We start from the raw sequence: 57220 nt of genomic DNA on the forward strand, positions 1-57220 counted from the left end.
CCGCATTCGCCACTGTCGTAACCTCCAGCAGCTCCTACAGGTCTCGCGGCAGTCAGACACCTTGGTCTGCCCGATCTGGGCGTGAGTCTTCCAACTGTTTGAGACATGCCACAGGGCTCGGGTGCAACGCAGGACCTGTAGGAGACGTCCGAGGTTACGAGGGCAGCGAAAGCGGTGTGTCGGTCACCGCCGTTGTACCTGTCCCACCGCATTCGCCACTGTCGTAACCTCCAGCAGCTCCTACAGGTCTTGCGGCAGTCATGACACCTTGGTCTGACCAATCTGGGCGGGAGACTTCCAATTGTTTGAGGCATGCCACAGAGCTTGGCTGCAACGCAGGACCTGTAGGAGACGTCCGAGGTTACGAGGGCAGCGAATGCGGCGTGTCGGTCACCGACGTTGTACCTGTCCCACCGCATTCGCCACTGTCGTAACCTCCAGCAGCTCCTACAGGTCTCGCGGCAGTCAGACACCTTGATCTGGGCGTGAGTCTTCCAACTGTTTGAGGCATGCCACAGAGCTCGGGTGCAACGCAGGACCTGTAGGAGACGTCCGAGGTTACGAGGGCAGCGAATGCGATGGGTCAGCTGCATCAATGGTGATGACAGCCCGCATTCGGCATCGTACCGACTCCCACCGTCAGCGCGATGCCCCGCTCACGAAAGCGCTCGGCGTGATCAGGGCGCGGCGCATGCCCGCCCCTTTACTAAAACTAAACACCTCAAGGTGAATCCGGTCTTTCGAGGCTGCGCCGCTTTTCCCTACTGTGCCCCCATCGCTTGCAGCGCCTGAGTCTGACTGCCAGCGTTCGAGGAGACACAATGATCGATGTTCTAGTCATAGGGGGCGGCAACGCAGCGTTGTGCGCGGCGTTGATGGCCCGCGAAGCCGGTGCGAGCGTGATGCTACTGGAAGGCTCGCCCAAGGTCTGGCGGGGTGGCAATTCGCAGCACACACGCAACCTGCGCTGCATGCACGATGCCCCGCAAGACGTGCTGGTGGACGCTTACCCTGAAGAAGAATACTGGCAGGACCTGCTCAAAGTGACAGGAGGCCTGACCAACGAAACGCTGGCCCGCATGGCCATTCGCGCGTCGTCATCGTGCCGCGACTGGATGCGTTCCCACGGCGTGCACTTCCAGCCACCGCTGTCCGGTGCCCTGCATGTTGCGCGCACCAACGCGTTTTTCATGGGCGGCGGCAAGGCACTGGTCAACGCCTACTTCCGCAGTGCCGAACGCTTGGGCGTGAGGGTGCGCTACAACGCCCAGGTCAGCGATATCGAGCTCAGGGACGGCGTGTTTGTTGCTGCGCATCTCGCCGAACGGGAGGTCGACGGGCAGCGCCTGCCCGCTGAACGCATCGAAGCCCGCACCTGTGTGCTGGCGGCCGGAGGGTTTGAGTCCAACCGGGAGTGGCTGCGCGAGGCCTGGGGGCAGAATGAGCGCGGCGAATGGCCGTCCGATAACTTCCTGATCCGGGGTACGCGCTTCAACACCGGCGTACTGCTGCGCCGCATGATCGACCTCGGCGCCGACATCATCGGCGACCCGACCCAGGCGCACATGGTCGCCATCGACGCCCGCGCGCCGCTGTACGACGGCGGCATCTGCACCCGCATCGACTGCGTGTCGCTGGGCGTGGTGGTCAACCGCGAAGGCGAACGCTTTTATGACGAAGGCGAAGACTTCTGGCCCAAACGCTACGCCATCTGGGGTCGACTGGTGGCCGGACAACCGGGGCAGCAGGCGTATTCGATCATCGATCAACAGGCCATCGGCCGTTTCATGCCGCCTGTATTTCCAGGCACCCAAGCCCAGTCGCTGGCAGAACTCGCAGGCAAACTGGGTCTGCCCGTAGCCGCGTTCGTGGACACCGTGGAGCGCTATAACCGCGCCTGTCAGGTTGGCACGTTTGATCACACGGCCCTGGACGATTGCCACACCGAGGGCCTGACACCGGCCAAAACACATTGGGCCCGCCCGCTGAGTAAACCGCCTTTCTACGCCTACCCGCTCAAGCCCGGCGTGACCTTCACCTATCTGGGGCTGGCAACCGATGAAACGGCCGCCGTGCACTTTAACGGCAAGGCAAGCCCCAACCTTTTCGTCGCCGGAGAAATGATGGCCGGCAACGTGTTGGGCAAGGGCTACACCGCCGGCATCGGCATGGCCATCGGCACCGCGTTTGGGCGAATAGCCGGCACGCAAGCCGCTGCCTCGGCGGGGTTTTCATCTTCTACGACGAATACGGAATCGCACCATGCAGATGTTTGATCCTTCGACGCCGGGCGACCTGATCCCGGTCCTCAATCTGGACGAAAGCGAAGTGCAGCGGCAGATGACCATCTGCAACGCCTGCCGATATTGCGAGGGCTTTTGCGCGGTGTTCCCGGCGATGACCCGGCGTCTGGAATTCGCCCAGGCGGACATCCACTATCTGGCCAACCTGTGCCACAACTGCGGCGCCTGTCTGAGCGCTTGCCAATACGCCGCGCCCCATGAGTTCGCGGTCAACGTGCCGAAAGCCATGGCCAAGGTGCGTCTGCAGACGTACGCCGAGTACGCCTGGCCTAAACCGTTCGGCACGCTGTATCAGCGCAACGGCCTTACGCTCGCGTTGGCGACAGGTGCGGGGCTGGCGCTGTTCCTGTGCCTGGCGCTGCTGGTCATGGGTAACCTCTTCACCGCAATGCCTGGCGGCAATTTCTACGGCATTTTCCCGCACAACACGCTGGCGATGATGTTCGGCGCGGTGTTCGGCTTTGCCGTGCTTGCCCTCGGCATAGGCGTACGCCGGTTCTGGCGCGAAGTGACGCCGGGTGACGTCTCAGGGTCGATCAAAACGTCTGCCGCGCTGGAGGCCACGGCCAACGTCGCGCAACTGAAGTATCTGGACGGCGGCCACGGCCAGGGCTGCAACAACGAGGACGACCGGTTCACCCTGTGGCGGCGGCGTTTCCACCACCTGACCTTTTACGGCTTCATGCTGTGCTTCGCCGCAACCGGTGTCGCCACGCTTTACCACTTCTTGCTGAACTGGCACGCGCCGTACCCGATTCTCAGCCTGCCCGTGATGCTCGGCATCGCCGGTGGCATCGGTCTGCTGATCGGCCCTGCCGGTTTGCTCTGCCTGAACCTGCGGCGCAATCCCGAACAAGGCGACGCCCATCAAAAGCCCATGGACCGAGGGTTCATTGCCCTGCTGCTGGCCCTGAGCATCAGTGGTCTGGCCTTGCTGGCATTTCGCGAAACGACGGCGCTTGGCCTGCTGTTGGCCCTGCACCTGGGGTTCGTGATGGCGTTCTTCCTGACGATGCCTTACAGCAAATTCGCCCACGGCATTTTCCGCAGCGCGGCGCTGCTCAAGTTTTCCATCGAAAAACGCCAACGCAACCCGATCAACGCCGGCAGCGATTGATCCCGATACCAGACCGACCTTTCATTCCAATAACAATATCGAGCATACCGACGCCATGATGAACACCACACCGACAACGCCCCAACCGAGAGCGGCGAAATTCGCCGCCATCGTGCGGGTCACCAGCGGCAACTTTCTTGAGCAGTTTGATTTCTTTCTGTTCGGCTTTTACGCCACGTACATCGCCCAGACCTTCTTCCCGGCCAGCAGCGAATTTGCCTCGCTGATGATGACCTTCGCCGTGTTCGGTTCGGGTTTCCTGATGCGACCGCTCGGCGCGATCATCCTGGGCGCGTACATCGATAGGGTCGGACGTCGCAAGGGACTGATCGTGACGCTGTCGATCATGGCGTGCGGCACCGTGCTGATTGCATTGGTTCCGAGCTACGCCAGCATCGGTCTGGCAGCACCCTTTCTGGTGTTGCTGGGGCGTCTTTTGCAGGGATTCTCGGCAGGGGCCGAGCTGGGGGGAGTTTCGGTGTACCTGGCGGAAATCGCCACACCGGGTCGCACCGGCTTTTACACCAGTTGGCAGTCGGCGAGTCAACAGATCGCGATCATTCTGGCGGCGGCATTGGGCTACGGCATCAATGCCTGGCTGGACGCCACTCAGATCGCCGCGTGGGGCTGGCGCGTGCCATTCTTCATCGGCTGCGTGATCATCCCGTTCATCTTCGTGATTCGTCGTTCGTTGCAGGAAACCGAGGCGTTCAAGGCCCGTACGCATCACCCAGGCGCCCGTGAGGTGTTCCGCTCGATGCGTGACAACTGGCGCACGGTGCTCGCGGGTGGACTGCTGGCGTCAATGACCACCACTACGTTTTACCTGATCACCGTCTACACCCCGACGTTCGGCAAATCGGTGCTGCACCTGAGCACCACTGACAGCCTGATCGTGACGCTGTTCGTGGGGCTCAGTAACTTCATCTGGCTGCCGATCGGTGGTGCGATTTCCGACCGAATCGGTCGCCGACCCTTGCTGCTGGGCATTTCGTTGCTGTGTATCTTCACCGCCTACCCGGCCATGCACTGGCTGGCGGCAGCCGCCAGCTTCGAACGTTTGCTGGTGGTCCTGCTGTATTTCTCGTTCTTCTTCGGGATGTACAACGGTGCGATGGTGGCGGCGCTGACCGAGGTCATGCCGCAGAACGTGCGCGTGGTGGGCTTCTCGCTAGCGTTCAGCCTGGCCACGGCGATTTTCGGCGGCTTCACACCGGCCATGTCGACATTTCTGGTACAAGCCACTGGCGACAAGGCTTCCCCGGCCTACTGGCTGATGTTCGCCGCGGTGTGCGGTCTGTCAGCGACGCTGGTGTTGTACCGCCGTCAAAAAGCCTGGGTGGCCAAATCCGTCTGATCGTCGCACGTCGGCGGCAACGCGCTCCAGGCGTTCCCGCCGACCGCCACAGAGACGCCGCTCGCTGCGGGTGCTAACGCGCCAGCAGCTTCGCGTAAGTGTTGAGGTCGATGTTGCCGCCGCTGATGATCACACCGACCCGCTGCCCCCTCAGTTCGCTCGCCATGGCGCGAGCGGCTGCAAACCCCAGGCAACCGGTAGGCTCTACGACCATTTTCATGCGCTCGGCGAAGAAGCGCATGGCCTCGACCAGTTGCGCGTCGCTGACGGTGAGGATGTCGTCGACATCGCGCTTGATGATGCCGAAAGTGTAGTTGCCCAAGTACTGGGTTTGCGCGCCATCGGCGATGGTTTTCGGGGTGTCAATCTTGACGATGTTCCCGCTGCGCAGCGATTGCTGACCATCGTTACCGGCCTCGGGCTCGACACCGTACAACCTGCATTCGGGTGCCAGCGCCCGCGTCGCCAACGCCGACCCGCTGAGCAGCCCACCGCCGCCCAGGCAGACGAACAGCGAGTCCAGCCTGCCGACCTCCTCGAACAGCTCTTTCGCTGCCGTGCCCTGCCCGGCAAGGATGTCCGGGTGATCGTAAGGCGGGATCAAGGTCAGGCCGTGCTCCTGAGCGAGTTGCCGCCCAATCGCCTCGCGGTCTTCGGTGTACCTGTCATAGACCACGACCGTCGCGCCATACTCCTTCGTTGCGGCGACCTTGGCAGCCGGTGCATCGTGGGGCATGACGATGGTCGCCGGAATGCCCAACAATTGGGCCGACAGCGCGATACCTTGCGCATGATTGCCTGAGGAAAACGCGACTACCCCGTGTTTGCGTTGCGTGGCATCGAACTTCGATAACGCGTTGAAGGCGCCACGAAACTTGAAGGCGCCCATCCGCTGATAGTTTTCACACTTGAAGAACACCTCGGCGCCCAGCTCACGGTTCGCCGTGCGCGACGTCAGCACCGGTGTCTTGTGGGCATGGCCTTCAATATGTCTGGCGGCAGCGACCACGTCGTCATAGCTGGGAAGCACGGGGTTCGAAATAGCGAGGGTATCCATATTCATCCTCAAAGGTCGGGTTGAGCCAACAGGCAGGGGCATCGATTACTGTGTATCGAGTTCGCCCTGACACGCAATCTTCCGCTCCTGCTGATTTTCCCCAGGCAGCTTCCCACGCCCAGAGAGGCCCCGATTTCACTGACTTTGTAGTCACGAATCGACCTTTGTGTATTGAAACTACAAAATATGTAGCGCACGAAAATATTCACTACAAAACGGTTGACGAAGCTTTTTCGTAACGGCATAGTTCAAGCGTCTCCCCGATCGGGAGAGCTGGCAAAAGTATTCCGGGCCCGTTCGACGTAGCCGTCGAACATCCTCTGGAATCAGAGTGTTTTACAACGTCACGAGCGCAGGCAAGACAAGGCAAAAGCAGGCGGAAAACGGCCGGGGTCGCGTCCGACTTTAGGTGTTCTAAATGAGCATTTTCCGCATGGTTTTAACGCAGGATTGCCAAGCGCAGTAGTTGTTAAACAGTCTGAGGTGTGCTGCCCACAAGGCAGATTGAAGAGCTGAACCGGCATGATCGACCCATAGGCCGAGCGCTGGCGAAACGTCCTCATGACACTTGTGGTCGACCACGCATCGTCGCCAGTGTCCTCTTGACGCCCGCTGATTCTCTCCTCTGGATCGATTCATTCCGTAGCAGCCTCTTCTTCCCACTGCATCCATACGCCCGGCACCGGCTCTGTGTACCGACGGACCTTGTTTGTCAGCGATGGAAAGGACTGCGGATCGATGGACGATTCGCCATTACGTTTGAACTAACCAGATAGATTAACGAATAGGCACAAAGGGGTATCCGATCATGAATCTGAACAATCAACCTACTATTGATCAACTGGCTCGACTGTTCGCAGCGCAGAAGGACTCCCTCGATAGCCACATTCTCTGGGTCTGTGAGAAAGGTGATGTGCATATGGACAGCCTGGGTGCGTGCACCGAGGAGCAACAGTTCGACGAGCAGCACCCGCATATGCGTGCGCGGCTGAAGATGTACCGCAAGGGCCAAGGCTACGTCGGCAAGAAGGCGGCCGCCGACAAGCAATTCCTGGGACAGGTACTCGATACCCTGAGCAGTGAATGGGGCAGCGCACAGCAAGAGCCAGGCTTACGCGTCATCGACAAGCTCTGCTGATGGGTAACCGCGCGCCGCGGGTCATTCGAATCGCCGAATGACCCGCGGCTTTTTTGCCGGTGCTCTCAAAGCACTTATTGCTGAGCGGGATTCACCAGCGCCGTCAGCACATGATCTGCCCACTCGCCGTTGATCTTCAGGTAGGAACGGGCAAAACCTTCCCGCTGGAACCCCAACGCTGACAGCACCCGGGCACTGCGTTCGTTTTCCGGCCGATAGTTGGCCATGATTCGATGCAACTGCAGGTCCTCGAATACGTAGGCGATGGCTTTGTGCAGCGCCTCCGTCATCAGCCCCGTGCCCTGCGCCTGCTCTGCCAGTGAATAGCCCAGATGACAGGCCTGGAACACGCCGAGGACGATGTTGCTGAAGTTGCACTCGCCGATCATCTCGCCACTTTCGCGCTCACAGATCAACAGGTGCAAGCCGCGCCCGGCGAGCCGTTCGTGCTCGATGAAACTGATGCGACGAATGATGTTCTCGATCGCATAAAAACCAGGGGGTCTCATCGGCTGCCACGGTTGGAGATGCTTGCGGTTGCCGATGTGGTACGCCTGGATCTGCGCAGCATCACCGCCCAAAGCCGGGCGAAGAACAAGGCGCTCCGTAACCAGACGGATCAGGTGGGGCTCGGCGATGATCTCCATCCGTCAGATCTCCTGAAGCTGAGGGCACGGCGACGTCTGGCTTAGAACGCCAGTTTGTAGCCGATGGCGATCAACATCACCGCCAGACACGGACGAAGGATTGAGTCTGGAACTCGGCCGGTGAGATGGCTGCCCATGTAGATGCCCGGCAGTGACCCCATCAACAGGAAGCCCAGCATCGACCAGTTCATGTTGCCCATGCTGGCGTGACCGAGCCCTGCAATCAGGGTCAGCGGAACAGCGTGGGCGATCTCTGTCCCGACCAGTCGACGTGTATCCAGGAAAGGATAGAGGATGAACAACGCGACGGTGCCCAGGGCGCCCGCGCCGATGGAGGTTAACGCGACCATGACCCCCAACACCACGCCCGTCACCACGGTCAGGGTATTGAGACTCTTGTCGCTCAGACGGTAGTGATCACCGGCATGACGATGTGCGAAGGCGAGCAAGCGCTGTTTGAAGAAGATCGCCAGTGCCGTCAGCAGCAGTACAAAACCCAGCGCCTGCTTGATCACCGAGTTCATCGCGTCGGGGGCGGTGTGCAGACTGCTGAGGAACCACAGGGTCAGCCCCGCCGCCGGGACGCTGCCGAGGGTGAGCCAGCCGGTGATGCCCCAGTCGATGTTGTCGTTCTTTTTGTGCACCAGCACGCCACCGCTTTTAGTGATGGCGGCGTACAGCAAATCGGTGCCGACGGCGGTGGCCGGATTGATCCCGAACCACAACAGGATCGGGGTCATCAGCGAACCGCCTCCGACACCGGTCATGCCGACAATGAACCCGACCAGCAAACCTGCAACGACGAAACCTATATTGCCAAAATCCATTGTCATGCCTAACGAATGCGCAAACGCGAGAAAAAACTGGCGCGCAGGATAGCGACCTTTCTTATGAACAGAGTAGACCGAAACGATCTATCGTTATAACCAATCGCCCTGAAGTCGATATCGAGGCTCAAATAACGGGAATCAGGGCTCCCCTTCCCAATAGTCCAGTCGGGTTTCAGGACGGTGCATGGCGGTGAACGCTCGCGCGCCGTTGATCGTGACCATCGCCTGATATTTGCCGGAGTCGGGGTACTCGCAGACTTCCGGCGTTTCCCGCGTGCTGATGGAGAGGTACTTGAGCGGCGCGTTCGAGGTGTTGATGATCTGGTGCGGGTACTCAGGACCCGGAGGAATGAAGATCACATCGCCGCTTTTGATGGGCAGCATTTGCCCGGCGACCCGCAATGTGCCCTGCCCCTCGACGACCACGAACATTTCCTCTTGGGCGTAATGAAAGTGGTAGGGGCATGAACGTTTGCCCGCAGGGACAATGTCCACCGACGCACCCAGTTTCTGCGCCGCCGTGCCCGTGCCCAGGCGAGCAGCCTGACTTTGGTAGAGCGGCTCGCGGCGCTCGTCCTGCAAGGGCACTTCGTTGAAGTTGCGAATCAGGCGCGAGGCCAGCGTGCTTTCGGCATCGGTCATGGCGGGCTCCCCTCAGCGCACAGCAACGATGAACAAACGCGGGAACGGCAACAGCACGGTGCCGTCATCCAGCGCTGGATAGGCCTGACTGATCGCCTTCAGGTAAGCGGCGAGGAAGGCCTGTTGTTCGCTTTCATCGAGCTTTTGCAGATAAGGCCGCAGCGCAGAGCCCTTGAACCATTCGACCACGGCGGCATGGCCGCCCGCCAACGGGTGATGGTAGGTCGTGCGCCAGACATCGACTTCCGTGCAGTGCGGTCGCAGCAGCTCGAAGTAAGAGGCCGCCGGATGCCGGTCAGGGTGTTTGACCGAAGCAATCTTGTCCGCCCACGGGCCGTTGGCGGCGATCTCGCGCGCCAGTCGGTGTGCAGGCTCCTCAAGGTTGTCCGGGGTTTGCACGGCCAGACTACCGCCGGGATTCAAGCGGCTGACCAGACGCGGGTAGAGTTGCGCGTGATCAGGCACCCATTGCAGGGATGCGTTGGCCAGGATGACGTCGTAGGTCTGCGGCGGATTCCAGCTTGCGATGTCAGCCAGCTCGAAGGCCAGGTCTGGCAGGCGGTGACGGGCGTCGCTGAGCATGTCTTCAGAGCTGTCCAGACCGGTGATCAATGCATCGGTGAAACGCGCAGCCAGCACTTCGGTGGAGTTGCCAGGCCCGCAGCCCAGATCGATCGCCGTCTTGACTTCCTGGGTCGGGATTGCCGCCACCAGGTCGCGGACCGGACGGGTACGCTGCTGCTCGAACATCGAATACTGCTTCGCTGACCAACTCATCAGGCGTTTCCTTTTGTTATGAAAGGCGTGCCGCGAAGGTTAAAGCCTGCGTAGGCGGAGCACAAATGAAGAGCCGTAACTGGACGCCGCGACCTCAGGCGCGCCCGACGCCTTCGAACGCCACATCGACCATCAACGCTGGATCAAGGCTGCGAATACGCTGCTCGATGTGGTAGGCCCCGGCTTCCGCGTAACGCAAATAGACGCGGCTGCAGTCCACGCACTCGCAGACTTTGCACCGGTTGTACGGAAAGAATTGCGGGGCGATGGGCGCCTTTTCAGACCAATAAGAGGTGCCGTCCGGGTGGTATTCATCCAGGGTCAGGTCTTCTTCCTCGGCAGCGATCAATGAGCCGGTTTCCCGCAACTGGCTTTCCTTGATCGAGACCGGCAGCCCCTCCCATCCCGCGAAGGGTTTGGCCAGGCAGGCGCAGGGGTGCGTCACGGCACTGGAACGATGAGCAATGTGCAGCAGCTGTGCATAGGTAAGCGGGGTGAACATGGGCAACAGACTCTTGGCGGGTGAGGTCCTTTGGCGTGGGTGCATTGTGCAGCGCAACCCTCCTCCTGCCTACTGCAAACGGCGTCTTGCTGCCCTTCGCTCACAACGTCACCCGACGGGTCAGATGGCCACCGGAAATCGGGTACGACACATACAACCCGGAATCGACCTGCGCTCGGGAAACCTGCGCGAGACGGCGGACCCTGTTCGCTGCATTGAGCAGTTGCTGTCGATCCAGCTCGCCGTTTTCCACGGCAGCGACGATGGCCTCGGCAATGCCATCGAGCCCCGCCTCGCTTGATACCAGCAGCAGGTGCGCACCCGCCTTCAGGGCGGTCACGGCGGTTTCGGTGAGGCTGTTGTCGCGCAGAATCGACACGGCATCCAGGTCATCGGAAATGATCAGCCCATCGAATGCCAGCGTGTCGCGCAACAAACCAATGATCTTCTGCGAGGTGCTTGCCGATTGCGACGGGTCGAGCGCCGGAAACACTGCAGGGCCCGGCATCACGGCCTGAACACCCGCAGCAATCACCTGACGAAACACATCAAGGCCGTCCTCCAGTGCCTCGACAGGACCGGACACGATTGCGCGCGCCACTGCGGGATCATGCTCGGTTTGGTAGTGGCCGGGAAAATGCTTGGCGGTGGCGGTGACACCGGCCCTTTGCACACCGCGAATGAAGGCACAGGCGATGCGCGAAACCTCGACCGGGTCTGGCCCCAGGTTGCGATGATGCAACCACGGATTGACACCCGTGACCACGTCGACAATGGGGGCCAGGAATAGATTCACACCCATGACCCGCGCCGAACTGGCCATCTCATAGCTGCGTGCTTCAATCACGTCGGCGCTCATCTCCTTCAGCGCGTCAGCTGCCGGCATGCCAGGCACCAGACCGTGCAGGCGCTGGATCCCGCCCAACTCCTGATCCACTGCGACCAAGACCGGCGAGCCCGCACAGGCGGCGGCCTGTTCGGCGATGCCCATGAAGTGCGCCTGAGTCTCGGAGCGTCGGCGCTCGAAACTCATGTTGCGCGCCAGGTACTCATCGCGGGTTTCACCCAGCAGGATCGAAACCCCGCCCCGGTTTAAATAGCGGCGCACGGTATCGTCCAGCTCCAGCCCGGCGAATGCAGGCAGCAGGACCGCATACGCGGCGCGTTGCAGTTCGTTTGACATCTATTGACCCACCCCATGGCTATCTGCTCGTTTGTGCTCACTCTAACCTCAAAACGAGCGATGTCAATGCTCGGTTAAGGGCCTGGAGTCATCAGCAACGAGCAGAGCGAAGCATAAGAGGGCCATGCCGTGCGCACCTGACCGGGCCACTCATCGAGAGGAATGCACCTGAAGCCCCCTAAAGTCTCGGGCTGGCCTTTTCAAAAACAGAAACGGCTGCCATTCAGGCAGCCGTTCTTCTAATGGCAAGAGCAATCGCGGACGCCGATCACTCGGCTGATCCGGATTTCCAGGCAAACGGCTTATTGCATGTGATGCCCTTCATGACCCGCGTATCCCTCATGCCCGGCATGCATGTCATCACCGGCCATGTGAGTCACCGGCTGTTGACGGTCCGTCTCTTCCTGCAAATACTGCACGACCTCGGCGATGTCGTTGTCGGCCATCCGAAGGTTGGGCATCGCCACCTTGTTGTAGGCCTCGTACAAACTCATGGCCAGCGGATCCTTCTCGGCCAGCATCACGTCCGGTTCCTTGAGCCAGCGCCCCAGCCACAGGCCGTCGCGTTGCCGGGTTACGCCGAGCAGATCAGGCCCGACACCCCGCAAACCGGTCGCTTCCTCGCCTTCATGGCCCAACGTGTGACACGCACTGCAGCGGGTGCGAAAGATCTGCTCCCCCAGGCTCGGCGCGCGCACGTCTGGGGCATTCGCGTAGCTGTCCAAGTGCTCGCTGGCGACCTTCCAGTTCTGCAGGCTGTTGCCCAGATGGTCCGCAAGAATGTAAGGGTTCTCGAACGGGGAAGCCTTCATCCAGCGCCCGGTCGTCTGGTTGCCGACAATCAGGCTCAGGTTATGGTCGGTGGTCCTGCCGTTGTCGACGCCTTCGATGAACAACCCCAGTTTGCGGCGCAGCTCGACGATGTCGTCCTTGTTGCCGGTCAGAAACTGCCAGCCCGGCGCCACCTTGAACTTGGCGGCGTACTGCTTGAGCACTGCTGGCGTGTCGGTTTCAGGGTCGATACTGATCGAGTAGAAAAACACGTCCTTGCCGACCCGGTCGCCCAATAGCCTCTGCACCTGCCGCAACCTGGCGGTCTCCAGCGGACAGGAGTCGGTGCACGACGTGAAGATAAAGTTGATCACCACCACCTTGCCCTTGATCAGGTCGTCGTAGAAATGCACCGGCTGTTCGTCCTGGTTGATCAATACCGTGTTGGGGAAGAAATCCTGCCCCCACGGCGTGGCCGACGGTGTTTCACCGGCCACGCCGGTAAGGCTGCCCCAGACCATGACGGTCATAAAAACGGTCACTGCAATGGCCGCGCTGCGAAGCATCTGGAACATGACTGCACCCTCCCCGATCCCGCGGATCGCTATTTGCCTTTGCCTTTGCCGGAACCCGAGGAGCCCGAGCCGCCGGAACCCGATCCCCCAGAGCCGGACCCGCCGGCACTCGAACCACCCGAACCTGTAGTGGGCGTGGTCGTGGTTACGGCTGCCGCCAGCTTGACCGAAGGACCGCTGCCGTCGCCGTCGTGGTAGGTAGGCAACGCGGCAGAGGCGACATACCCCACGCCATCCCAGGTGGGCATCGGTGTCGGCATCAGTTGGAATTGACCCGGGTGCTCGATGTCCCAACGCAGCAGCATCGAGTTGTCCTCATGCTGGGTGTTGTGGCAATGCTCCATGTAGGTCCCGGCGAACTCGCGGAAATGGATCGCCATCTCAACGTTGTCGCCACTGTCGGTGCCGATGCGGTAAACGTCCTTACGCGCCCATTTTTCCCACTCAGGTGGCGCCTTGCCGCCCCGACTGAGGATGATCCCTTCCTCGAAGTGCACGTGCACCGGATGGGTCCAGCCGTTGCCGCCGTTCTGGATTTTCCACACTTCCAGCGTGCCGGTGCCCTGATAGCCGGACGGTTCTGCGCCGTTGGCCAGGTGCATACCGGCAGACAATCTGCGTGGGTCCATGGTGAAACCCAGACCGCCGTCGGTCTTGATGGTCCAGGGCACCGAATCCGTGCCGTCGGAACGACCGAAGATAAAGGTGCGATGACGTGCCTGGCCCAGCAGCGCGATGTCAGCGGCGTTGTCTCGGTGCAGGGTCAGCGGAATCATCGTCTTGCCTTCAGGCTTGCCCGGTTTGGCCGGCTCGTACACCACCGGATCCATGCTCAGGTCCTGCCCGGTATAAGGCTTGACGTTGATCTGCATGAACTTGCCCACCACCGGGTCCCCCTTGTCCCACTGCGGCCCCTTGCTGCCTTGCTTGATGACGGCCAGGTACTTTTCGGACAACACGTCCGCGAGCGGCACTTCGCCTTTGGGCCCCTTACCGGTGTCATGCTCCATGACGTTGACGAAGAACAGCTTGTCCCCGGCCTTAATGCCGTTTTTCCCGAAGTTGATGATGATGTCGTAGCGTTCGGCAATGCCCTGATTGGGCAGGATGCCGAAGTTGTTTTTCAGGTCGCCGTCACCGTCCAGGTCCAGGGTGCCGTCGAATGGCACGGTGTGTTCCATGATGTTGCCGTCGTTGGCGATCATGTGGAAAGGCACCCGGGCGTAGGACACGCCGGAGTCTTTCGGCCCAGGGAACTCTCCGCTGTTGCCTTTGATTTCCCGCACCACGGCAATCTTCACGTATCGCGACACCGAGCCATTGAGGATGCGGAAACGGTAACTGCGGGCGCGCACGTCCAGGTAAGGCTTGTAGCTCCAGTTCACAACCATTTCATCGCCGAGGAAGCCGTCGGTGTTGAACGGGTTGAACCACAGTTGCCCGGCCTGATCCCACGCCTTGTCGGCGACGGTCAGGTTGACGTCGTAGTCGCGGTTGCCCCACGCCAGGGTCGAGCCACTGGGGAATCGCAGGTTGACGCCGTCGTCGATGGCTTCGTTGCCACGGTCCAGGGCGCTGTAGTAGTTCATCATCGCCGCGTTGCCCTTGTAGACGTTCTGGGCAGTGAAATCCATCATGTGATCGTGGAACCAGTGGGTGCTCATGGTTTCGCGCCAGTCACCCCGGATCTTGATCGTCCCGTGATCACAGGTCTTCATACCGGGCGACTCATCATTGACCCACAGGGTTTCACCCGGCGCACACGGAAACGCTGCGCGTGGGTCCTTGGCGTTGGTGTTGATGGTGTCGTAACCCGCGAGTTGCATCGGCCAGCGATAGTCGTAGTACTGGCCCGGAAAGAAGAACGCGTTGGCATAGCCGTCACTTTCAGCCGGGTTATGACCATTGTGTTCGTGGGTGGAGATGGTGTGCAGCCCAAAGCCTTTGTTGGCCGACGGATCGATCGGCAAGCCGTTGTAGTGACGCATCAACACCGGCTGGCCGTAACGCACCATCAGCAGTTTGGGCGGCAGCGTGCCGTCGAATGTCCACACCGAGTTGTGTTCCTGAACCGGCATCAGCGGGTGAAGGCGCACGCCGATGCCACTGGCGCTACCGCCGTGGTTGGTGCTGCCGTCGGGGTAGTAGTTCAAACCACCGGGTCCCCACTCCCCGCCTTTGTAATCGTGTAACTGCAGGTGATCGCGAAAACCGCTGTTCGAATGAGCGCCGGTTTGCACGGTCTTGTAGGCAATCTGCGGGTAGAACTCATTCCAGCGCTGATGTGACCAGCCTTTTCCTGGCGGACGCCCTTCGGCGGGCGCGTCCACGCGACGGTTCAGGAAATCCTGAATCTGGGCCTGCCACGGGTTGCGGTCCAGTGAGTTGGCGAACTGCGTCGGGAATGGCGTCAGACCCGGTTGCGCGAGAAAGGCGGCCAACGCTTCAGGCGAGGGGCCACTGCGAGCCACGTTGGTGGGGTCCTGCGCAGGACCTGGGCCGAGTGTTGGAACCGGGAACGGAATCAGCGACGGCGAGGCGGTCGGGTCGAGCTTGGTCGGCCCGAACTCTTCAAACAGCAACACTGCCTGGGTGAAAGGTTGAGCGCCGAACAACGGGCTTGGCTTGCCATTGGTGGGGAAGTTGAAACTGGTTTGCGCCGAGGGCGGCAGGACGTTTTCGATCCTTGTGGTGGCCCGCGTGCCTTTGACGTCGTTCGGCAGGTCGATGGCGCCTTCGTTGGCTTCCGGCAGTGTCAGTAGATTATTCAGTGCGGCGGCCGGATCGGCAGGCGGGTCGTAATACGCAGAGGGGTCAGTGGGAGGGGGTTGATCTTCGTTGTCGATCGGCCCGGCCTGGACACCGGTCAGCCCCATGGTCAGGGCGATCAATGCCGCGGAAGATCCGCGCAAAAGCTGAAACCCGTGGAGGGGGGGAAACTTTAAACGCGCAGGTTGTTTCATGTGATTCACCTTCAACTCATGCACAGGGGCATTTGTGTTTCATCCGACTGCCCTGGTTAAGCGCTGCGTGTCGAAGGCTTTTAGCGGCCCGTCGCACGGAGAAGCGCCTGCAGGTAGTGGGTGAAGGGGCAAATCCCTTGCCAGAGTTGAAGCACGGCTTGATAAAGGCAAAACGATGGCAAGCCAACGCGGCTAAGTCGTGGCTTTCACTGAAAGATGTCGTAACAATTTAATGAGGAAAGTTGGCATGGACGTTGGCGGCTGCGGGGACCTTGCCCCGCAGACATGGGGAAATTCACAAGATGTTGGGGATTTGAATGGGTCATGACCGGCCCGGGAAGCCGACGTTCGCGGCTTCGCCCGGTCCGGTCGTTACGCCTCAGGCACCGCCGCGATTGTCGCCCGGTTCGCCCCTGGCATGATTGCCGCGGTCGTCCCCCACCTCACCCAGCGCATGGTTGCCCCGGTCATCGCCGATCTCGCCGGCCCTGTGAACACCGTGGTCGTCGCCGATTTCGCCGGCCCTGTGAACACCGTGGTCGTCGCCGATTTCGCCGGCTCTGTGCACACCGTGGTCGTCGCCGATTTCGCCAGACCGATGAACGCCTCCGTGGTCATCGCCCGCTTGTGCGTGTTCGCCGCGATGGCCAGCGTCGTGATTGCCATGGTCGTCGCCGCGAGCGCCGTGATCGTTGCCGTGGTCGTTGCCGCCGTGACCATTGCCGGCGCTGTTGCCGCCGCCACTGTGGCCGCCGCCGGAACCACCCGAACCACCACCGCCACTGCCGCCTCCGGAACCACCGTTACCGCCGCCGTGACCGCCGCCGCCACCCCCGTTACCGCTGCCGCCACCGCCGTTGCCACCGCCGCCATTACCGCCGCCGCCACCTCCGTGACCTCCGCCTCCGCCTCCGCCTCCGCCACCATTACCGCCGCCACCTCCGTTACCGCCACCACCACCACCACCACCACCACCACCACCACCACCACCGTCTTTGGCGTAGGCGCTGGAATGAGAAATCGAGTCGGGGATCAGGACAGTGGATGCGGACAGCACCCCTCCGATCGCAAGTGCCAGAATTGCTTGTCTGAATTGCATAACTACCTCCACCTTCTTGTTCTGGTCATAAACCGCAAACAGAGCCGGTGCAAAACGAAGGCCATCGCCCCATGGCAATCAACGCTTCAGCACATCTCGCGACAACGCAGACAACAGCGTGTGGCCCCCAGAGACCGTGTGCGCACAGGTACCGTGAGATCCGGCGGCTGGATCATCCAGCGCCGGACGGTGTTCTTGGGGTGAACACGCCAACGGCGGCTAATATTCATTTACGCCTACGAACGGTCATTCAGGATTTTTTCGGCAGCGCTCTTTTCATTTGCGCATTAGCTCGTCAACATACGCGCCCACTCCTAACGGGCTCGACGTTAATAAACGCAAATGATCGCGTTTCCTGACGTCGCCTTTTGTATTAAATAGAGACAGAACAAACACTTCCGAATGCCCGTTGCCTAGATCATCAATGATGTTGAATTGATATGGCGCTAACGCGTGCGGCCCTCTAAAGTGATCTCACTCTCTGATTTCAGGACGAAATAGATGCGTCTTTTACTGCTGACAAGTGTGCTGGCCGTGAGCCTCGCGGGCTGCGGTTCTACCCCCAATAACCCTTCCGTCAATCTGGAAACCCCCAAGCTCGCTGCGGACTACGCCCAATGCGTTTTCCCTAAATGGCAAAAGCTGAGGCCCGAAACCACGATGACCGAGGGCAAGGGACACTACAAACTGCTGATCTCCGGCAAGTTGTCGCAGGACGATATTCTCGAAGTGTTCAAGGGCAACCCCAACACCCGCGTGTTCCTGTACCAGCGCGCACCGCTTGCCTCGGCGTTCGGTCAAAGCGCCCTGGAAAAAGCGGCACGCGAGTGCTTGTGAACCGGGCCGCCCGTCCGGGTCCTGGCTGATTGGCGCCGATACCGGCGATGCAATCGGGCTGAACTTCATTTTTACGATTCCCTCTGAGAGCCGACACCACCCGTTTTAGCGGGTGCCATCTCACGTCAGAGGAATCACATCATGAGCAGCACACTGAACGGCAAGAAAGTCCTGATCATCACCGCCAACACCGGCATCGAGCGCGATGAGCTGCTCAAGCCACTCCAAGCGCTGAAAGGCATGGGCGCAACGGTTACGCACGCGACCATCAAGGGCGGCGCCGCCCAGACCTTTCTCCAGGACACCGAAAAAGACACCAGCGTGACCTCGGACACCACACTGGCAGGCTTGTCGGCCGATCAATTCGATGCGCTGGTGATTCCAGGCGGCACCGTCAACGCAGACACCCTCCGTCAGGACCACGACGCACAACGTCTGGTCAACGAGTTCGCCAACGCCGGCAAAACCGTCGCTGCGATCTGCCACGGGCCTTGGTTGCTGATCGATGCGGGCGTGATCGCCGGCAAGACATTGACCTCCTACCCCAGCGTGCGGACCGATCTGCTGAACGCTGATGCCGCTGACTGGGTCGACGAGCAGGTCAAAGAGTGCCCGGCCAACGGCTGGACGCTGATCACCTCGCGCACCCCGGATGACCTGCCAGCGTTCAACGAAGCCATCAGCAAGTCGTTGCAGGCCGCCTGAACCGGTTTTTCATAGCGCTGAAACGAAAAACGCATCAACGCCGCTTTAAGCGGCGTCGATGCGTTTGGGAAGTCTATAACCCCGGTGGAAGACAGCGACGTACAGACCACCGGGGGAGCTCTCGCACTCACGGTGTATGAGCGGCCTTGGCGCAACTAATTCAATCTTTTTTTGCTCGGCGTTCAATTAACTCGCTCACGGTAACAACTCGTCTTCGTAAACGAAAAAACTTGAAACCAATATTTAACCCTCTCGTCGAGATAAATAGGCCCACGCGATCGTCGCAAGCCCCGACATGAGACTTGCCCATGATTGGAATCATCGTCCCCGCGCACAACGAAGAAGATTTTCTGGATGACTGCATCAAGTCATTGGTTGCCGCTTCCGGTCACGAAGGCCTGGGGGGCGAGGCGGTGGAGATCCTGATCATGCTCGATGACTGCTCCGATAACTCCGAACGGATTGCACGCAGCCATGACGTGTCGGTGCACACATGCCAACACCGCAATGTCGGCATGACGCGCGCTGCCGGGGCGCAGTTGATGCTCGAGCGCGGCGCTCGCTGGCTGGCGTTTACTGACGCCGACACCGTGGTGCCGTATGCGTGGCTCTCCGAGCAGGTGGCGTTCGGGGCTGATGCTGTCTGTGGGATTGTCGAAGTGAGTGACTGGTCCGAGCACTCCGACCAGGTTCGCCAGCGTTACAACGCGCTGTACCGTCCGGTCGACGGACACCGGCACATTCACGGCGCAAACCTGGGGGTATCCTCGGCGGCGTACCGGCGTGCCGGAGGGTTCAGGGCGTTGAAGGCCCATGAGGACGTGCACCTCGTCAAGGACCTGGAGCGCACTGGCGCGGCCATTGTCTGGACCGCTCGAAACAGTGTCATGACCAGCGCGCGCAAGCATTCCAGGTGCAGGGAAGGCTTTGGCGATTATCTGAATTCACTGGCGACCCAAGCGTTATTGGGCTAACCCTGACTACGCACACTGAAGCTGCGCATACGGCACTGAACGGCCTTGATCTGTGCACCCTTGATCTGTGTACACGGCGGCCCTCACCTGAGCGGGACAGCAACTGATGCAACCGATAAAGAACCGGGCCAACCCCGGCGATGACACATTGGGTGGCGGCATGCCCAGTGCCAGTGTCGCCGTGCCCAAGACCGGGAACTGGTTCAAGCGCCTGCTGGCGTTTACCGGCCCCGGGTACATGGTTGCGGTCGGGTACATGGACCCGGGCAACTGGGCGACTGACCTCGCCGGTGGATCGCAATTCGGTTACCTGCTGCTTTCCGTCATTCTGTTTTCCAATCTGATGGCAATCGTCTTGCAGGCGTTGTCTGCACGCCTGGGCATCGTGACCGGCTGGGATCTGGCCCGCGCATGCCGCGAACGCTACAGCCGTCCCGTCTGCATCGCGTTGTGGATCGCCTGCGAAATCGCAATCATCGCCTGCGACCTGGCAGAAGTGATCGGCACTGCGATCGCTCTGAACCTGCTGTTTGGGATTCCACTGGTGTGGGGCGCAGTGATTTCCGCCATCGACGTCTTTCTGATTTTCTTGCTGATGGGCAGAGGGTTCAGGGCGCTGGAAGCCTTTGTGATTGCGCTGTTGCTGATCATCTTCGGCTGCTTCGCGATTCAGATGGTCCTGGCCCGTCCGGACATGGCCGAACTGTTAGCCGGGTTCATCCCCCGGGCCGAGGTGGTCACCAACCCGGCAGCGCTCTACCTGGCCATCGGCATCATCGGCGCTACGGTCATGCCACATAACCTGTACCTGCACTCCTCCATCGTCCAGACCCGGGCCTATCCCCGAACCGACGAAGGCCGGCGGATCGGCCTGCGCTGGGCGGTCACCGACAGCACCATCGCCCTGACCCTGGCGTTGTTCGTCAATGCCGCGATCCTGATCACGGCCGCAACGGTCTTTCACAAGGCCGGCAAGACCGATGTGGTGGAAATCGAGCAAGCCTACCATCTGCTTTCGCCGATGCTGGGGGTCGGGATCGCATCAGCGCTGTTTGCGGTGGCGCTGCTGGCATCGGGGATCAACTCGACGGTCACCGCGACGCTGGCCGGGCAGATTGTCATGGAAGGCTTTCTCAGCCTCAAACTCCCCGGTTGGGTCCGTCGCTTGCTGACCCGAGGATTGGCGATCATTCCCGTGGTCGTGGTCACCAGCCTGTACGGCGCCGAAGGCACTGCAAAACTGCTGGTACTGAGCCAGGTGATCCTGTCGATGCAGCTCCCCTTCGCCATCGTGCCACTGGTGCGTTTCGTGTCCGATCGCAAGCTGATGGGGAGTTTCGTGACCGGCCCGGTGTTAACGACGTTGTCCTGCGCCATCACGCTGTTGATCATCGGCTTGAATCTGGTGCTGCTGGTGGGAATGTTCCGGGCGTGAGCCTCGACTCAAGAGGGGCAGAACACAGATTCAATGCCGCCGACCCGACCGCATTCGCTGCCCTCGTAACCTCGGACGTCTCCTACAGGGTCCGTGTCGTTCTGACGACTTGAGGAGGACGCTCATACGGTGGGAGCGAGCGTGCTCGCGAATTCGGCGGAGCTGACACTTCAACGTCCGCTGACAGGCCTTGTTTGCAACGAAAAAAGGTGCCGGTCGTTGCAACCGGCACAGGTGCTTACTTCACTTCATGGCGCCGTGATCGTGGCCCATGTCCATCTTTTCCATCATCGCGCGGGCGGGGGCTTGCACCTCGATGGTTTCGCGTACGCCCTTGTCGTTTTCGACTGTCAGGGTCAGCGGGACCTGATCGCCCTCCTTGATCTGCTTGACCAGGCCCATGAGCATCACGTGGTAACCGTCCGGGTCAAGGGATACGGTCTTGCCGGCAGGCAATGCCACCGAATCCACCGGCCCCATGCGCATGACGTCGTTGGTCATGCTCATCTCATGAATCTGCACGTCCTTCGCGGCTGGCGAGCTGACGCTGAGCAGCTTGCTGTCGCTGTCCGCCGTGACACGCATGAACGCACCCGAGGACGGCTGACCGGGCACCGAGGTGCGCACCCAGGCGTCTTCCACCTTGGTTTGCGCGATGGCCGACAGACTGCAACCCGCCAACAGCGACGCCAACAGAACCCGGGCAGTTTTGGACAACAGAGCAGTCATCAGCAGACCTCCATGACGGTGAGCAGATCTTCCGCGCATTGTTTGGCGGAAAGTGAGGGCGACAGGCCGAGGCGTAGATTACCCCGTGAATCGAACACGAAACTGGTGGCGGTGTGTGACATGGTGTAAGTGTCGCCGACAGGGACCTTCTCATAGAACACGCCAAACTCCTTCGCCACTGCCCGGGTTTGCTCCAGCGTGCCGCGCAGGGCCACGAAGCCTGGGTCGAACTGCTTGACGTAAGCGTCGAGTATCTCGGGCGTATCGCGCTCGGGGTCGACGGTGATAAAGATCACTTGCATGGTCTTGCCGTCTTCGCCCATCAGCTTCTTGGCCTGAACCGCACGGGCCAACGCAGTCGGGCAGACCGACGGACACTGGGTGAACCCGAAGAACACCACCGGCATCAGTCCGCGATAGCTGGACAGTGTCTTGACCTCACCCTGGGTGTCGGTGAGTTTGAAGGTACGGCCCATGATCTTGTTGCTCAGATCCTTGCCGTATTTGAAATCGAGCGCGGTGGTCGAACCATCGCAACCCGCGAGAAGCCCGAGGCCCAAAAGCCCCAGACCCGAGACCACCTGGCGGCGGGTCAGTAAATCATTCATGTGACGAACTCTCTGAAGCAGCAGCCAGCGCCAACGCCGGCCTTGACTCGTCTCGCTTCTCGCCCTGACGGCAGAGCCCTGCCCGAAATGGCGAAGAAGGGACGAACGCTAAACACCGTGTTCATGCCACGCCACGCTCAGGGCGCCTGCGGGGCGATTCCGGGAAAGGTCTGTCGAGGTGGCCTGCGCAGCCGGTAATCGGACCGTGGAAGGGATTTGTACGTAGGGCGCGTCCGCCAGCTCAGCCCGATGAAGAACACCAGCGCCAATACGGCCGTGCCGGCAAACGCACAATCGGTCATTGAGAGTTTCATCAATTGCGCATGATCGCCCATCTGCGCCATGTCCATGCGCCCTGAAAGCTCATGGTGCTCGCTGCACTCGACGCCCGCGTTCAGTTGATTGAACGCCCGCAGCATCTGCCCGTGGCTGAGGCTGCACACAAGCCCACTGAACAGCACGATGCCGTACAGCATCCAGGCGATAAGCGATTGATGGGTTCGGACGAATTTCATGGGGCGACATTCTACCTCGCCACGCCCCATGGCATCTGCCCGGGCCGGACTGCCGGGTGCGACAAAACCGCGCAGGGCCATTCCTCTGCGCAGAGACCTTGGCGACACCAAGGCCTGCGCACCTGCCGTCCCGCGCAAACGCAGCCGCCGAAGTTTTTTTGAACCCCACCCCGCGCCAGGTGCCTCATTTCATGAGCAGGCTTTCATGAACAGCGCACGCACCTCGCGTCGACGTTGAACCTGGCGGAGACACTGAATATGCGTGATGACGTAGATAGCCTTGAATCGGTGCTGGCAGCCTTCGCCCGCCGTCCCAATGCGCCCATGACCGATGAACGACTCTGTGAAGCGATGCGCCTGTGCATGGCGCGCGACCTGGACCGCTTGCCGTTACCCGGTAGTGGCGAAACCTTGGCACGGTGGCAGCAACTGGCCCACGTGGCCGGAATCGACCTCGCGTTGCTGAAACTGTACGAGGGCCATACCGATGCGCTGGCCATCCTTCAAGAACTCGGCTGCGCGCCGTTTTCCGACCCAGGCATCTGGGGTGTCTGGGCTGCCGAGCCGCCAAACGCGCGGGTGATCGTCAGTGAGCGGCAAGGCGATCAAGTGCGCCTGAATGGCACCAAAGCCTGGTGTTCCGGTGCACAACAGATCGACTACGCACTGATCACCGCCTGGACCGAACAGGGTCAACCGCAACTGATTGCTGTCCGCCTCAATGAACACGGAGTCAGTGTTGATGGGCGAGGCTGGCAGGCGGTGGGCATGGGCAGCACCGCAAGCGTCGATGTCCATTTTGAACACGCGACAGGTCACTGCGTCGGAGAATCCGGCGCTTATCTGCAGCGTCCAGGTTTCTGGCAAGGCGGCGCGGGTATCGCGGCGTCCTGGTATGGCGCCGCCGTTGCGCTGGCGCGGTCCCTTCACCGACAGCGTCAGCAGGGTCGCGCTGACCCGCACGCCGACGCCCATCTGGGATCGGTGGACGCCGCGCTGCTCGGGGCCGCTGCAGCACTCAGAGAATGTGCGGCATGGATCGATACCCATCCGCACGCCGATGCTCGACTGCCCGTTCAACGCGTTCGCGCCCACGTCGAAATGGCGGTTGAGCAGGTATGCAGGCATGTCGGCCGTGCGCTGGGCGCGACGCCATTCTGCCGCGATCCGCATTTTGCGCGCCTGGCGGTGGACCTGCCGGTGTTCATCCGGCAAAGCCACGCGGAACGTGATCTGGCGCAATTGGGTCAACTCCTGACCCATAGCACAACCGAGGATTGGTCGTTATGAATCAGGCAGCTCCCTTTGGCGTCAGTGGCACCCCGTTGAGCGAATGGCGCAACAGCGTCGCCTTGAGCGGCGTTCGGCCCATTGATGTCGACGAGTTGGTTCCACCGGGTGCACGACTGGTGGTGCTGGCGCCCCATCCCGACGACGAAGTGCTCGCCTGCGGCGGACTCCTGGCAGCCATGGCCAACCGCCAGGAAGACGTGCAGTTGATTTCCGTGACCGATGGCGAGGGCAGTCACCCGGACTCCGCGCAATGGCCGCGTTCGCGGCTGCGTACCGAACGGCGTCGGGAAAGCGAGCGGGCCGTCACCGCGCTGGGCTTCGATCTGCCGCGCTTCGCTTGGCAGCGGCTGGGGATGAGCGACGGTCAGGTCGCTGACCGCGCTGATGCTCTGATAGCACTGCTGAGCGAGGATTTACGCTCGACCGACGTGCTCGTGACCACATGGCGTCATGACGGCCACTGCGACCATGAGGCCGTCGGTCACTGTGCTGCCCAGGCCGCCGCGAACACGGGCGCCACCCTGCTGGAGATTCCGGTGTGGGCCTGGCATTGGGCCGAACCCAACGACCCGCGGATTCCCTGGCAGCAGGCGCGAAAATTCATGCTCAGCGACGCCCAGTTGCAACGCAAGCGTCGGGCAATCAACGCCCACGCCAGCCAGTTACACGACGATGTCAGCACCGGCGCGGCGCCCGTGCTCGACACCGTCACCCTGGAGCGACTGCTTCAACCGTTCGAATTGGTGTTCCTGTGAGCTTGCCTGCCGACTATTTCGACGAACTGTTCGCCGACAGCGATGACCCTTGGGCTTTTCGTACCCGCTGGTATGAGCAACGCAAGCGCGACCTGACCCTTGCGGCGCTGCCCCGCCAACGCTATGAACGCGTGTTTGAACCGGGGTGCGCGAACGGCGAATTGAGCCTGCGTCTGGCGGAGCGCTGCGACCAGCTGCTGTGCATGGACATGAGCACCCGCGCGGTTGAACTGGCGCGCGCACGGCTGCGCGAGTATCCGCGAGCGCAGGTCGTGGAGGGATGCTTGCCCCAGGATTGGCCAGAAGGCCAGTTCGATCTGATCGTGATCAGCGAGTGGGCGTATTACCTGGAGCCGGCGTTGTTCATCCAGGTCATCGAACGGCTCGCCGCGTGCCTGACACCAGACGGCGCCGTATTGGCGTGCCACTGGCTGCATCCGATCGACGGCTGCCCCATGCAGGGCGCAGAGGCTCACGCACTCCTCACCCAATACCTGCCGCTCACACGCACGTTGCGGCACGAAGAGACGGACTTTTTACTGGAGATGTGGAGCAATCACACTGCAGGAATCGATCTGTCGGAACAGGTTCGCCGGTGACGCACCGAAGCGTTTGTGAGCACCGTGCCACCAGGCCGCTGGTCCGGTAGGCGTGCAATTATTTAAACCAACCACCGCTTGTTATATCCCACATAGTGCGAGCCACATGACTCGCCCTTCTCATAACAAGAGGTACGTAATCATGGCTAACACCGGAAAATCGAACCCTGGGAACTTCGCCAACGATCGCCAGAAAGCCTCCGACGCAGGCAAAAAAGGCGGCCAGGCTTCGGGTGGCAGCAATGTCGCAGACGACCGTCAAAAAACGTCAGACGTGAAACGGGATGACGCCGGCAAAAAAGGTGGCTCCATGCCACAAGGTGGCGCAGGCCGCAAATCCTGATTAACTGCTGATCAGAGAACCGAGCGAGGGCGAAAGCTCTCGCTCTTTTGTTTCCAGTCCCGCCTTACTGTTGCTTTCCTTTTTCACGCGGATCGATCAGCGGCACGGTGGCATCTCGATCAAATTGCGAACCGGGGTCTTCATTGCCCGGATCGTTATCAATGTCCACTTCCACTTCTTCCACCGGATGGACGGCGCGCTGAGGCGCTGTGTCCGGGCCTTTCTGTGAAGGGGTGTGCATGGCAGGTTCCTCACGTTCAGATGGGGTCGATCGCGACCCGGTTTCGACAGGTTCAGCTTAGCTCCCGCTGACGGTCCAGTGGACCGCGTCTTCGGGGAACTGCAGTTGCTCGACACGATGAGCAATGCCACAGCCCAGCGAATCTTCGGCGCGGATGACCTTTTCCTCCGCCGACAGACACCGACCGATGTCCAGCGGGTGCGCCGCCCCTTCGGTTTCGCTCAGGTAGATATTCACGTAACGCTGCAAGTCATTGTCGAGACTGCGCAGGTATTCGCGCATGCGCGAGTGATCGACGGAGCTCTGGCTGAAGTACCAGGTCATCGGATGAATCAGGAATCGCGAATGCGGACAGGCGATGCGCTCTTCGGCGGCCAGGTAAATGACGATGCCCATCGACTCGATGTTGCCGCTGTTGAGCGCACGAATCGGCACCTTCAGCGATTTCAGAAAGTTATAGAGCGTGAATCCCAGTGCCGTGCTGCCACCTGCCGTCGACAGGTTCAGCAGCAGACCGGTCGCGCCCTTGCCAAGGGCCTCCAGGCAGCGATCACGGAAATGCTCGGTGCTGGTCTGGTCGACCCCACAATGGAAATGGACGATGTGCTCGCTCATCTACTGCCCTCCCTTTCCGGTCAATCGATGCAGCCTGAAACGTTGGAAGCCCCACGGCCGGGAAAAGTTGCATGGTGGAGCTGCGGGTTCAACCGGCGTCGGGTGCATTGCGCAGTCTCAGACTCTGCCTGCCAGAACTCCTGCTTCAATGAACGATCAGTACACAACACCGGGCGCTGACTTCAAAGCGTACACCCGGCTCTCCATGACGACAGACAGGACACCTCAATGAGTCTGCACGACAAGATCATCGGCCGCCTCGGCTTCGGCGCCGCGCCACTGGGCAACATGTTTCGTGAGATCAGCGAAGAAGAGGCCACTGCCACCGTGCAAGCGGCCTGGGATCAGGGCATTCGCTATTTCGATACCGCGCCGATCTACGGGGCGGGTTTGTCTGAACAGCGCCTGGGCAAGGCACTGGCCCACGTGCCGCGCGATCAATACACCCTGAGCACAAAAATTGGCCGGCTGGTCTCCGACGAACTGGACCCGGACGCGCGCAGCGGTCCTTTCAGCGACGGGTTGAAAAACAAGATCGTTACCGACTATTCGGCCGATGCCACCCTGCGCTCCATCGCTGCCAGTCTCGAACGGCTGAACACCGACCGACTGGACATCGTGTTTGTGCATGACGTGGCGCAGGATGCGCACGGCGACGAATGGATCGAGCACTTCAACGTTGCCCGCAAAGGCGCCTTCCGTACCCTCACACGCTTGCGCGAAGAAGGGGTGATCAAGGCCTGGGGACTGGGGGTGAACCGGGTCGAACCCTGCGAACTGACGCTGGACCTCACCGAGGCGCAACCCGACGGGTTCCTGTTGGCCGGACGCTATTCGTTGCTGGATCACGATCAGCCGCTGCAGCGCCTGTTCGCCAAAGCCCGTGAGCACAGCGCCGAATTCGTCATCGGCGGCCCCTACAGTTCCGGCGTGCTGGTGGGTGGCAAGCATTTCGAGTACCAGGAGGCGCCGCAGGCAATGCTCGACAAGGTCGCGCACATTCAGGAGATTGCCCGACAGTATCAGGTCGATATCAAGTCGGCGGCGTTGCAGTTCGTGCTCGCCAATCCATTGGTCGCCGCTGTGATTCCGGGCGCCAGCCGGCCTTCACGCATCGTCGAAGACGTCACCGCGCTTCACGCTCAGGTGCCGGATGGCTTCTGGCAAGCGATGCGGGACCAGGGATTTATTGCCGCACAGGCACCGGTACCCGCTAAACCCTGACCGCACACAACAACCGCTTGATGCTGGCCAGAGGCTATAGAAAGCAATCCCGCTTTCCCTACCCTCTGGACAGCCCCTGAATCCTGTGACCGTTTAAGGCAGCCCCCACGCCCCTCTGTAACCTTCTCGTTGACTCATCTGTCATTTCCGATAGTCTTGCCTGCGCACTGTATACAAAAACAAATACAAATAGCGCCGGAGATTGTTGAACATGCCAGTAGACAACACCCTGGATTCAGCCCTTGCCGCACAGGCCTCGACCGTCGATCACCCGGCGCTCAGTCCCCGTCTGTACAACCCTGACCTGGCTCCGAGCAAGACGGAAGGCCGAACATGGGGTGGATACAGTATCTTTGCCCTGTGGACCAATGATGTACACAATCTCGCCAACTATTCGTTCGCCATTGGCCTCTATGCGCTGGGCCTTGGGGGCTGGCAGATCATGCTGTCCCTGGCCATCGGTGCAGCGCTGGTGTACCTGTGCATGAACCTCACCGGCGACATGGGTCAAAAGACCGGCGTGCCGTTCCCAGTGATCAGCCGGGTCAGCTTCGGCATATTCGGCGCACGCATTCCTGCGCTGATCCGCGCCGTGATCGCCATCGCCTGGTTCGGCATTCAGACCTACCTGGCCTCGGTGGTGCTGCGGGTGCTGCTCACCGCCCTGGACCCTGCGCTCGCGGCATACGATCACGATGCCTGGCTCGGCCTTTCGACCCTGGGCTGGCTGTGCTTTGTCAGCATCTGGGCCGTGCAATTCGTGATTCTTGCGTACGGCATGGAAATGGTGCGCCGCTATGAAGCGTTCGCAGGTCCGGTGATCCTGCTCACCGTCGCCAGCCTCGCCATCTGGATGTTCACCCAGGCCAACGGTCAGATCGCCTGGTCGACGAAAACGCCGCTGGAAGGCGCTCAGATGTGGCGCAGTATCTTCGCGGGCAGCGCGTTGTGGCTAGCGATTTACGGCACGCTGATCCTTAACTTCTGCGATTTCTCGCGCTCGGCCCCTTGCAAGAAAACCATCCGCAAAGGCAATTTCTGGGGACTTCCCGTGAACGTGCTGTTGTTCGCGTTCATCACCGTGATCCTCTGCGGCGCCCATTTCTCCATCAACGGGCAGATCATCCAGAGCCCGACGGACATCATCAAGAGCATCCCGAGCACCTTTTTCCTGGTGCTGGGTTGCCTGGCGTTTCTCATCGTCACCGTGGCGGTGAACATCATGGCGAACTTTGTCGCGCCCGCCTTCGTACTCAGCAGCCTGGCGCCGCGTTACCTGACCTTCCGCCGTGCCGGGATGCTCAGCGCGACCGTGGCGGTGTTGATCCTGCCGTGGAACCTCTACAACAGCCCGCTGGTGATCGTGTATTTCCTGTCGGGCCTGGGCGCCCTGCTCGGCCCGCTGTACGGCGTGATCACCGCCGACTATTGGCTGCTGCGCAAAGGACGCGTTAACGTGCCGCAGCTCTACACCGAAGATCCGGCCGGCGCCTACCACTATTCACGCGGGGTCAACCTGCGTGCCGTCTGGGCGTTTATTCCGGCGGCAATCATTTCCACGATTACCGCGCTGGTCCCGGCCTTTGATTCGGTGTCGCCGTTCTCCTGGCTGATGGGCGCCGCCATTGGCGCAGCGCTGTACCTGTTGCTGGCCGACCGGCGAAAGACCTTCAAAGACGTCAGTGGCCAGGCCATTGCCGTGCAAAACACCCAGCATTGATCGCAAGCGAGAGACGTCCACCCATGCGTATTTTGATCGTCAACGTGAACACCACCGAATCGATGACTCAGACCATCGCCGAGCAGGCCCGCAGCGTTGCCTCGTCCGGAACGGAAATCATCGGGCTGACGCCGCGCTTCGGTGCGGAGTCGGTGGAAGGCAACTTCGAAAGCTACCTGGCGGCCATCGCAGTGATGGACCGGGTGCTGTCCTACGACCAGCCCTACGATGCGGTGATTCAGGCCGGCTATGGCGAGCACGGGCGCGAAGGCCTGCAGGAGCTGCTGGAAGTGCCCGTGGTGGACATCACCGAGGCGGCTGCGAGCTTGGCGATGCTGTTGGGCCACAAGTACTCGGTGGTGACCACGCTGGATCGGGCGGTGCCGTTGATCGAAGACCGGTTGAAACTGGCGGGTGTCTTCGAGCGTTGCGCCTCGGTACGCGCCAGCGGCATGAGCGTGCTGGAATTGGAGGAAAAGCCGGACCGCGCCCTGGAAGCCATCGCCGAACAGGCGGTTGAAGCGGTCACGCGAGATAAAGCCGAAGTGATCTGCCTGGGCTGCGGCGGGATGGCCGGCCTGGACCAGATGATTCGCGACCGCGCCGGCGTTCCGGTGGTCGACGGCGTGACGGCGGCCGTGGCACTGGCCGAATCGCTGGTGCGTCTGGGCCTCAAGACCTCGAAAGTCCGCACTTACGCCACACCGCGGCCGAAGAAAGTCGTTGGCTGGCCGTTTCGTCTGCAGGATTGAAGCGTCGTTGAGCGATAGATCGGCGGTGCATTCGCCTCACGCCAGCGAATCGTTTAGTATCCCCGCCGCCGGTTTCCACTCGGAATTAATAGGGAATCCACGAGCCCTGCTCTGTCAGGCTCAAATGGAACTGTCCCCGCAACTGTAGGCGCTGAGCCCTGCTTCAAGAATGCCACTGGGTCAGCCCGGGAAGGCTGAAGCCTGGCGAGGACGCGCCAGTCAGGAGACCTGCCGGCAAGCGTCAATCATTCACCGGCGGGGTGTCCGGGAAGGACACCCGTGCGCGCCTTCGTTGGCGTGATCTGCACTTGCCCTGTCTTTTCAGCGGCGAGCCGGGATGTGCTTTCCAGTACCTGCCCTTTCGGCCATCAGGTTTACTGGAGATCCCGCTCATGTCGCTGCGCCGCCTTTCGTTGTTGCTCACCGGTCTGATGCTCTCGAGCCCCCTCCTCGCCGCGTCAACGCAGTACCCGCTGACGGTCGACAATTGCGGCGTGCCGCTGACGTTCGCCCAGCCACCGCAAAAAACCGTGACCATTGGCCAAGCCGCAACGGAAATGCTTTACGCCTTGGGCCTCAGCCAACAGGTGATCGGCACATCGTTGTGGTTCAACGACGTACTGCCTCAATTCAAGGACGCCAACGACCACATTGCCCGTTTGGCCGACAACACGCCCAGCTTCGAGTCCGTGACCGGCAAACGCCCGGATTTCGTCCCGGTGCAGTTCGAGTGGATGGTCGGCCCTCAAGGCGCGGTCGGCACCCGACAACAGTTTCACGACCTGAACATCCCGACCTACATCCTGCCTTCCGACTGTGAGGGCAAGAACAATCGGGTCGGCGCCGATGGCACGCGCCTGGCGGCCTTTAAAGTCGAGACGCTGTACAAGACCCTGGCTCAACTGGCCATGATCTTCGACGTGCAGGATCGCGGCCAACAGCTGATCACGGGCTATCAGGCGCGTCTGGCCAAGGCCGTCGAACAGGCGAAAACCCAAGGCAGCCACAACGTTTCGGCGGTGTTCTGGTTCTCCAGCCCTGACCTCAACTCCGATCCTTTTGTCGCGGGCCGCAAGGGCATTCCCAATTTCATGCTCGACACGCTGGGCATGCGCAATGTCATCGATTCCGATGAAGAGTGGCCCACCGTCGGCTGGGAAACCATCGCCAAGGCCAACCCGACCATCCTGGTGATCGCTCGGATGGATCGTCGCCGTTTCCCGGCCGACGATCATGAGAAGAAACTGGCGTTTCTCACATCCGATCCGGTGACGCGCAACATGGACGCGGTGAAGCACGATCGCATCGTGATCATGGACGCCAGCGCGATGGAATCCAGCGTGCGGCTGTTCGACGGCATCGAGCAACTCGGCGCTGCCGTTCAAAGCGCCACTCCTGCGCCATGAACCGTATGCGTGTGGGTCGATTGCTGGGCCACGGCCTGTGGGTCAGCGCCGTGCTGTGCCTGGCGATCATGGCGGGCGTCGCGATTGGCGAGACGTCGATCAGCCTGCCTGTCATCGCTCAGGTGTTGGCAAACAAGCTGTGGGCAGCCGGTTACCTGGTAGACCCCATCGATGAAGGTATCGTCTGGAACTACCGCCTGACCCGCGCCATCGTCGCGGCGGCGTGTGGCGCAGGGCTGGCGATTTCCGGCGTGGTGCTGCAATCGCTGCTGCGCAATCCGCTGGCCGACCCTTATCTGCTGGGCATATCGGCGGGTGCCTCCACCGGCGCTGTCCTGGTGGCAATCATCGGTGTGGGCGCCGGGGCGATTTCCCTCTCCACCGGTGCCTTCGCCGGCGCAATGGCCGCCTTTGCACTGGTGGCCTTGCTTGCCCGCGCCTCTCGCGGCCAGACGGCGGCCGGACAGATCATCCTGGCGGGCATTGCCGGCTCACAGTTGTTCAACGCCCTCACGTCCTTTCTGATCACCCGCTCCGCCAACGCCGAACAGGCGCGCGGCATCCTCTTTTGGCTGCTTGGCAACCTCAGCGGCGTGCGCTGGTCGTCAGTGAGCCTGGCGGTGCCCGTTGTGCTGTTCGGGCTGGTGGTCTGCTTGTGGCATCGCCGCTCACTGGATGCGTTCACCTTTGGCGCCGACTCGGCGGCGTCCCTCGGCATTCCCGTGCGCCGGGTGCAGGCCTCACTTATCGCAACCACCGCACTGATTACCGCCGTCATGGTGTCCATCGTCGGTTCGATCGGGTTTGTCGGGCTGGTCGTCCCCCACGCCGTGCGCATGGTCACGGGCGTCCGCCATGGCCGTCTGCTGCCGCTGAGTGCCTTGAGCGGCGCACTGTTCATGATCGCCGCTGACGCACTGTCCCGCACGGTGATCAAAGGTCAAGTACTGCCCATTGGCGTGATCACCGCATTGGTCGGCGCGCCGGTGTTCGCCCTCATTCTGATCCGTGGAAACCGTCTCCAATGAACGCGTCCAATCCGGCTCTAATGGCCAGCCGCGAGGGCACGCCCCTGCTCAGCGCGGTCAACTTGAGCTACGCCATAAAAGGCGCTCAATTGCTCAAGGACTTCAGCCTCACGATTCAGCCGGGTGAAAACCTGGGCGTCGTGGGGCCCAACGGATCGGGCAAGTCGACCCTGCTCAAGCTGTTGGCCGGGCTAAAATCGCCCACCCATGGCGACGTGTTGATGCAGGGCAAACCTCTGTCGACCCTGCGCCGTAGGGACATCGCACAATGCCTGGCGGTGGTTGAACAACAGGCGCAAACCAGCGACAAACTGACGTTGCAGCAGGCGGTGGAACTGGGCCGTACGCCATGGTTGTCGGCACTCGCTCCGTGGAGCGACGTCGATCGGCAGATCGTCGAGCAAGCCATGGCCGACGTGAACCTTCAGCACTTGAAACAGCGGGCTTGGCATTCGCTGTCGGGAGGCGAACGGCAACGCGCGCATATCGCCAGGGCGCTGGCGCAGCGGCCGCACATTCTGCTGCTGGACGAGCCGACCAATCATCTGGATATCCAGCAGCAGTTGTCGATCCTCAGGCGGGTTCATCAATTACCTGTCACCACCGTCATCGCCCTTCATGACCTCAATCAGGCGCTGGCCTGCGACCGCCTGGCGGTGCTCGATGCAGGAGAACTGGTGGCGTTGGGTTCGCCCTTTGAGGTGCTGACACCGGAACGCCTGCACACGACGTTCGGCGTTGCAGGGCATTGGCTGACCGACCCTTTCGATGGCGCGAAGCTGTTGCGCCTGCGTCCGGTTTCAAACGACGCACCTTAACCCCGCAGCCGCCGCGTGGCTAAACGACGGACTCGTCGATGCGCACGGCGCCTCGTCGATCCTCAAAGAACGCCTTGTCCGTGGCAATCCTCGACGAGGCCTTGGGCACCGCGGCATCGTCATTGCCCGCCGCGTCAATGAACCAGTAACAATGACGCACGGCCCGTGTGATCGCGACATACGCCAGGCGCAACACCTCATCCTTCTGCGCGTTGTCGAAGGCTTCAAGGTCGCCCTCCTTGCCCAGCCCCGCCATTTGATAGACCTGATTCTTGTACGGAGACTGGGTCAGGTGCTGGCAGTCGCCGAGCAGGAACACCGCGTCGGCCTGCAAACCCTTGGAGCTGTGATACGTCAGTTGCTTAAGGCGCCGCTCGCCGGGCGGCAACGCGTAGTCGGCATTCATCACCGCCTGCAGCGCCTCCGGTAACTTGCTGCGTTCACTCCCCTTGCGGTACAGCAGCAACACCGAGTCACCGGCGTTGTAATGCTCGATCAGACGGGCCACCAGTTGATCGTCATCGCGATCGAACACGCTGACTGGCAGCAATTCCTGCACCGGCCCGCTGGCTCGGGCCTTCTTGCCGCTGATCGCCGGTGCCGCGCGCACGATGTGCTCGGCCGCGTCGATGATGTGCTGATGGCTGCGGAAGTTGTCGCTGAGCATGACCTTGGTGGTGCCCGGCGACGGGAATTCCTTGGGAAACTCCATGAAGAATTTCGGCGAGCTGCCACGCCAGCCGTAAATCGACTGCCAGTCGTCTCCCACGCACAACAGCGAAGAGCGCTGCGCACCTCGGCCGACATGCAACGCAGGGCCACGGCCGCGAATCTCTCGAAGACTGGCGCGGATCCACGAGACGATCTGCGGCGAGACGTCCTGGAACTCATCGATCATCAAGTGCGACAGCGGGCGCAGGCCCTCGTCGCTGACCAGCTTGAGGTTCTCCGGCGAATGTTCACCAAACAGCGAGAACATCCGGTTGTAGGTCATGACAGGTGGGGTTTGCTCCAGCAGATGGTCCTCGAACGCCTTCCAGAACAGGCTCAGGGCTTCAAAGAAAAAGCGGTCCGGGTCCTGATCCGAAAAGCTCATCTGCGACACGGCGTCAGGAACATCCAGCCCCAGGTTTTCGATGAAACCGGCGGCAGCCACGAAGCAGTCCAGCAACGGCGCGGCGCTCAGTTCACCTTTGACCTTGTAATCGAAGCCGGGCCCGGCCACCGCCGCCCCCGACAGTGACTGCATCATGCCGCGGGACGCCTCGTAGTTCTCAAGCCAGATCACCGGCTTGCGGCAGAACGCCTGGAACAGCGTGCGCTTGATCACCCACTCGGCCCAGACCGGCAGCTTGGCGTCCGGGCGGCGTAGGTGCTGGTCTTCACTCGGGTCGAAACCGAGCACGATCCAGGCGTCCAGCTCGGCGGCATAGCCATGGACGTGGAATGTCAGCCCGCTGACCTCGACCGTCTGCCGCATGGGCTCGACGCCCTGAATCGGCCAGGCGCCCGCGCGAATCCACAGGTCCTCGATGACGTCGCACAGTTCCTCATCACGTTTGGACGACAGCCCCATGACGGTGATGCGCTTTTGCACATCCGGATGATCGCGATCCAGTTCCTTCAGTTGCAGTGAATGCCGATACAGCGGCGCCATCACTTCACGAAAGCGCGGGTTGGCGGCGTACAGGTCCCGATAGCACAGGTTCATCTGCTGGCGCTGGGCATCGTTGATGCGCAGGTCGAACGGGTTGCTGTCCGCCCCGTCGTCCAGCAGCTTGTTGCCGAACAGGTCGCCACCCGACGGATTGCCCTGCTGACTGCTCAGGTTTTCGAAAGCCTGAAGCTGCTCGAAACCCGGCAGGCTGCGCACCAGCGGCAGGATGCGCGAGTGAAACGTGCGCACCACCTCGCGCGCCTGGCGCAACGACAGGTCGTGCCCCCAAAGCCCCATGATCTCAATGAGCTTGTTGATGAAGTCCTTGCGCGACTCGCGGGTGAAGGTCACCACGGTCATCGAGTCCAGCTCGAAGCCCAAGTAGTGATTGAGCAGCAGCACACGCAAGACCAGCGATGTCGACTTGCCCGCCCCGGCACCGGCGATGACATAGGTCGAGGGTGTGTCACTGAAAATCATCTTCCACTGAGCGGCGGTTGGCTGGGCATGGGACGGGAGCTTTAGCGCCACATCGGCCTTGATGCGCTTTTTCAACTCGTTGGTCAGCGGCAGCCGCCAGTCATCGAACAGATGATCGTCAACCCTCGGTCCCCGGTGTTCCCCAGGACGGGTATCCCGGATCACCAAGACCCGACGTCCTTCTTCGATACCGTCCAGACGGCCCTCGGCGTAACCCTCGTCCATGCCTTCGGCGTGACCATTGAGAAAGCCGTCCGCATGTCCCTGTCTCCAGGACGGAACGTGCTGCGCCTGCATGCGCGACAAACCGCGACCCATCACCCGCGCCAACAGGCGCTTGAAGAAGGGCAAGCGCTCGGGCGTTGTCAGGTCAGGGGGCAAATCAGCAGTTAGCTCGTGGGGTGGCTCGGCTGGAAAATCGTGCGACACGCGGGCTCCATCTATCAGCGTTGAACGAGAAGGCGCCTATGGTCACCCCATTCGTCCGCGAGCTCCAGCGAAATGCTTTGCGGTCATGGAGTTAGCCGATCAAGTGCAGGTAAAGAGGCATAAAAGGCCGTTATGACATATTTAATATTTCGATTGTAATGACGCAAAACTTACGCTTTTTATCGATACATGGTTGATAGATGATTGCTCCATCGACTGAAGAGTCATCACCAGCGGCGCTGCTGCTTAGGCCGGCCCTGCTAATGGAGGAACTGATCATGCTGCAAATTCGACCTTTCAAATCCCTTGGCGGCGCCGACCATGGCTGGCTCAACGCTCATCACCACTTCTCGTTCGCCAACTACTACGATCCCGCCCGCATGAGCTGGGGCCAGCTGCGGGTGTGGAACGACGATGTGATCCAGGCGGGCACGGGCTTCCCACGCCACCCGCACCGCGACATGGAGATCATCACCTACGTCCGTGAAGGCGCGATCACCCACGAGGACAGCCTGGGTAACCGTGGCCGCACAGAAGCTGGCGACGTGCAAGTGATGAGCGCCGGGACCGGCGTGGCCCACAGCGAGTACAACCTGGAGTCGAAAGAGACGCGCATTTTCCAGATCTGGATCATGCCGGACGAAGTCGGTGCTCCACCTTCCTGGGGCGCCAAACCGTTCCCGAAAGGCAACCGCGAAGGTTTCGTCACCTTGGCCAGCGGTAAAGCGGACGACGACATCGAACTGCGTATTCGTGCCAATGCCCGCCTGGTCGCGGCCAACCTGAAAGCCGGCGAGACCGCTGAATACACGCTGGATGAGGGTCGCCGGGCGTACCTGGTGCCTGCAACCGGGATCATCGAAGTCAACGGCCTGCGCGCTGAAGCGCGGGACGGCGTGGCGGTTGAAGACGAGCGCGTCTTGCGGGTCACCGCCATCGAAGACAGCGAGATCGTTCTGGTGGATGTAGCGTGATAGCGCGCTGATGCTGTAAACCCAAAGCCCCGGCTTCGTCAGACGCCGGGGCTTTTTTTATTGGGATGACGTCTATTCTCTACAGGGCCATTCCTCTTTTGAGCAGGCCCATGGACAAGCCATCCGATGACTCAACTCACCATCCCGACGATAAAAAGCCGCCGACCTTCTGGCAGATGCTGCACAGCGTCATGGCCGCCGCCTTTGGCGTACAGAGCCACAAAAACCGCGCGCGGGACTTTACCCATGGCAAGCCGTCGCACTTCGTGATCATGGGCGTTGCCTTCACGGCCCTCTTCGCGCTGGCGTTGATGGGGATCGTGCAACTGGTCCTGCACTTCGCGGTGCCGTGACTCAGTTGGCAGCCCCGACGCGCACAAACGGGTAAGCGACGCCCTTCGGGCTGTGCCCCTCCGTGAACTGACGAACATCGATACCGTAGTCGTCGCGGCTGTTGGCCTGCATGAAACCGAGGCTGTCGCTGCGTTCCCTGATCTGCATCGCACGGACCCGCCAGGTGCCGATGGGCTGACGCGCCGCTTTATCGGCGTTGTCGTAGTCATGCAATAACACCAGCGCCCAGCCACCCAGCGTGAAGTGGCCACCGGCAACCACGCTCAAACGTCCCTCCAGCAGCGCCTGCAACGCGGCGGTCGAATCATTGATGGTGCCGACCAACACGTCTTTGCCCGGTTGTTTGCCCGCCTCGCCCAAGGCGTCCATCACCCCGAACGCCATCAAGTCGCTGGCGGCCCAGACCAGGCTCACGTTGGGGTAACGCTTGATCAACATCTGCGCCTGCTCGTACGCCCGGTCACGGCGCCAGCCACCCAGAACGATCTGCCGAAGTCGGACCTGAGGATTCTCGGCCAACGCGCGGTAAAGGCCCCGTTCGCGTTGCAGGGAAACCGGTGTGCTGTTGGTGCCGGAAAACGCCAGCATTTCCAGGGTCTGCCCGGGAAGCACGGGCGTACGGGATTCAATCAGGCGCTTGGCGATCAGGTAGCCGCCGTCTTCGTCGTTGGCCACGACGCTGCCCAGAAAGTCCGGGTAACGGCTGCGCAAGTCGCCGAGAATGCTCAGTTGATCGGCCGTGAAGGTGTTGTTGACCGCGAGCAGCTTGACCCCGCTGCCGACCGACAGGCGCAGCACCTCCGGCGCAACGTTCAGCTCGTTGGAGAACACCAGATAGTCCGGTCGGTCGCTGCCTTGCAGCGTCTTGCGCGCGAGCGTCAACAACGTGCGCGTGTCACGGTCGGTGTAATAGATCTGCAGATTCATGCCCAAGCGATCGGCCGCTGCCTGCATGAAGCGCGAATAGCTGGACCAATACGGATCCGGCGCCGATCCGGGGTTGAGAAACACCACCGACGCCGCCCACGCACCGCTGGACCACAGCCCACCCACGACAAGAATGAGGCAGCCCTTGAAAAACCTGATCATGGACACCGAGCCTCACCACCCATAAGAGCATAACGACCTGTATCAGGCCTGCTTATACCTTATCGGCTGCCGTCGGGTAAGGCCTACCCCACGTGAAGACGCGGTGCCTGCGCTACTGGTGGCTGACCCAGAAAACGGCCGCTCCCACGACGAGAACGATGATGAAGAAGATCGCCCAGGCATCCACATGGCTGTCGGACTTGGCAACTTTAGGGTGGTGGTTACTCATTGCATCGCCTCTTGTCAGTCTTATTGGTGATTGCAGATGAAGCAGGCCAGGGACGGTTGACCCGGGCCTTGAGCAGAGTAAAGTCGAGGCGTGTGCTTATCACAAGTGTGGCCATGGGCAGCCGACGTGATGCTTATCACTTTTGGTTCTTTGCATATACTCAAACATCACTTTTGCGCATATTCGCAAACTGGTAACCTCCCCCGGCTCCGTCAGGAGTGCGCGACCGTGCGCGCAGATTTGTTCAGCGGCCTGAGACCTTCGCGACAACGCATCGCCTGTTTCTGGCCGTCTAAGCAGCAGTGAACCGCCTGAGAACAGGACCACCATGTACGTATACGACGAGTACGATCAGCGGATCATCGAGGACCGCGTCAAGCAGTTCCGCGACCAGACCCGCCGCTATCTGGCCGGCGAGCTCAGCGAAGAAGAGTTCCGCCCGCTTCGCCTGCAAAACGGCCTCTATATCCAGCGCTTCGCGCCGATGCTGCGCGTTGCTGTGCCTTACGGGCAGCTGACCTCGCGCCAAACCCGTATGCTGGCCAAAATCGCCCGCGACTACGACAAGGGCTACGCGCACATCAGTACCCGCCAGAACGTGCAGTTCAACTGGCCGGCGCTGGAAGACATTCCCGATATCCTCGCTGAACTGGCCACCGTGCAGATGCACGCCATCCAGACCAGCGGCAACTGCCTGCGCAACGTCACCACGGACCAGTTTGCCGGCGTCGCCGCCGACGAACTGGTTGACCCGCGCCCATGGTGCGAGATCGTGCGTCAGTGGACGACCTTCCACCCGGAATTCGCCTACCTGCCACGCAAGTTCAAGATCGCGATCAACGGTTCTACGTCTGACCGTGCCGCCATCGAAGTCCATGACATCGGCCTTGAGCCGGTGAAAAACGCTGCCGGCGAGCTGGGCTTCCGCGTGCTGGTCGGCGGCGGTCTGGGCCGTACGCCGGTCGTGGGCGCGTTCATCAATGAGTTCCTGCCGTGGCAGGACCTGTTGAGCTACCTCGACGCCATTCTGCGCGTGTACAACCGCTACGGTCGTCGCGACAACAAGTACAAGGCCCGGATCAAGATCCTGGTGAAGGCACTGACCCCTGAAGTCTTTGCCGAAAAAGTCGAAGCGGAAATGGCCCACCTGCGCGGGGGCCAGACGACGCTGACCGAGGCTGAAGTTCACCGTGTCGCCAAGCACTTCATCGACCCTGAGTACAAGGCACTGCCGGATTACAGCGCAGAGCTGGTTCAACTGGACAAAGAGCACCCGGGCTTCGCGCGCTGGCGTTCGCGTAACGTCCTGGCCCACAAGAAGCCGGGTTACGCGGCCGTGACCTTGTCGCTGAAGCCGACCGGCGTCGCACCGGGCGACGTCACCGACAAGCAACTGGACGGCATCGCCGACCTGGCCGACCGCTACAGCTTCGGCCAACTGCGCACCTCCCACGAGCAGAACATCATTCTGGCCGACGTCGAGCAAAGCCAGCTGTTCACGATGTGGGGCGAATTGCGCGAGCAAGGTTTCGCCACGCCGAACATCGGCTTGCTGACCGACATCATCTGCTGCCCTGGCGGTGATTTCTGCTCGCTGGCCAACGCCAAGTCGATCCCGATCGCCGAATCCATCCAGCGCCGTTTCGACGACCTGGATTACCTGTTCGACATCGGCGAGCTGGACCTGAACATTTCCGGCTGCATGAACGCCTGCGGCCACCACCACGTCGGCCATATCGGCATTCTGGGCGTGGACAAGAAAGGTGAAGAGTTCTACCAGGTTTCCCTGGGCGGCAGCGCCAGCCGGGATGCAAGCCTGGGCAAGATCCTTGGCCCGTCATTCGCACAGGACGCCATGCCGGATGTAATCGAAAAGCTGATCAACGTCTACGTCGAAAAACGTAACGAAGACGAGCGCTTCATCGACACCTACCAGCGTATCGGCATCGACCCTTTCAAGGAGCGCGTCTATGCAGCGAATCATTAAGAACAACGAAGTCATCGACGAAACCTGGCACCTGCTGCCCAAGGACACCGAGTTCGACAGCCTGTCCAACTGCGACGACCTGATCGTGCCATTGTCTCTGTGGCGCGAGCACGGTCACGCACTCAAAGCGCGCGATGGCGGTCTGGGTGTCTGGCTGGACAGCGATGAAGAAGCCGAGGAAATCGGCGATGACGCCGGCCAGTTCCAGGTCATTGCTCTGAACTTCCCGGCGTTCACCGACGGCCGCAGCTACTCCAACGCCCGTCTGCTGCGTGACCGCTATGGTTTCAAAGGTGAGCTGCGCGCCATTGGCGACGTCTTGCGCGACCAGTTGTTCTACCTGCATCGCTGTGGCTTCGACGCTTTCGCGATTCGTGCCGACAAAGACCCGTACGAAGCGCTGCAAAGCCTTCGGGACTTCTCGGTCACCTATCAGGCGGCGACCGACGAGCCACTGCCGCTGTTCCGGCGTCGTTGATTCGACGCTGATCGACAGGCAGCAAAAAGCCCCGGTTTCGTGAGAAGCCGGGGCTTTTTATTTGAATCAGTGAACACTTCATGTAGGAGCGTGGCTTGTCCCGCGATCTGCCGCGAAGCGGCAGTAAATAAAGTAAATGCGGTGTATCAGTTACTGCCAACTTGGCAGCTATTACGGCTGCTGCGCAACCGATCGCGGGACAAGCCACGCTCCTACAAAAACGGAGTCCGGTCTACCAAAACCGCTGCTGCGTGACCTTGCTCCACCAGCTGGTCACCAAACGATCAACCGAACCACTGGCTGCCAGCCCCACGCGCTCCTGCAAGCTTTTGCGCTCGGCGTAGTGCAAGTGGAACACCTCGGCGGTTTTCGCCTTCTCGGACAAATATTCGTCGCTGGTTTTCAGCTCGTCGACCAGTTGTTTGTCCTTCGCGGCCATGCCCAGCCAGACCTCGCCGGTGGCCACTTCATCGATCTGCAATTGCGGGCGGTAGCTGGCGACGAAGTTTTTGAACAGCTCGTGGGTAATATCCAGATCTTGCTGAAACTTCTCGCGACCTTTCTCGGTGTTTTCGCCAAACACGGTGAGCGTGCGTTTGTATTCACCCGCCGTCAGCACTTCAAAGTCGATGTCGTGCTTTTTCAACAGACGGTTGACGTTCGGCAACTGAGCCACCACGCCGATCGAACCCAGCACGGCGAACGGTGCGCTGATGATGCGGTTACCGATGCACGCCATCATGTACCCGCCGCTGGCGGCCACCTTGTCGATGCAGATCGTCAACGGGATGCCGGCCTGACGAATCCGCGCCAGTTGCGACGATGCGAGGCCATAGCTGTGAACCATGCCGCCGCCGCTTTCAAGGCGCAGCACCACTTCATCTTTCTCGGTCGCCAGGCTCAACACCGCAGTGATCTCGTGGCGCATGCTTTCTGTCGCGGACGCCTTGATGTCACCGTCGAAATCCAGCACGTAGACACGCGGCTTGACGTCGGCCTGCTTTTTCTCTTTTTTCAGGTCTTTGGCCTGGGACTTGCGCAGCGCCTTGAGCCGCGCTTTGTCCAGCAGCGAGCCTTCCAGACGATCACGCAGGCCTTTGTAAAAGTCATTGAGCTTGGTCACGTGCAGCTGACCGCCACCACCGCGACGACCCCGGCCGCGCATGGAGGCAATGACCACCAGCACCACGACGATCGCGATGACCACCGTGACGGTTTTTGCCAGAAAGCTGGCGTAATCGAACATAAACTCCACAGAAGCTCCTTTGCCTACATGCCTGAAACCTGAGTCAACCTTCGTTGACGCACGTCATATACAGAATCGCGAATGGGCCCAGCATACCGGCGCGCCCCGCGTGGAGCCAGCGCCCGACGGCTTGAGAACATGACAATCGGACAATTCAAACAAGCGTATGTTTTTTTATTGACAGACCCTGCACCGTCCTCATAACCTCCCATCACTTTCAGCGTACCGGGATGACGCGGACGTGGGCAGCATCTATCTGATAAGACATGGCCAGGCCTCCTTTGGTGCAGACGACTACGACGTTCTGTCGCCCACCGGTTTTCGCCAGGCAGAAGTGCTCGGTGCGCACCTGGTGCACCTTGAGTTAACGTTTGATCGATGCATCACCGGCAGCCTGTTCCGTCAGCGTCATACCGCCGAAACCGCGATGGCCCAACTGGACGCCGCCGGCCTGAAAACCCCTGCCTTGGAAACCGACAGCGCGTTCAATGAATTCGACGCCGAAGCCGTGATTCGTGCGCTGCTGCCCGCGATGTTGCCGGACGAACCCGAAGCACTCGAAGTCATGCGCAACGCCGCCCACAACCGCGCGGAATTCCAGCGGCTGTTCGCGCTGATCATCGGTCGCTGGCTCGGTGGCCAACACGACACCCCGGCGCTGCAAAGCTGGCTGGCCTTCGTCGCGCAGGTCCAGTCGGGGCTCGAAAGGATTCTCGACAGCGCAGGCCCCAGCGACCGCATCGCCGTGTTCACGTCCGGCGGCACCATCACTGCCCTGCTCCACCTGATCACCCGGATGCCTGCAGCCCAGGCGTTCGAACTCAACTGGCAAATCGTCAACACCTCGCTCAACCACCTGAAATTCCGTGGTCGCGAGGTGTCCCTGGCTTCCTTCAACAGTCACGCACACTTGCAACTGATGAAGGCGCCGGAGCTCATCACCTACCGTTGAGCCCGGCCAATCGCACCCGCAAGGTGCCTGCAATCACTCATATAAAAGGATGACACCATGACCTCCGTAGCCGATGCCGTACAAGCGATGAAAGCCAAGTTCAACCCTGAAGCCGCTGCGGGCCTGGACTTGGTATTCGGTTTCCGTATCGATGACACAAAAAACTTCTCCCTGATCGTGAAAGACAAGACCTGCGAGCTGCAGGAGGGTGAAAATCCTGACGCACAAGTCACGCTGGTGATGGACGGCGAAACACTGGAAGGCATCGTCAGCGGCGAGACCGACGGTATGCAGGCGTTCATGGCCGGCAAGCTGCGCGCTGAAGGCGACATGATGCTGGCGATGAAGCTGAGCGATCTGTTCCCGTCGTAAGGCAGTGAAGCGCGCGCTTCCCCGAATTGCGCTTTCACCTTCAAAACCGAAGCTTCGCGGCTTCGGTTTTTTTTGCTCGACGGTTTTGCAAACAGCGCTGATCAAAACGGCTGATCGACCTGTAACACGCTCGCCAATAAGGCCATGCATTGCTTGTTCAGTAAGGCGCGCCCGCATTAGATTAGCCAATGATCATGGCCATCCAAAATAACCAGCAGGGATAAGCATGGCGCTAACCGACCAGTCCACCCAGGTTCGATCCGGCGAAGAGCTCGACGCAGCGCGGATCGATCCCTACCTGAAAACCCATATTCCAGGCCTGAGCGGCACCGCCCACATCAGTCAGTTTCCGGGCGGGGCCTCCAACCTCACCTACCTGCTCAAGTACCCGGAACAGGAGTTCGTCCTGCGCCGGCCGCCGTTCGGCCACAAGGCAAAAAGCGCCCACGACATGGGCCGTGAATACCGGATTCTCAATCAGCTCAAAGATGCCTTCCCTTATTGCCCCAAGGCCTACGTGCACTGCACAGACGAATCGGTGATTGGCGCCGAGTTTTATGTCATGGAGCGGGTCAAGGGCATCATTCTGCGCTCCGACCTGCCCACCGAACTGAACCTTGATGCCACGCAAACCGAAGCCCTGTGCAAGAGCTTCATCGACAAGCTGGTGGAGCTGCATCAAGTCGATTACACCGCCTGCGGCCTGGGCGATCTGGGCAAGCCACAGGGTTATGTCGAACGGCAGATTCGTGGCTGGACCGAACGCTACGAAAAAGCCCGCACGCCGGATGCACCCAGTTGGGAGAAGGTCGCGCGCTGGCTGGACGAGAAAAAACCTGCGGACCACCCGCGCTCCAGCCTGGTGCACAACGACTACCGCTTCGACAACGTGATCCTCGACCCCGATAACCCGATGCAGATCATCGGCGTGCTCGACTGGGAGCTGACCACGCTGGGCGATCCGTTGATGGATCTGGGGAACAGCCTCGCCTACTGGATACAGGCCGACGACCCGGCGCCGGTGCAATTGATGCGCCGTCAGCCCAGCCATGCGCCGGGCATGCTCACCCGTGAGCAGGTTGTCGCCTACTACGCCGAACGTTCGGGCATCCGCATTGACAACTTCGACTTTTATTACACCTACGGTTTGTTCCGTCTGGCGGGCATCGTGCAACAGATCTACTACCGCTTCTTCCACGGCCAGACCCAGGACAAACGCTTTGCCCAGTTCATCCACATGAACAAGCTGCTGGAACACATGGCGCTGCAAGTGATCGATCGCTCCAGCCTCTGACACGACACTCCCAGATTGCGACACGATAAGGAAAACAACATGTCCAAAACCCAACTGTTCGACCTCGACGGCAAGATCGCCTTCGTTTCCGGCGCCAGCCGCGGCATCGGTGAGGCCATCGCCAAACTGCTCGCCCAGCAAGGCGCGCACGTGATCGTCTCCAGCCGCAAGATCGAAGGTTGCCAGCATGTCGCTGATGCGATCATTGCCGACGGCGGCAAGGCCACGGCCATTGCCTGCCACATCGGTGAGATGGAACAGATCAGCGGCGTGTTCGCGCGCATTCGTGAAGAGTTTGGCCGGCTGGACATCCTGGTGAATAACGCCGCCACCAACCCGCAGTTCTGCAACGTCCTCGACACCGACCTCGGCGCGTTCCAGAAAACCGTCGACGTCAACATCCGTGGCTATTTCTTCATGTCGGTGGAAGCAGGCAAGCTGATGCGCGAGCACGGCGGCGGCAGCATCATCAACGTGGCGTCGATCAATGGCGTGTCACCGGGTGTTTTCCAGGGCATCTACTCGGTGACCAAGGCGGCCGTGATCAACATGACCAAGGTCTTCGCCAAGGAGTGCGCGCAGTTCGGTATCCGCTGCAACGCCTTGCTGCCAGGCCTGACCGACACCAAGTTCGCCTCGGCGCTGGTCAGCAACGAGAAAATCCTCAACACCGCGCTGCAGCAGATTCCGCTCAAGCGCGTGGCAGCGCCGAGCGAGATGGCGGGCACGGTTTTGTATCTGGCGAGCGATGCGTCGAGCTATACGACCGGCGTGGCGCTGAATGTGGATGGCGGGTTTTTGTCCTGAAACTGGATTCGATAACACCGACGATTAACTGTGGGAGTGGTGTGCATTTCCACTATTCGCAGTGACGCTGATGGTTTGGTTTGTCCTAACGGCCAAACTGTTCCGCCTTCGGCGGGTTACTTGAAAACCGGAATGCCGGACCATCCCCAAGTCACCAAGAGTCCTATGCTCCTGGTTTGGCGACTCCTTCGTCGTCGTACCCTCATTCCGGCGACGCTCCGCGTGGTAACACATTCAATGACGCTCTGCGTCATCCGGGATGTGGCGCATGCGGTCAGGCGTTGCGACCCTCAAGAGGCGGACTAATACCACTGGCTTGAGAACCACAGAATCTCGCAGAGGTGTTCCAAACCTGCTCATTCGCTGACTGCCTTTCAGATTGAGGTCAATGTGAGGTTTTTCTGATGGAATAAAGATTCCATCCCACCTTCTCAGCGAATACATTTTCCGCACAACAACAACCCTTCAAGGACACGCTGTTATGCGCGAATCGTTTCTTCCGGATCTTGGCGTCGGCCTGATCGGTACGGGTTTCATGGGACGGGCACACGCCTTGGCTTTTCACAATGCCCGCACCACCTTCGAACTCCCGGTCAACCTCAAACTTGTCGCATTGGCGGATGCCGATGCTGGCCGAGCCGAGCAGTGTGCCCGATCCTGGGGCTTTGATCGCAGTCATGCTGACTGGCAACAGCTCATCAGCGACCCGAGCGTGCAACTGGTGGCCATCACCACGCCCAATCACCTGCACTTTCCCATGGCGATGGCCGCGCTCGAGGCGGGCAAAGCCGTGTACTGCGAGAAACCACTCGCCGTCAGCCTCGAACAGGCGCGGGAGATGCAACGCGCGGCAAAGGCTGCCGGCGTGGTGACGCGGGTCGGTTACAACTATCAGCACAACCCGATGATTGGCCTGGCCCGGCAGATGATCGAAAGCGGCGATCTTGGGCAGATCGTCAGCTTTCAAGGCGAGTTCAGCGAGGACTTCATGGGCGATCCCCAGCAGCCCTGGTCGTGGCGCTGCGAACAGGCCCATGCCGGTGGCGCATTGGCAGACCTCGGCAGTCATCTGCTAGCCATGGCCCGCTACCTGCTGGGTGATGTCGAAGCGGTGTGCGCAGATTCCCAGACGGTTCATGCACAGCGCCCGGCCACCCACGGCAGTCAGGAGCAGCGGCCGATCGCCATCGACGATCAGACCTACGCCCTGCTGCGCTTTGCCAACGGTGCGCGGGGCACGTTTGGCAGCAGCTGGCTCAAGCACGGCTACAAAAACCACCTCAGCTTCGAGATCAGCGGCACCAAGGGCACGCTCTCCTTCGATCAGGAACGCCTGAACGAGTTACGGCTGTATCGCGCTGGCGCACCGGGCCACGATGGTTTTCAACGGATTCTGGCGGGGCCGACGCAATCGGGCTATGCCGCCTTCTGCCCCGCGCCCGGGCATCAACTGGGTTACAACGAACTGAAGACACTGGAAGTGCATGCGTTGATTCAGGCGCTGTGCGGACTAGGCAACGAAGGCCCCGATTTCGCCGAAGCGCTGGAGGTAGAGCGTCTGGCGACCGCGATTCGCGTGGCGGCGAAAGAGATGCGTTGGGTGAAGGTGTCGGATATTTGAACCCGCCATAGCCAGCAACGCTGGCATCGGTATGGGAATGCATCCCCCTGTGGGAGCGAATTCATTCGCGAATCGGTTTGATGGTCGATGCATTTCCGTCGGATGTACCGGCCTCTCGCGAATGAATTGGCTTCCACAACTAAGGTGTTCGTCCTGACAGGTCGATTCGCCCTGCAATACGCTCCGCGTTATAGGTAGAATGCCGCGCTTCCGGGCAGCCATTCTGCCTGACTGCCCAGTAAGCCCTTATCCATGCCGTTTGAACTGACCGTTGAACCCACCACGCTCGTGGTGCTCGCCCTTGTCGCTTTTGTCGCCGGCTTCATCGATGCCATTGCCGGTGGCGGAGGTCTGTTGACCACCCCTGCTCTGCTGACCGCTGGGCTGCCGCCGCACCTGGTGCTGGGCACCAACAAACTCAGCTCGACGTTTGGCTCGGCGACCGCAGGTTTTACGTTCTATCGGCGCAAACTGTTTCACCCGAAGCAGTGGACGCGCGGCCTGATTGGCACTGCGGTCGGTTCGTTGATCGGTGCAGTCGTCGCGCATTACCTGCCCGCCGAGCTTTTGAACCAGATGCTCCCGGTCATCGTCTTCGGCTGCGGGCTCTACCTGTTGTTCGGCGGAACGCCCAAAGCACCGCTCGACAGTGACGCCCCGATCAACACCAAATGGCAACTGCCGCAAGGGCTTGGCCTGGGCTTCTATGATGGCGTAGCAGGGCCGGGAACCGGCGCGTTCTGGACGGTGAGCACGTTGCTCATGTACCCGGTCGATCTGGTCAAGGCCAGCGGCGTGGCGCGCAGCATGAACTTCGTCAGCAACGCAGCTGCCCTGACGATATTCGCCATCAATGGGTCGGTGGACTGGGCCATCGGCCTGTGCATGGGCTCAGCCTTGATGGTCGGCGCGTTTCTAGGCGCCAGAACGGCGATTCAGGGCGGCGCGAAGTTCATCCGCCCTGTTTTTATTACCGTGGTGCTGGGTTTAACCGTCCGCCTGGCCTGGCAACACTGGTTCGGCGGCGCCTGATTTCTGCGCCAGGTACAGGTCGATCAGGTAACGCGCAATGGAGCGGCTGGCCGGTAAAGGCGGCATGTCGTGAATGCTGAACCATTGCGCATCTTCGATCTCGTCCGCCTGCGGCACGATCTCGCCACTGTCGTATTCGGCATGAAAGCCCAGCATCATCGAGTGCGGGAACGGCCAGCACTGGCTGCCCTTGTACTGGATGTTCTTGACCTTGATCTGCACTTCTTCCATGACCTCACGGCGCACGCAGTCCTCGGCGGACTCGCCCGGCTCGGCGAAGCCGGCCAGCGTGCTGTACACGCCTGGCACAAAGCGCGGCGAACGGGCCAGCAACACCTCGTCGCCACGGGTGATCAACACGATCATGCTGGGTGAGATCCGCGGGTACGAACGCAGGTCGCAGTCCTTGCAATACATCGCGCGCTCGCGCGGTACTTGCTGCATCGGCTGACCGCAACTGCCGCAGAACCGATGTTCCCGCGCCCAGGTGCTGATCTGCGCCGCATAACCCAGTTTCTGAAAAACATCCGCATCGTCGGCCAGCATGAACTGGCGCAACGTATGCCAACTCGTGCCCTCCAGCTCCACTGGGTGCCTGAGGACCTGCACGTAGACGGGCTCGCCGTCGAAATGGCCGATACCGTGCTCGCTGATCAGCGGCAACGCCTGACGTTTGAGCCACTCGCGGGGGAACATCACCCCGTTGCCATCCCGCAGAAAACCCTGATCACTGTGGACCACGGCCCACCCGCCCGCTGCCTGTGTGTCCAGCACAGCGGTGGTCCAACGCCTGGGGCGCGTCATGCAAGAACTCCTCTAGTCAGCGACCTGCACCGCCCGAGGCTCCGCACGAGAGGCTCAACGGCAACAGGCGCCGGCGAAATCGGGTTCGCCGGTCAATTATCGAAGACCGGCTTCTGTTTGCCCATGTGAGCAACCATCGCCAGCTTCAGGTCCGCCGATTGCAACATGGCAGCGTTCCACGTGGCAACGTATTCGAGACCATCGTCCACACTGTGATCGCGCATATAACCGATCATGCGTTTGCTGCCGCTGATGGCGATCGGGGATTTGGCGGCGATTTCACGGGCGATCTCGAAGACGCCGTCCAGCAACTGCGGCAGATCGGCGAACGTGCGGTTGACCAAGCCGATGCGCAAAGCTTCGTCGGCCTTGACGTTACGTCCGGTGTACGCCATCTCGCGCATCATGCCGTCGCCAATCAAGCGTGGCAGTCGCTGCAGGGTGCCCACGTCGGCCGCCATGCCCATGTCGATCTCGCGAATGGAAAACAGCGCGTCGTCCGCCGCGTAGCGCATGTCGCAGGCGCTGATCAGGTCGATGGCGCCGCCGATGCAGTAGCCCTGCACGGCGGCCAGTACCGGTTTGCTGCAACGGTCCACCACACTGAATGACGCCTGCATCTGCAGGATCTTGCGACGCAACAACCGTGCGTTGCGACCTACATCCTTGCCAAGCTCATTGGCGATCGAGGCAAGCATCATCAGGTCAATGCCCGACGAAAAATGCTTGCCCGCACCGCTGAGCACCACGACACGCACCTCGTCCGTGTCTTCGATCCATTGAAAAATGTCGATGATCTCGCGCCAGAACGCCGCGTTCATGGCGTTGATCTTCTCCGGACGATTGATCTGCACGTGGGCGATGTGATCGGTGAGCTCGACCTTGAAAGCGCTGTAATCAGACACGGCGAGAATCCTTGAGGGGTCTGTAGGGAGAAATCCATGACGCCGGACTATATCAACAGCCGATAACCGTCGCAGGCCACGGTTGTGCCATTTGCCGGACTCCAACGGGCGTTTCGTCGGGACAGATCGCAGTTTGCCACTGGAAAAACTGAACGGTTACAAATGGCTACGGTCCAGAGTGATGGCAGTGCAGAACCAGAATCTCCTGGTCATCGCCGCTGCCACGGGCAGCCGTGCAACCTTCGGCACCCACCCTTTCTCAGGTCGCAAGAGGGCGATTCTTGACTACATCAAAAGCGGCAACCGGCATCGTGGGCCTGGACGACATCCTTGCGGGGGGTCTTTCACGCAGTCATGTATTTCTTCTTGAGGGAGAACCCGGAACCGGTAAGACCACCGTTGCGCTGCAGTTTCTGCTGGCGGGCGCGGCGGCGGACGAACGCTGTCTTTACATCACGCTGTCAGAAACCGAACGCGAGCTGCGCGACGGCGCCAAATCCCATGGCTGGGACCTGGGTGAACACATCCACGTGTTCGAGCTGACGCCACCTGAAGATCTGCTCAATGCGGAGCACCAGCAAAGCCTGTTGTATTCGTCGGACCTTGAACTGGGCGAAGCCACCAAACAGATTTTCGAGGTGGTTGAACGGGTCAAGCCCAAGCGAGTCATCATCGACAGCCTGTCGGAAATCCGTCTGCTGGCGCAAAGCTCGTTGCGCTATCGCCGGCAGATCCTGGCGATCAAGCACTATTTTGCCCGCTACGACGCCACGGTGATCCTGTTGGACGACTTGACGACCGAGGCTCTGGACAAGACCGTGCACAGTGTGGCGCACGGCGTGATCCGCCTTGAAGAGTTGACGCCCACTTACGGTGCCGAGCGTCGGCGTCTGCGGGTGGTCAAGTACCGAGGGCAGAAGTACCGTGGTGGTTACCACGATTTCAACATCATGGAAGACGGTATCCACGTCTTCCCCCGCCTCGTGGCAGCCGAACACCGCAGCAGATACGAGAGCAAAACGATCAGCAGCAACATTCCCGAGCTGGATGCGCTGCTGGGCGGCGGTATTGACAGCGGCTCCAGCACGTTGATTCTGGGCCCTGCGGGCACTGGCAAATCGTTGATCTCTCTGGTATTCGCAGCCGCGGCCGTGGCAAGGGGTGAAAAAGTCGGGCTGTTCATTTTCGATGAAGAACTGGGCTTGCTGTTCGAGCGCATGAAAAAAGTCGGCATCGATCTGGACGCCTTGCAGCGCACCGGCAACCTGCTGATCGAGCAAGTCGACGCCGCCGAACTGTCACCGGGCGAATTTTCGCATCGCGTGCGCCGCAGTGTGGATGAGAAACACATTCGTACCGTGGTCATCGACAGCCTCAACGGTTATCAGGCGGCGATGCCGGAAGAGAACGCTCTGGTGCTGCACATGCACGAACTGCTGCTCTACCTGAACCGTCAAGGCGCCTCGACGTTCATGACCGTGGCGCAACACGGCCTGGTCGGTGACATGCGCTCTCCCGTGGACATTACCTACCTGGCCGACACCGTGGTGCTGTTGCGTTATTTCGAAGCGCTGGGCAAAGTGCGTCGCGCGATCTCCATCATCAAGAAACGTACGGGCACCCATGAATCGACCATCCGTGAATACCGCATCAGTGGCACCGGTTTGAAAATCGGCGCCCCACTGGAAGCCTTTCAAGGCGTATTACGCGGCGTGCCGCATTATTCCGGCGAGAGCAATCCGCTGCTGCGGGATGAGGACGTGTGAGTACACCGGGACAGCTATCGGAACGCGCAGTGATCCTGGCGCCTCGCGGGAGGGACAGCCAGATTGCCTTGATGATCCTGCAGGAAGCAGGTTTCCCGGCACTCATCACCCACGACCTGGCCGGCCTGTGCAAGGAGCTCATGTCCGGCGCAGGCCTCGCCATCGTCGCGGACGAAGCCCTACGCGGGGCCGACCTTAATCCCTTGCTGAGCCTGCTGGCCAACCAGCCTGCATGGTCGGATGTGCCGATCGTGCTCCTGACCCACCACGGCGGGCCGGAGCAGAATCCTTCCTCACGACTGGGCAAGATGCTCGGCAATGTCACCTTTCTTGAACGTCCCTTTCATCCGGCAACGCTGGTCAGCCTGGTCTCCACTGCTGTCCGGGGCCGTCGACGTCAGTACGAAGCGCGCAGCCGCATGGAAGACCTGGTCGAAGGCGAGCAGCGTCTTCAGCACGCGCTCAAGGCCGGTCGGCTGGGGTCCTGGCAACTGGAAGCCGAGTTCCTCGAACTGGCCTGTTCGGACATCAGCAAGGTCCACTTCGGGCGCAGCGAACAGACGCCCTTTACCTACCCTGAATGGCTCGAGTCGGTATTCCCCGAAGACCAGCCGCGTATGCAGTCCGCTTTGCAGCACAGCCTGGACACGGGCGATGACTTCATCATCGAGTTTCGTAACGTGTGGGCCGACGGTTCTCTGCATTGGGTGGACGTACGTGCCCGAGCGATCCGGGCGCGCAATGGCCGGGTCAGTCTGCTGGCCGGCGTGACCTCGGACATCACGGAACGAAAACTTGCCGAAACCCAGTTGCGCCGCCTTAACGAAACCCTCGAGCAACAGGTCGAAGAGCGCACCTCGCAACTGCGGCACAACGAAGAAGTCCTGCGTCAATCGCAAAAGATGGAAGCCGTCGGGCAACTCACGGGCGGTATCGCTCACGACTTCAACAACATGCTCACCGGCATCATTGGCAGCCTGGAATTGCTCAGGCGCCGACTGGCGCGCGGCAAAACCGAAGACCTGGACGGCCTGATCGACCTGGGTGTGACCTCCGCCAATCGCGCCGCTGCCCTCACCCATCGCTTACTGGCGTTCTCTCGACGGCAATCGCTGGATTCGAAGCCTGTGGAGATGAACGAGCTGGTCAATTCCATGGGCGAGTTGCTGCATCGCAGCGTCAACGAAAGCATTCGCCTGGACATGTGTCTGGAACCGGAGCTGTGGACGGCCGAAGCCGATCCCAACCAACTGGAAAGCGCCCTGCTCAACCTGGTGCTCAACGCCCGGGATGCCATGCCCAACGGCGGCATGCTGATGATCGAGACCTTCAATCGCAAGCTGGACCGTGACTTCACCAATGCCTACGAGAACCTGCTGCCGGGTGATTACGTGGTGCTCAGCGTGACCGACACCGGTTCCGGCATGCCGGAGAACGTAATCAGCCGCGCGTTCGACCCGTTCTTTACCACCAAGCCCATCGGTCAGGGGACCGGGCTCGGGTTATCGATGATCTATGGCTTTACCAAGCAGTCACACGGCCATGTGTCCATCGAAAGCCAGGTCGGGCACGGCACCACGGTGCAATTGTTTCTTCCGCGTTTCCACGGCAACAAGCAAGAAGACGAAGCCGACGCTCAGAGCCAGGAAGTCGAAGCCCGTGCAGGCGAAACCATTCTGATCGTCGAGGACGATCCTGCGGTCCGCGCCTTGGTGAGCCAGGTGCTGGGCGAGTTGGGCTATGCGTGGCTGGAAGCCGCAGACGCGGTGGGTGCAGTGCCGATCCTGGAGTCCGGTCAGCGCATCGACCTGATGATCAGTGACGTCGGCCTGCCCGGCATGAACGGGCGCCAACTGGCCGATATCGGCCGCCAGATGCGCCCGGACCTCAAGGTGCTGTTCATCACCGGCTACGCGGAGAACGCGGGCGTACGCGCAGGGTTTCTCGACACCGGCATGCAGATGATCACCAAACCATTCGCATTCGATCAGTTGACCGCCAAGGTGCGGGAGATGATTGAGGATTGAGCGCTGAGGCGCTACGCGTGCCTGCTGTGGGAGCGAATTTATTCGCGAAGGGTCCGTACAGTCGATGACTCTCTATCGTCTGGACCCTTTTCGCAAATGAATTCGCTCCCACCGGGGCAGCGGCCAGGCGCGGCAAACTAATTCAACAACTGCTGAATCTGCGAGTGCAAGGTGTCCATGGTGAACGGCTTGGCCAGAATCGGCGCCTTGCGCGCAATCGGGCTGCCGGACTCGACGATTTCGGCCGGGTAACCGCTGATGAAGATCACCTTCAGCTCGGGTCGCAACTTGACCGCAGGCTCGGCGATCATCACCCCTGAGACACCGCCGGGCAGGCGGTAGTCGGTGATCATCAGGTCCAGGTGCGGTTTGGTGGCGAGGATTTCAAATGCCTGTTCGCCGTTTTCCGCCTGCAACACCCGATACCCCTCGCCCGACAAGTAGTCGGACAGCAGCATCAGAATAAGCGGCTCGTCCTCGACGATGAGTACGACATTTTCTGCATCAGAGCTCATTGGAACGCCTTCGATCTTGTAGATAGCTGCCATTACGACCATGGGCCGCGCTGGAGGTTGCGCAGAAAAATCAGTTATTTATCTTAATGGTCTTGAGTGCCCGGCGCCGGTGACAGAAAACCTGACCTGCACCGCTCTGGCCCGTACCTGCAGGGCCAGGAACGCCCTTAAAGCGGCAAGCTGACGCGGAACAGCGAACCGCAGCCTTCTTCACTTTCAACGCTGATCGTGCCGCCGTGAGCCGCCACAATCTGATCGGAAATGAACAACCCCAATCCGAGTCCCGACACCGCATGACTGGCCGACACGCGCTCGAACTGCTGGAAGATGCGCTTCTGGTTCTCGGCACTGATGCCGATCCCCTGGTCCTTCACTTCCACCCGAGCTTCACTGCCCTCGCTGTACACGCGCACCTGGATGGGCTTGTGAGCGCCATAACGCAGGGCATTGGTCAGCAGATTCGCCACCACCTGCTCGATGCGGAACTCGTCCCAGACACCGATCACAGGCTCGCTGGCGTGCAGGGTCACGACGCTTTCGGCCGCAGCAATCTGCGCAGCGTAGCTTTCCACCAGATTGACCACCAGTTCCGACAGATCGAAGGGGCTGGTGCGGATCGACAGCTTGCCGGTCCGGATGCGCGACACATCAAGCATGTCCTCGATCAAACGAATCAGGCTCTGGATCTGCCGCTCGTCGCGATCGACCATAGCCTTGAGCTTGTCCATGGTAAACGCCGAGGCGTTGTCCTTGGCCAGGTGCAACTTGCGCAGCTGGGTTTCGAGGATCAGGCCGTTCAACGGCGTGCGCACCTCATGGGAAACGATCGACATGAAATCATCGCGCATGCGGATCGCGTGCTCGAGTTCGTTCTGTGTCGATTTCAACTCGCGCAGCAGCGCTTCCTGCTCCTGACGGCTGCGCTCGAGCTCTTCGACCTGCTGCTTCATCGCCTTGCGTTGGCGATACAGGTCGACGAACACGTTGACCTTGCTCTTCACCGCATGGATATCCAGCGGTTTGTGCAGGAAGTCGACCGCGCCGCTTTCGTAGCCCTTGAAGGCGTAGTTCAGTTCGCGCCCGGCCGCACTGACGAAGACGATTGGAATGCTCTTGGTCTTTTCAGTACCGCGCATCATTTCCGCAAGCTCGAAGCCATTCATGCCTGGCATCTGCACATCGAGAATCGCCATGGCGAACTCGTGCTCCAGCAACAACGACAGCGCCTCGTCGGCCGACAGCGCCTTGTACACCTGCCGGTCCTCGCGTTTGATCAACGCTTCGAGCGCGAGCAGGTTTTCCGGCAGATCGTCGACGATCAGCAACTTCGCTTTGATTTCACTCAACATGCAATTCGTTCCAGCTCGACAAGCAATAGACCAATGTCGGGCAAAGGCAGGAGAAAGTCTGGTGTGTGCAAGGCCAGCGCTGCGTCGGGCATGGTACGCGCCAACGCCAGGGCCGGGTCCTGGACCACGGTAAGACCACCGTATTCCTTGATTCGTGCCATTCCCTGGGCACCATCGTTGTTGGCACCGGTCAACAACACCCCTGCGAGCCTGCCGTCATACGCATCGGCCGCCGATTCGAAGAGAAAATCGACACTGGGGCGCGAGTGATACACACGCTCCTCCTGGCTGAACGACAACGTGAAGTCCGACTCCACAGAGAGGTGATAACCGGGCGCCGCAAAATAGAGGGTTCCGGGGACGATGGATTCCTTGTCGTCCGCTTCCTTGACCGGTATTGCCAACTGCGCGCGGAACACGTCCGCCAGCAAGCTGCGACGCTCCTCGGGCAGATGCAGGACCGCAATGATCGGAAGCCCGAACCCCTTCGGCAACGGGCGAAAAATTTTTAGCAACGCCTCGACACCGCCCGCAGACGCGCCAACGACGATTACGTCGACCCTGGGCAGCGCAGGCTGATCCGGGGCGGTGCCCGGAAAGGACGTTCTCATGATTTTCGGTAGATCCGCTCTTGCTTGACCAAGGGCTCGAAGTGATCTTTATAGCCGGAAAACTCCAGGGTTTCCTTGCTGCCGAGCACCAGAAATCCGCGGTGACACAAGGACTCATGAAACAAACCGAACGCCCGGTCCTGCAACTTCTTGTTGAAGTAGATCAGCACATTGCGACAGGAGATCAACTGGGTTTCAGAGAACACGCTGTCAGTGGCCAGGCTGTGATCGGCGAAGGTCACGTTTTCCCGCAGCGTCTTGTCGAAAATCGCGTAATCGTAAGCGGCCGTGTAGTACTCGGAAAACAACCGTTTGCCACCCGCCTTGAGGTAGTTCTCGTTGTAGGCGCGGATGTTTTCCATCGAGAAAATGCCTTGCTTGGCTTTTTCAAGAGATGTGGGGTTGATGTCGGTCGCATAGATGATCGTGCGGTCGAGCAGTCCTTCCTCACGCAGCAGAATGGCCATCGAGTAGACCTCTTCACCCGTGCTGCATCCGGCGATCCAGATTTTCAGCGAGGGATAGGTCTTGAGCAGCGGCACCACTTCCTGACGGATCGCCAGGAAGTGGGTCGGGTCACGAAACATCTCGCTGACCGGTATCGTCAGGAACTGCAACAACTGCATGAACGCCGAAGGATCGTGGAGCACACGTTCCTGCAAGGCGGAGATGGTCTTCAACTCG

General features: G+C 60.7%; 54 protein-coding genes and 1 riboswitch (1 of these 55 cut by a window edge). Of the genes, 30 read left to right on the forward strand and 24 right to left on the reverse strand.

The annotated features are described in order from the left end of the window. The first annotated feature begins 821 nt into the window (after positions 1–821). From tcuA to tcuC, 3 genes are read left to right on the forward strand one after another with little or no spacing between them, the layout of a single operon-like run. The gene (gene tcuA / locus BLS87_RS24415) at positions 822–2276 is read left to right on the forward strand and encodes an FAD-dependent tricarballylate dehydrogenase TcuA (RefSeq protein ID WP_074756544.1); all 1455 of its coding nucleotides are present in this window, start codon (positions 822–824) and stop codon (positions 2274–2276) included. Beyond that, the gene (gene tcuB / locus BLS87_RS24420; RefSeq protein WP_074756546.1) at positions 2263–3420 is read left to right on the forward strand and encodes a tricarballylate utilization 4Fe-4S protein TcuB; all 1158 of its coding nucleotides are present in this window, start codon (positions 2263–2265) and stop codon (positions 3418–3420) included. Before tcuA ends, tcuB begins: the two co-directional genes overlap by 14 nt. Positions 3421–3475: 55 nt before the next feature. Continuing rightward, a complete protein-coding gene (gene tcuC / locus BLS87_RS24425; RefSeq protein ID WP_074756548.1) occupies positions 3476–4777 on the forward strand; it encodes an MFS transporter in 1302 nt (433 codons plus the stop codon). 73 nt (positions 4778–4850) lie between these two features. Here tcuC and BLS87_RS24430 read toward each other — a convergent pair whose 3' ends face one another. Beyond that, positions 4851–5834, reverse strand: coding sequence for a threo-3-hydroxy-L-aspartate ammonia-lyase (locus BLS87_RS24430; RefSeq protein WP_167362100.1), 984 nt, complete (start codon positions 5832–5834; stop codon positions 4851–4853). An 808-nt stretch (positions 5835–6642) separates the two neighbouring features. On the opposite strand from BLS87_RS24430, the gene BLS87_RS24435 reads away from it, so the two are divergent. Continuing rightward, a complete protein-coding gene (locus tag BLS87_RS24435) occupies positions 6643–6972 on the forward strand; it encodes a hypothetical protein (RefSeq protein ID WP_074756550.1) in 330 nt (109 codons plus the stop codon). A gap of 74 nt (positions 6973–7046) precedes the next feature. Here BLS87_RS24435 and BLS87_RS24440 read toward each other — a convergent pair whose 3' ends face one another. The 9 genes from BLS87_RS24440 to BLS87_RS34755 all read right to left on the reverse strand — a co-directional run bounded on the left by BLS87_RS24440 (position 7047) and on the right by BLS87_RS34755 (position 16961). Continuing rightward, positions 7047–7619 (reverse strand): GNAT family N-acetyltransferase, encoded by a 573-nt coding sequence (locus BLS87_RS24440; RefSeq protein WP_074756552.1) that lies wholly within the window; start codon positions 7617–7619, stop codon positions 7047–7049. Positions 7620–7660: 41 nt separating this feature from the next. Further along, positions 7661–8446, reverse strand: coding sequence for a sulfite exporter TauE/SafE family protein (locus BLS87_RS24445; protein WP_074756554.1), 786 nt, complete (start codon positions 8444–8446; stop codon positions 7661–7663). A gap of 141 nt (positions 8447–8587) precedes the next feature. Continuing rightward, entirely contained in the window at positions 8588–9091 is a 504-nt protein-coding gene (locus tag BLS87_RS24450) for a cupin domain-containing protein (RefSeq protein ID WP_074756556.1), read from the reverse strand. 12 nt (positions 9092–9103) lie between these two features. After that, entirely contained in the window at positions 9104–9868 is a 765-nt protein-coding gene (tam, locus tag BLS87_RS24455; protein WP_074756558.1) for a trans-aconitate 2-methyltransferase, read from the reverse strand. Between the two features lie 94 nt (positions 9869–9962). Beyond that, a complete protein-coding gene (locus tag BLS87_RS24460; protein ID WP_074756560.1) occupies positions 9963–10370 on the reverse strand; it encodes a hypothetical protein in 408 nt (135 codons plus the stop codon). A 100-nt stretch (positions 10371–10470) separates the two neighbouring features. After that, a complete protein-coding gene (locus BLS87_RS24465) occupies positions 10471–11553 on the reverse strand; it encodes a glycoside hydrolase family 3 N-terminal domain-containing protein (RefSeq protein ID WP_074756562.1) in 1083 nt (360 codons plus the stop codon). Between the two features lie 302 nt (positions 11554–11855). Then, on the reverse strand, positions 11856–12854 hold the full coding sequence (locus tag BLS87_RS24470; protein WP_244165901.1) for an SCO family protein: 999 nt from the start codon (positions 12852–12854) through the stop codon (positions 11856–11858). A gap of 74 nt (positions 12855–12928) precedes the next feature. Continuing rightward, on the reverse strand, positions 12929–15862 hold the full coding sequence (locus tag BLS87_RS24475) for a multicopper oxidase domain-containing protein (RefSeq protein ID WP_074756566.1): 2934 nt from the start codon (positions 15860–15862) through the stop codon (positions 12929–12931). Between the two features lie 379 nt (positions 15863–16241). After that, entirely contained in the window at positions 16242–16961 is a 720-nt protein-coding gene (locus tag BLS87_RS34755) for a hypothetical protein (RefSeq protein WP_244165898.1), read from the reverse strand. Between the two features lie 501 nt (positions 16962–17462). Between BLS87_RS34755 and BLS87_RS24485 the strand changes: the two genes are divergently transcribed. The 4 genes from BLS87_RS24485 (at position 17463) to BLS87_RS24500 (ending at position 20912) form a co-directional block, all read left to right on the forward strand. After that, positions 17463–17798, forward strand: a complete 336-nt coding sequence (locus BLS87_RS24485) for a hypothetical protein (RefSeq protein ID WP_074756570.1) — start codon at positions 17463–17465, stop codon at positions 17796–17798. A gap of 141 nt (positions 17799–17939) precedes the next feature. Then, positions 17940–18503 (forward strand): type 1 glutamine amidotransferase domain-containing protein, encoded by a 564-nt coding sequence (locus BLS87_RS24490; RefSeq protein ID WP_074756572.1) that lies wholly within the window; start codon positions 17940–17942, stop codon positions 18501–18503. Between the two features lie 308 nt (positions 18504–18811). Then, positions 18812–19477 (forward strand): glycosyltransferase family 2 protein, encoded by a 666-nt coding sequence (locus tag BLS87_RS24495; protein WP_074756574.1) that lies wholly within the window; start codon positions 18812–18814, stop codon positions 19475–19477. 160 nt (positions 19478–19637) lie between these two features. Next, positions 19638–20912, forward strand: a complete 1275-nt coding sequence (locus BLS87_RS24500; protein WP_074756843.1) for an Nramp family divalent metal transporter — start codon at positions 19638–19640, stop codon at positions 20910–20912. Positions 20913–21155: 243 nt separating this feature from the next. On the opposite strand, the gene BLS87_RS24505 is transcribed toward BLS87_RS24500, so the two are convergent. The 3 genes from BLS87_RS24505 to BLS87_RS24515 all read right to left on the reverse strand — a co-directional run bounded on the left by BLS87_RS24505 (position 21156) and on the right by BLS87_RS24515 (position 22764). After that, on the reverse strand, positions 21156–21641 hold the full coding sequence (locus BLS87_RS24505) for a copper chaperone PCu(A)C (protein WP_074756575.1): 486 nt from the start codon (positions 21639–21641) through the stop codon (positions 21156–21158). Further along, entirely contained in the window at positions 21641–22249 is a 609-nt protein-coding gene (locus BLS87_RS24510) for an SCO family protein (RefSeq protein WP_074756577.1), read from the reverse strand. The genes BLS87_RS24505 and BLS87_RS24510 overlap by 1 nt, the downstream gene beginning before the upstream one ends. A 137-nt stretch (positions 22250–22386) precedes the next feature. Next, positions 22387–22764 (reverse strand): DUF2946 family protein, encoded by a 378-nt coding sequence (locus BLS87_RS24515; protein ID WP_074756579.1) that lies wholly within the window; start codon positions 22762–22764, stop codon positions 22387–22389. 258 nt (positions 22765–23022) lie between these two features. Here BLS87_RS24515 and BLS87_RS24520 point away from each other — a divergent pair, with 258 nt between their 5' ends. The 4 genes from BLS87_RS24520 (at position 23023) to BLS87_RS24535 (ending at position 25754) form a co-directional block, all read left to right on the forward strand. Next, positions 23023–24054 (forward strand): acyl-CoA dehydrogenase family protein, encoded by a 1032-nt coding sequence (locus BLS87_RS24520; protein WP_143024475.1) that lies wholly within the window; start codon positions 23023–23025, stop codon positions 24052–24054. Continuing rightward, complete coding sequence (locus BLS87_RS24525; RefSeq protein WP_074756583.1) at positions 24051–24812, forward strand: PIG-L deacetylase family protein; 762 nt, start codon at positions 24051–24053, stop codon at positions 24810–24812. The genes BLS87_RS24520 and BLS87_RS24525 overlap by 4 nt, the downstream gene beginning before the upstream one ends. Further along, complete coding sequence (locus BLS87_RS24530; RefSeq protein ID WP_074756585.1) at positions 24809–25411, forward strand: SAM-dependent methyltransferase; 603 nt, start codon at positions 24809–24811, stop codon at positions 25409–25411. The genes BLS87_RS24525 and BLS87_RS24530 overlap by 4 nt, the downstream gene beginning before the upstream one ends. Positions 25412–25553: 142 nt before the next feature. Further along, positions 25554–25754: a con-10 family general stress protein gene (locus BLS87_RS24535; RefSeq protein ID WP_074756587.1), complete on the forward strand. Its 201-nt coding sequence runs from the start codon at positions 25554–25556 to the stop codon at positions 25752–25754. 64 nt (positions 25755–25818) lie between these two features. On the opposite strand, the gene BLS87_RS34265 is transcribed toward BLS87_RS24535, so the two are convergent. After that, positions 25819–25995 carry a hypothetical protein gene (locus tag BLS87_RS34265; RefSeq protein ID WP_167362099.1) on the reverse strand — a complete coding sequence of 59 codons (177 nt, stop codon included), beginning with the start codon at positions 25993–25995 and terminating at the stop codon, positions 25819–25821. A 57-nt stretch (positions 25996–26052) separates the two neighbouring features. Then, positions 26053–26610: an ATP-dependent Clp protease proteolytic subunit gene (locus BLS87_RS24540; RefSeq protein ID WP_074756589.1), complete on the reverse strand. Its 558-nt coding sequence runs from the start codon at positions 26608–26610 to the stop codon at positions 26053–26055. A gap of 228 nt (positions 26611–26838) precedes the next feature. On the opposite strand from BLS87_RS24540, the gene BLS87_RS24545 reads away from it, so the two are divergent. The 6 genes from BLS87_RS24545 (at position 26839) to BLS87_RS24570 (ending at position 33558) form a co-directional block, all read left to right on the forward strand. Further along, a complete protein-coding gene (locus tag BLS87_RS24545) occupies positions 26839–27834 on the forward strand; it encodes an aldo/keto reductase (protein ID WP_074756591.1) in 996 nt (331 codons plus the stop codon). Positions 27835–28045: 211 nt separating this feature from the next. Then, the gene (locus BLS87_RS24550) at positions 28046–29554 is read left to right on the forward strand and encodes an NCS1 family nucleobase:cation symporter-1 (RefSeq protein WP_083370754.1); all 1509 of its coding nucleotides are present in this window, start codon (positions 28046–28048) and stop codon (positions 29552–29554) included. 23 nt (positions 29555–29577) lie between these two features. Next, on the forward strand, positions 29578–30306 hold the full coding sequence (locus BLS87_RS24555) for an aspartate/glutamate racemase family protein (protein WP_074756593.1): 729 nt from the start codon (positions 29578–29580) through the stop codon (positions 30304–30306). 52 nt (positions 30307–30358) lie between these two features. After that, positions 30359–30556: riboswitch (cobalamin riboswitch) on the forward strand. A 142-nt stretch (positions 30557–30698) separates the two neighbouring features. Then, positions 30699–31712 (forward strand): ABC transporter substrate-binding protein, encoded by a 1014-nt coding sequence (locus BLS87_RS24560; protein WP_074756595.1) that lies wholly within the window; start codon positions 30699–30701, stop codon positions 31710–31712. 5 nt (positions 31713–31717) lie between these two features. Continuing rightward, positions 31718–32740, forward strand: coding sequence for a FecCD family ABC transporter permease (locus BLS87_RS24565; RefSeq protein WP_074756597.1), 1023 nt, complete (start codon positions 31718–31720; stop codon positions 32738–32740). After that, positions 32737–33558, forward strand: coding sequence for an ABC transporter ATP-binding protein (locus tag BLS87_RS24570; protein WP_074756599.1), 822 nt, complete (start codon positions 32737–32739; stop codon positions 33556–33558). Before BLS87_RS24565 ends, BLS87_RS24570 begins: the two co-directional genes overlap by 4 nt. Before the next feature lie 19 nt (positions 33559–33577). Here the strand turns inward: BLS87_RS24570 and BLS87_RS24575 are convergent, their stop codons facing one another. Continuing rightward, positions 33578–36124, reverse strand: a complete 2547-nt coding sequence (locus BLS87_RS24575) for a UvrD-helicase domain-containing protein (protein WP_074756601.1) — start codon at positions 36122–36124, stop codon at positions 33578–33580. Positions 36125–36402: 278 nt separating this feature from the next. On the opposite strand from BLS87_RS24575, the gene BLS87_RS24580 reads away from it, so the two are divergent. Both BLS87_RS24580 and BLS87_RS24585 read left to right on the forward strand, forming a co-directional pair. Next, complete coding sequence (locus BLS87_RS24580) at positions 36403–37098, forward strand: pirin family protein (RefSeq protein ID WP_074756847.1); 696 nt, start codon at positions 36403–36405, stop codon at positions 37096–37098. 110 nt (positions 37099–37208) lie between these two features. Next, on the forward strand, positions 37209–37451 hold the full coding sequence (locus tag BLS87_RS24585; protein WP_074756603.1) for a DUF2970 domain-containing protein: 243 nt from the start codon (positions 37209–37211) through the stop codon (positions 37449–37451). Between the two features lies 1 nt (position 37452). On the opposite strand, the gene BLS87_RS24590 is transcribed toward BLS87_RS24585, so the two are convergent. After that, entirely contained in the window at positions 37453–38541 is a 1089-nt protein-coding gene (locus BLS87_RS24590; protein ID WP_083370755.1) for an ABC transporter substrate-binding protein, read from the reverse strand. 557 nt (positions 38542–39098) lie between these two features. On the opposite strand from BLS87_RS24590, the gene BLS87_RS24595 reads away from it, so the two are divergent. Both BLS87_RS24595 and BLS87_RS24600 read left to right on the forward strand, forming a co-directional pair. Then, a complete protein-coding gene (locus BLS87_RS24595; protein WP_074756605.1) occupies positions 39099–40757 on the forward strand; it encodes a nitrite/sulfite reductase in 1659 nt (552 codons plus the stop codon). Continuing rightward, on the forward strand, positions 40741–41235 hold the full coding sequence (locus tag BLS87_RS24600) for a DUF934 domain-containing protein (RefSeq protein WP_074756607.1): 495 nt from the start codon (positions 40741–40743) through the stop codon (positions 41233–41235). The genes BLS87_RS24595 and BLS87_RS24600 overlap by 17 nt, the downstream gene beginning before the upstream one ends. A gap of 232 nt (positions 41236–41467) precedes the next feature. Here the strand turns inward: BLS87_RS24600 and sohB are convergent, their stop codons facing one another. Next, on the reverse strand, positions 41468–42490 hold the full coding sequence (sohB, locus tag BLS87_RS24605; RefSeq protein ID WP_074756609.1) for a protease SohB: 1023 nt from the start codon (positions 42488–42490) through the stop codon (positions 41468–41470). 232 nt (positions 42491–42722) lie between these two features. Between sohB and BLS87_RS24610 the strand changes: the two genes are divergently transcribed. From BLS87_RS24610 to BLS87_RS24635, 6 genes are all read left to right on the forward strand, one after another. Beyond that, a complete protein-coding gene (locus tag BLS87_RS24610) occupies positions 42723–43433 on the forward strand; it encodes a histidine phosphatase family protein (protein WP_074756611.1) in 711 nt (236 codons plus the stop codon). A gap of 57 nt (positions 43434–43490) precedes the next feature. After that, positions 43491–43805 carry an SCP2 sterol-binding domain-containing protein gene (locus tag BLS87_RS24615; protein ID WP_074756613.1) on the forward strand — a complete coding sequence of 105 codons (315 nt, stop codon included), beginning with the start codon at positions 43491–43493 and terminating at the stop codon, positions 43803–43805. Positions 43806–44031: 226 nt separating this feature from the next. Continuing rightward, complete coding sequence (locus tag BLS87_RS24620; protein WP_074756615.1) at positions 44032–45099, forward strand: phosphotransferase family protein; 1068 nt, start codon at positions 44032–44034, stop codon at positions 45097–45099. Positions 45100–45138: 39 nt separating this feature from the next. Next, positions 45139–45906 carry an SDR family oxidoreductase gene (locus BLS87_RS24625; RefSeq protein ID WP_074756617.1) on the forward strand — a complete coding sequence of 256 codons (768 nt, stop codon included), beginning with the start codon at positions 45139–45141 and terminating at the stop codon, positions 45904–45906. 481 nt (positions 45907–46387) lie between these two features. Then, the gene (locus BLS87_RS24630) at positions 46388–47527 is read left to right on the forward strand and encodes a Gfo/Idh/MocA family protein (protein WP_074756618.1); all 1140 of its coding nucleotides are present in this window, start codon (positions 46388–46390) and stop codon (positions 47525–47527) included. A gap of 252 nt (positions 47528–47779) precedes the next feature. After that, on the forward strand, positions 47780–48559 hold the full coding sequence (locus BLS87_RS24635) for a TSUP family transporter (protein WP_074756620.1): 780 nt from the start codon (positions 47780–47782) through the stop codon (positions 48557–48559). Here the strand turns inward: BLS87_RS24635 and nudC are convergent. Together nudC and BLS87_RS24645 are read right to left on the reverse strand one after the other, a co-directional pair. Next, on the reverse strand, positions 48515–49363 hold the full coding sequence (nudC, locus tag BLS87_RS24640; protein WP_074756622.1) for an NAD(+) diphosphatase: 849 nt from the start codon (positions 49361–49363) through the stop codon (positions 48515–48517). The two genes, BLS87_RS24635 and nudC, sit on opposite strands and share 45 nt — an antisense overlap. Positions 49364–49455: 92 nt before the next feature. Continuing rightward, on the reverse strand, positions 49456–50268 hold the full coding sequence (locus BLS87_RS24645) for a crotonase/enoyl-CoA hydratase family protein (protein ID WP_074756624.1): 813 nt from the start codon (positions 50266–50268) through the stop codon (positions 49456–49458). A 281-nt stretch (positions 50269–50549) separates the two neighbouring features. Between BLS87_RS24645 and BLS87_RS24650 the strand changes: the two genes are divergently transcribed. Then, positions 50550–52034 carry an ATPase domain-containing protein gene (locus BLS87_RS24650; protein ID WP_074756626.1) on the forward strand — a complete coding sequence of 495 codons (1485 nt, stop codon included), beginning with the start codon at positions 50550–50552 and terminating at the stop codon, positions 52032–52034. Then, the gene (locus tag BLS87_RS24655) at positions 52031–54061 is read left to right on the forward strand and encodes a response regulator (RefSeq protein ID WP_074756628.1); all 2031 of its coding nucleotides are present in this window, start codon (positions 52031–52033) and stop codon (positions 54059–54061) included. The genes BLS87_RS24650 and BLS87_RS24655 overlap by 4 nt, the downstream gene beginning before the upstream one ends. Before the next feature lie 137 nt (positions 54062–54198). On the opposite strand, the gene BLS87_RS24660 is transcribed toward BLS87_RS24655, so the two are convergent. The 4 genes from BLS87_RS24660 to BLS87_RS24675 form a co-directional block, all read right to left on the reverse strand. After that, positions 54199–54576 carry a response regulator gene (locus BLS87_RS24660; protein ID WP_062381871.1) on the reverse strand — a complete coding sequence of 126 codons (378 nt, stop codon included), beginning with the start codon at positions 54574–54576 and terminating at the stop codon, positions 54199–54201. Between the two features lie 167 nt (positions 54577–54743). Next, positions 54744–55925 carry a hybrid sensor histidine kinase/response regulator gene (locus tag BLS87_RS24665; protein WP_074756630.1) on the reverse strand — a complete coding sequence of 394 codons (1182 nt, stop codon included), beginning with the start codon at positions 55923–55925 and terminating at the stop codon, positions 54744–54746. Beyond that, positions 55919–56536 carry a chemotaxis protein CheB gene (locus BLS87_RS24670; protein WP_074756632.1) on the reverse strand — a complete coding sequence of 206 codons (618 nt, stop codon included), beginning with the start codon at positions 56534–56536 and terminating at the stop codon, positions 55919–55921. Before BLS87_RS24670 ends, BLS87_RS24665 begins: the two co-directional genes overlap by 7 nt. After that, positions 56533–57220: the 3' portion of a CheR family methyltransferase gene (locus BLS87_RS24675; protein ID WP_074756634.1), read on the reverse strand. The gene runs 134 nt beyond the window's last position; only the last 688 of its 822 coding nucleotides appear in the window; its start codon lies beyond the right edge, outside the window — the gene reads right to left on this strand; it ends in the stop codon at positions 56533–56535. The genes BLS87_RS24670 and BLS87_RS24675 overlap by 4 nt, the downstream gene beginning before the upstream one ends.

The organism is Pseudomonas abietaniphila, from assembly GCF_900100795.1.
GTDB lineage: Bacteria > Pseudomonadota > Gammaproteobacteria > Pseudomonadales > Pseudomonadaceae > Aquipseudomonas > Aquipseudomonas abietaniphila.

Coding starts and splice junctions, on each gene's coding strand:
- tcuA (WP_074756544.1), top strand. CDS start 822: ATGATCGATGTTCTAGTCATAGGGGGCGGCAACGCAGCGTTGTGCGCG.
- tcuB (WP_074756546.1), top strand. CDS start 2,263: ATGCAGATGTTTGATCCTTCGACGCCGGGCGACCTGATCCCGGTCCTC.
- tcuC (WP_074756548.1), top strand. CDS start 3,476: ATGATGAACACCACACCGACAACGCCCCAACCGAGAGCGGCGAAATTC.
- BLS87_RS24430 (WP_167362100.1), bottom strand. CDS start 5,834: ATGGATACCCTCGCTATTTCGAACCCCGTGCTTCCCAGCTATGACGAC.
- BLS87_RS24435 (WP_074756550.1), top strand. CDS start 6,643: ATGAATCTGAACAATCAACCTACTATTGATCAACTGGCTCGACTGTTC.
- BLS87_RS24440 (WP_074756552.1), bottom strand. CDS start 7,619: ATGGAGATCATCGCCGAGCCCCACCTGATCCGTCTGGTTACGGAGCGC.
- BLS87_RS24445 (WP_074756554.1), bottom strand. CDS start 8,446: ATGGATTTTGGCAATATAGGTTTCGTCGTTGCAGGTTTGCTGGTCGGG.
- BLS87_RS24450 (WP_074756556.1), bottom strand. CDS start 9,091: ATGACCGATGCCGAAAGCACGCTGGCCTCGCGCCTGATTCGCAACTTC.
- tam (WP_074756558.1), bottom strand. CDS start 9,868: ATGAGTTGGTCAGCGAAGCAGTATTCGATGTTCGAGCAGCAGCGTACC.
- BLS87_RS24460 (WP_074756560.1), bottom strand. CDS start 10,370: ATGTTCACCCCGCTTACCTATGCACAGCTGCTGCACATTGCTCATCGT.
- BLS87_RS24465 (WP_074756562.1), bottom strand. CDS start 11,553: ATGTCAAACGAACTGCAACGCGCCGCGTATGCGGTCCTGCTGCCTGCA.
- BLS87_RS24470 (WP_244165901.1), bottom strand. CDS start 12,854: ATGACCGTCATGGTCTGGGGCAGCCTTACCGGCGTGGCCGGTGAAACA.
- BLS87_RS24475 (WP_074756566.1), bottom strand. CDS start 15,862: ATGAAACAACCTGCGCGTTTAAAGTTTCCCCCCCTCCACGGGTTTCAG.
- BLS87_RS34755 (WP_244165898.1), bottom strand. CDS start 16,961: ATGCAATTCAGACAAGCAATTCTGGCACTTGCGATCGGAGGGGTGCTG.
- BLS87_RS24485 (WP_074756570.1), top strand. CDS start 17,463: ATGCGTCTTTTACTGCTGACAAGTGTGCTGGCCGTGAGCCTCGCGGGC.
- BLS87_RS24490 (WP_074756572.1), top strand. CDS start 17,940: ATGAGCAGCACACTGAACGGCAAGAAAGTCCTGATCATCACCGCCAAC.
- BLS87_RS24495 (WP_074756574.1), top strand. CDS start 18,812: ATGATTGGAATCATCGTCCCCGCGCACAACGAAGAAGATTTTCTGGAT.
- BLS87_RS24500 (WP_074756843.1), top strand. CDS start 19,638: ATGCCCAGTGCCAGTGTCGCCGTGCCCAAGACCGGGAACTGGTTCAAG.
- BLS87_RS24505 (WP_074756575.1), bottom strand. CDS start 21,641: ATGACTGCTCTGTTGTCCAAAACTGCCCGGGTTCTGTTGGCGTCGCTG.
- BLS87_RS24510 (WP_074756577.1), bottom strand. CDS start 22,249: ATGAATGATTTACTGACCCGCCGCCAGGTGGTCTCGGGTCTGGGGCTT.
- BLS87_RS24515 (WP_074756579.1), bottom strand. CDS start 22,764: ATGAAATTCGTCCGAACCCATCAATCGCTTATCGCCTGGATGCTGTAC.
- BLS87_RS24520 (WP_143024475.1), top strand. CDS start 23,023: ATGCGTGATGACGTAGATAGCCTTGAATCGGTGCTGGCAGCCTTCGCC.
- BLS87_RS24525 (WP_074756583.1), top strand. CDS start 24,051: ATGAATCAGGCAGCTCCCTTTGGCGTCAGTGGCACCCCGTTGAGCGAA.
- BLS87_RS24535 (WP_074756587.1), top strand. CDS start 25,554: ATGGCTAACACCGGAAAATCGAACCCTGGGAACTTCGCCAACGATCGC.
- BLS87_RS34265 (WP_167362099.1), bottom strand. CDS start 25,995: ATGCACACCCCTTCACAGAAAGGCCCGGACACAGCGCCTCAGCGCGCC.
- BLS87_RS24540 (WP_074756589.1), bottom strand. CDS start 26,610: ATGAGCGAGCACATCGTCCATTTCCATTGTGGGGTCGACCAGACCAGC.
- BLS87_RS24545 (WP_074756591.1), top strand. CDS start 26,839: ATGAGTCTGCACGACAAGATCATCGGCCGCCTCGGCTTCGGCGCCGCG.
- BLS87_RS24550 (WP_083370754.1), top strand. CDS start 28,046: ATGCCAGTAGACAACACCCTGGATTCAGCCCTTGCCGCACAGGCCTCG.
- BLS87_RS24555 (WP_074756593.1), top strand. CDS start 29,578: ATGCGTATTTTGATCGTCAACGTGAACACCACCGAATCGATGACTCAG.
- BLS87_RS24560 (WP_074756595.1), top strand. CDS start 30,699: ATGTCGCTGCGCCGCCTTTCGTTGTTGCTCACCGGTCTGATGCTCTCG.
- BLS87_RS24565 (WP_074756597.1), top strand. CDS start 31,718: ATGCGTGTGGGTCGATTGCTGGGCCACGGCCTGTGGGTCAGCGCCGTG.
- BLS87_RS24570 (WP_074756599.1), top strand. CDS start 32,737: ATGAACGCGTCCAATCCGGCTCTAATGGCCAGCCGCGAGGGCACGCCC.
- BLS87_RS24580 (WP_074756847.1), top strand. CDS start 36,403: ATGCTGCAAATTCGACCTTTCAAATCCCTTGGCGGCGCCGACCATGGC.
- BLS87_RS24585 (WP_074756603.1), top strand. CDS start 37,209: ATGGACAAGCCATCCGATGACTCAACTCACCATCCCGACGATAAAAAG.
- BLS87_RS24590 (WP_083370755.1), bottom strand. CDS start 38,541: ATGATCAGGTTTTTCAAGGGCTGCCTCATTCTTGTCGTGGGTGGGCTG.
- BLS87_RS24595 (WP_074756605.1), top strand. CDS start 39,099: ATGTACGTATACGACGAGTACGATCAGCGGATCATCGAGGACCGCGTC.
- BLS87_RS24600 (WP_074756607.1), top strand. CDS start 40,741: ATGCAGCGAATCATTAAGAACAACGAAGTCATCGACGAAACCTGGCAC.
- BLS87_RS24615 (WP_074756613.1), top strand. CDS start 43,491: ATGACCTCCGTAGCCGATGCCGTACAAGCGATGAAAGCCAAGTTCAAC.
- BLS87_RS24620 (WP_074756615.1), top strand. CDS start 44,032: ATGGCGCTAACCGACCAGTCCACCCAGGTTCGATCCGGCGAAGAGCTC.
- BLS87_RS24625 (WP_074756617.1), top strand. CDS start 45,139: ATGTCCAAAACCCAACTGTTCGACCTCGACGGCAAGATCGCCTTCGTT.
- BLS87_RS24630 (WP_074756618.1), top strand. CDS start 46,388: ATGCGCGAATCGTTTCTTCCGGATCTTGGCGTCGGCCTGATCGGTACG.
- BLS87_RS24635 (WP_074756620.1), top strand. CDS start 47,780: ATGCCGTTTGAACTGACCGTTGAACCCACCACGCTCGTGGTGCTCGCC.
- nudC (WP_074756622.1), bottom strand. CDS start 49,363: ATGACGCGCCCCAGGCGTTGGACCACCGCTGTGCTGGACACACAGGCA.
- BLS87_RS24660 (WP_062381871.1), bottom strand. CDS start 54,576: ATGAGCTCTGATGCAGAAAATGTCGTACTCATCGTCGAGGACGAGCCG.
- BLS87_RS24665 (WP_074756630.1), bottom strand. CDS start 55,925: ATGTTGAGTGAAATCAAAGCGAAGTTGCTGATCGTCGACGATCTGCCG.
- BLS87_RS24670 (WP_074756632.1), bottom strand. CDS start 56,536: ATGAGAACGTCCTTTCCGGGCACCGCCCCGGATCAGCCTGCGCTGCCC.